This is a genomic window from Enterobacter sp. Li2LvB3, from assembly GCF_056156645.1.
The window spans coordinates 1-57088 of the sequence record NZ_JBSICG010000024.1 but is presented as its reverse complement, the minus strand read 5'-3'; the positions used below and the strand labels follow the sequence as shown (position 1 = coordinate 57088).

Genomic DNA, 57088 nt, shown 5'->3' with positions numbered 1-57088 from the left:
ATGGCGCAGGGGCGTGTGGGCTGTGTTTTTGCCACCCGAGGCGATCTCAGTTACTTTGCCCGACTGCATCCGAACGTGCGCGGGGATCTGCTCTATTTCCCGACCCGAATGGACCCGGCGCTGAACACCATGGCAAATGATGTCGCGCGGGAAGGAAAACTGACGATTCTGGTGGGTAACTCCGGCGATCGCAGTAACGAACATGTCGCGGCTCTGAAGGCGATCCATCGCCAGTTTGGCGATACGGTGAATGTCATTGTGCCGATGGGTTATCCGGCGAATAATCACGCGTATATCGACGAAGTACGTCAGCAGGGTTTGGCACTGTTTAGTGCGCAGAACGTGCAAATTCTCAGCGATAAGCTGGAATTTGATGACTACCTCGCGCTGTTGCGACGGTGCGACCTGGGGTATTTTATCTTTGCCCGCCAGCAGGGGATCGGCACGTTGTGCCTGCTTATTCAGGCTGGTATTCCGTGCGTGCTTAATCGCGAAAACCCGTTCTGGCAGGATATGGCCGCGCAGCATCTACCGGTGCTGTTTACCACAGACACACTTACCGTGGATGTGGTGCGTGAAGCGCAGCGTCAGCTGGCGCTGGTGGATAAAAATGCCATCGACTTTTTTAGCCCGAATTACCTCACGCCGTGGCATCGTGCACTGCGTATCGCTTCAGGAGACAATGCATGAGCCAGTTGCAATTTAGCGGCTTGTTGGTGATTTGGCTTCTGAGTACCTTATTTATCGCCACGCTTACCTGGTTTGAATTCCGGCGCGTGCGCTTTAACTTCAACGTCTTTTTCTCGCTGCTGTTCCTGCTGACCTTTTACTTTGGTTTCCCGCTGACCAGTATTTTGGTTTTCCGGTTTGACGTAAGTGTCGCCCCGCCGGAGATCCTGATGCAGGCATTACTGTCGGCAACCTGTTTCTACGCGGTTTACTACGTCGCTTATAAGACGCGCCTGCGTTCAGCAAAAGATACTGCACCACGCCGGGCGCTCTTTACCATGAACCGGGTCGAGACGCATCTGACATGGGTGATGCTGATGGCCATTGCGCTGGTGAGCGTGGGCATCTTCTTTATGCATAACGGTTTTCTGCTGTTTAAGTTGCAGTCCTACAGCCAGATATTTTCCGCAGAAGTTTCAGGTGTGGCACTTAAGCGCTTCTTCTACTTCTTCATCCCGGCGATGCTGGTGGTCTTTTTCCTGCGTCAGGACAGCAAAGCCTGGCTGTTTTTCCTGGTCAGTACTGTCGCGTTTGGCGTGCTGACCTACATGATTGTTGGTGGTACGCGCGCCAACATCATCATCGCGTTCGCCATCTTCCTGTTTATCGGCATCATTCGCGGTTGGATCTCGCTGTGGATGCTGGCGGCGGCAGGGGTGTTTGGTATCGTGGGGATGTTCTGGCTGGCACTCAAGCGCTACGGAATGAACGTGTCCGGTGATGAAGCGTTTTACACTTTCCTGTATCTCACGCGCGACACCTTCTCGCCGTGGGAGAACCTGGCGCTGTTGCTGCAAAACTACGACAAGATTGATTTCCAGGGGCTGGCGCCGATTGTGCGTGATTTCTACGTCTTTATTCCGACGTGGCTGTGGCCGGACCGCCCAGGTATTGTGCTGAATACGGCGAATTACTTCACCTGGGAGGTACTCAACAACCACTCCGGGCTGGCGATTTCACCCACGCTGATTGGCTCGCTGGTGGTGATGGGTGGCACATGGTTTATCCTGCCGGGCGCGGTTGTGGTCGGGTTAATCATTAAGTGGTTTGACTGGCTTTATCAGCGCGGCAATGAAGAGACGAATCGCTACAAAGCAGCGATATTGCACAGTTTCTGTTTTGGGGCCATTTTCAATATGATCGTTCTGGCGCGCGAAGGTCTGGATTCGTTCGTGTCGCGCGTGGTTTTCTTCATGGTAATTTTCGGCGTCTGCCTGCTGCTGGCAAAACTTTTGTACTGGTTGTTTGACAGCGCGGGGCTTGTGCATAAGCGCGAGCCACGCGGCAGCAGAACGCTTTCGCAAGTCTGAGTAAGGATGTTATGACTGACACGACTTCCGCGCCGCTCTACGCGCTGCGCGGCATACAGCTTATTGGCTGGCGTGATATGCAACACGCGCTGGATTATCTGTTCTCTGAAGGGCAGATGAAATCGGGCACGCTGGTGGCCATCAACGCAGAAAAGATGCTGGCGATAGAAGATAACGCTGAAGTGAAAAGCCTGATAGAAGCCGCAGAGTTTAAATACGCAGACGGTATCAGCGTGGTACGTTCTGTCCGTAAAAAATACCCGGGTGCGCAGGTCTCTCGTGTCGCGGGTGCAGACCTGTGGGAAGCACTGATGGCGCGTGCAGGGGCTGAAGGCACGCCCGTATTCCTTATCGGTGGTAAGCCAGATGTACTGGCACAGACGGAACAGAAGCTGCGTGGCCAGTGGAATGTAAATATCGTTGGCTGCCAGGATGGGTATTTCAAACCAGAAGACCGGCAGGCGCTGTTTGAACGCGTGCGCGACAGCGGCGCCAAGATAGTGACGGTGGCGATGGGGTCTCCGCGCCAGGAGATCCTGATGCGTGATTGCCGTCTTGTGTGCCCGAATGCGCTCTACATGGGGGTTGGCGGCACTTACGATGTCTTTACCGGCCATGTTAAACGTGCGCCGAAGGTGTGGCAGCGCCTGGGGCTGGAATGGCTGTATCGTCTTTTATCTCAGCCTACACGTATCAAACGGCAGATCCGTCTGCTGCGGTATCTCACCTGGCACTACACCGGAAAAATGTAATCAAAATGTAGCGCGATATGCTGTTCGCGCTGCAACTCCCCTGCAAAACTGCTGCGTATCTGTGCAATACATTCATTTTTTTAATGCATCGTTTGCCATTTGGCAGAATTTAAGAAACCATTCCCCCGCATATTTCAGTACCCCAAAAAATATAACCGGTAAAAACCGGGAAACGGCAAACACAACCGAGGATTTATGGCAGAGAAAAAACCAGAGCTTCAGCGTGGGCTGGAGGCTCGACATATTGAATTGATAGCGCTGGGCGGCACTATCGGCGTTGGCCTGTTTATGGGCTCCGCAAGTACGCTCAAGTGGGCAGGCCCGTCTGTATTACTGGCGTATATCATCGCCGGGCTGTTCGTTTTCTTCATCATGCGTTCGATGGGCGAAATGCTCTTCCTGGAGCCGGTGGCCGGTTCATTCGCCGTATACGCACACCGTTATATGAGCCCGTTCTTTGGCTATCTGACAGCCTGGTCGTACTGGTTTATGTGGATGGCCGTTGGTATCTCGGAAATCACCGCGATAGGGGTCTACGTGCAGTTCTGGTTCCCGGATATGGTGCAGTGGATACCTGCGCTTATCGCCGTGGGGCTGGTCGCACTGGCCAACCTTGCCGCCGTGCGTCTGTACGGTGAGATTGAATTCTGGTTCGCGATGATCAAAGTCACCACCATCATTGTGATGATTGTGGTCGGTCTGGGCGTTATCTTCTTCGGTATTGGCAACGGTGGACACGCCATCGGCTTTGGTAACCTGACCGAGAACGGCGGCTTCTTCGCTGGTGGCTGGAAGGGCCTCCTGACAGCGCTGTGTATCGTCGTGGCCTCTTATCAGGGTGTTGAACTGATTGGTATTACCGCCGGTGAAGCGAAAAACCCGCAGGTTACGCTGCGTAGTGCGGTAGGCAAAGTGCTGTGGCGCATCCTGATTTTCTATGTGGGCGCGATCTTCGTCATCGTGACTATCTTCCCATGGAATGAAATCGGCACGACCGGTAGCCCGTTTGTTTTAACCTTCGCGAAAATTGGTATCACCGCGGCGGCAGGGATCATCAACTTTGTGGTACTGACGGCTGCGCTGTCTGGTTGTAACAGCGGAATGTACAGCTGTGGCCGGATGCTGTATGCGCTTTCCAAAAACAACCAGTTGCCAGCGGCAATGGGGAAAGTTTCTCGTACGGGCGTTCCTGTTGCGGGCGTGGCGGTATCGATTGCAATCCTGCTGATTGGTTCATGCCTGAACTACATCATCCCGAATCCACAGCGCGTGTTTGTCTATGTGTATAGCGCCAGCGTGCTGCCAGGGATGATCCCGTGGTTTGTGATCCTGATTAGCCAGCTGCGTTTCCGTCAGGCGCACAAGAAGGCCATTGCCAGCCATCCGTTCCGCTCCATTTTGTTCCCGTGGGCGAACTATTTAACGATGGCGTTCCTGGTTTGCGTTTTAATCGGTATGTACTTTAATGACGATACTCGCATGTCGCTGTTTGTCGGGATGATCTTCCTGGCCGCCGTGACTGCAGGGTACAAGTTGTTTGGCCTTGGCCGCCGTGCCTCCACGCAGAAAGTGGAGGAATAAGCGGCAAAGTGTGCAAAGCATAACCAAACGCGCATTTTTTTAAAAAAAGCACTAGACAGCGGGGACGGAGGTACGTAATATCCAGCCCCGCAACGGCGCTAAGCGCCCGTAGCTCAGCTGGATAGAGCGCTGCCCTCCGGAGGCAGAGGTCTCAGGTTCGAATCCTGTCGGGCGCACCATTAACCCGGTGCTGGAGCTGCGGTGGTCTGAGAAGTAGTCAGTACCGCGTGAAAGTATTATCAGTGGTGGCTATAGCTCAGTTGGTAGAGCCCTGGATTGTGATTCCAGTTGTCGTGGGTTCGAATCCCATTAGCCACCCCATTATTTGAAAGAGTTGTGAATTGCGAAGGTGGCGGAATTGGTAGACGCGCTAGCTTCAGGTGTTAGTGTCCTTTGGATGTGGGGGTTCGAGTCCCCCCCCTCGCACCACGACTTTTTAAATGAATTGAACTAAAAATTCAAAAAAGCAGTACATCGGCGAGTAGCGCAGCTTGGTAGCGCAACTGGTTTGGGACCAGTGGGTCGGAGGTTCGAATCCTCTCTCGCCGACCAATTTTGAACCCCGCTTCGGCGGGGTTTTTTGTTTTCTGTCGTTCTTCACTGCTGTTGTCATTCCCCGACAACGCTCAGTATCTTTGTCGTGATTCAGCGACACCTAATCCACTGAAATATAATCATTTGTTCGTCTGGCACTTTTGCTGTCGCTTCCTGGCAACACTTTGATCGCTTTGCCTGTGCTTTCCAGGGCACAACCGTTGCCAGAATAACGAAAAAGCCTTTTATCTTAAAATGTTGCGCGGGATAACACTCTCTGGTGCAACTCTGGCATGTAACGTGCAATAATATACGTGTAGATGCTCATTCCATCTCTTATGTTCGCCTTTGTGCCTCATAAACCCCGGAATGATGCAGAGCCGTTTACGGTGCTTATCGTCCACTGACAGATGTCGCTTCGGCCTCATCAAACACCATGGACACAACGTTGAGTGAAGCACCAATATGTTGTCTTACAGACCTGTTTTAACGCCTGCTTTTTAGCAGGCGTTTTTTTATGCATTATTCCCGGAAATTCGCCATGATAAGGGCAACCAGCAACAGTGCGCTGGCAGAGACCACATACAGCGTCTGAATTGCGCCAAGCGATGTCGTTGCCAGAGCAGCAATACCGGTAAAGAGTGAGGCGCTGATCGTTTGCCATCGCCAGGCTTTACCGCTGGCCGAAGCGATCTGCATGGCATGAAAGCTACTCAGCACGCCAAACGTTCCTGCCGCAAAAACAATGTTTGATGCCAGGTGGGCGATAAAAACCATTCCCAGAGCCATCACCGCTCCCCCTGATACAAACGGTATCACGCCATATGCCAGCAGAAATACGCTCATACAGGTCAGCAGCAGGCGGTTTTTCGCCGCGTATCGCGCCAGGCTGTCTCTCTTTAGCAGCATAGGGCCACACAGCTGGCCCATGCTTCTGGCGAAGAGCAGGGGCAGGGCGAGGCTAACCGCATCCGCAGGATGGATCTGCTGCACCAGGGCCGGGAGCAGCGCCATGGCAGGCGAGCCTACAGCCGCCAGCGCGGGCAACAGCAGCAGGCTACGCTTTTGCCGTACCGTGAGATGCTGCCAGCGTAACGTAACGGGTGGCTGCTCATCTGCGGGTTTCGGTGTTGTCCGGGAGACAAAAGCCTTCCCTGCCAGAAACAGCATCATTATCGAACCCACAAAGCTCGCCGCATCTATTGCCAGTAACGGCTGAATGGGGATCCGCTGAAACAACACCACACCCAGCCCTGTGCCTAACAGCACCTGAGAGGCAAAAATCACGTTCTCAAGGCAGGTTGCCGCCGGAAGCTCATATTCCGACAGCCCACGTTTGAACAATAAGGTCAGGGCCGGCCAGCTCATTCCGCTCAGGAGTGCTTCCGCGGATTGCACGGCAAGTAATGCCGGAATGTTGTGGTAATACACGCCAAGCAAAGGGAAAAGCAGGGCGATTAACCCCAGCAGTTCCGTCAGCATCAGCAAACCCATCGGTGAAAAGCGCAGGCATAATCTTTCGCCGAAAAGGCTGCCGATAAACCCGGGTACGGTGGCAAAGAAATAGGCGAGGGTTAACAGGGCGGCGGGTGCCTGCCACTTTAGCAGCAGGCCAAACACCACAACCTGAGTTAATCCGTTGCCCAGTGAGGTAAAGATAAAGGCGCAGGCCAGTAAGCGAAGCCAGCGGTGGCTACGCAGCGCTTCAACAAGCGCATACAGAAGCGAGTTCATGAAGACATTCCTTTCAAAAACGATTTAGTCCACGCGGCAATCAGCGCGTGTATGAAAAAAGGTTAATGAAAAGATGTCGTTACATTGGCGGGTTCATTTCCGGGTGAAGTTGCATTGAATGTAGCAGGAGATGAGCGATAAAAAAAGGAGGCCAACTGGCCTCCTGTTCTGTTACTGCTGATTCGCGTTGTTTTGCAAGGTTAACAGTAGCCCGTCGCGGCGCATGGCGGCCGCCTCTTCCGGTTTGTGGAGCTTGTCCAGCGTGTCGGCAAGCCAGGCGTAGTCAAACGCGTCAGGACGTTGTTTCAGCGCAGCACGGAAGGCGAGACTCGCCTCCTGCCATTCGCCGTGCTTCATCAGCGACTGACCCAGCGTGCTCCATAACAGCGGGCGGTCACCCACGGTTTTGATTTGCTGGCGTAGCACTTTTTCCAGCTGCTCTGGGTTGTTGGTTTTCAGGCGCGGGATCACCATCACCAGACGGTCGTCATACTGGCGTTTCAGGCCGTCGAGGAGGATCTCCTGGGCGGTGTCATGATCGTCACACTCAATCAGATGTTCAGCCATCGCCACTTGCAGCGGGATCTGCTGGCGTGTTTTACGGCTCTGATTCTTCCACCAGGTTTTCAGCCCATCGCTACCCAGATCGGCGCGCGCCTGATCCATCAGCCCAATCCATGCCTGGCGCTGAAGTTCATCACGATGTTCATCATCACCCACCTCTGCTTTCGCCATCGATGGGATGATATCCAGCAGCGAGCCCCATGCACCGGTACGAATATACGCCTGCTCGGCAAGACGCAACACTTCCGGGTGACGCGGGGTGATTTCCAGCAGGCGGTCAATACCATGACGCGCTGCGTGATTTTCATTACGCGCAAGTTGCAGGCGAACGCGGGTGATCTCAACCGGGATCTGATCGTTTGAAGCCAGCTCGGAAGCACGTTCAAGATGCTGATTCGCACGGGCTTCATCACCACGTTGCTGCGCCGCTTCTGCCGCCAGCAGGTAGTTCACCACCGGCTGCTCTGCATGATCGGCATTTTTCGACATCAGCTTTTCAACCTGCTGATAGTCACCTTCGGCGAGCTTAAGCAGGGCCTGCTCAGTCTGCTTGCGGGCGCGGCGGCGTTTACGACCGACAAACCAGCCGCGGGTATGTGCGCCGGTACGGAAAATGCGGCGAAGAACCCATTCAACGGCAAACAACACAACAACCGCGAGGATCAGGATGATCGCCAGACCGGTCACGCTGGTTTCGATGTTGTAGTTATCGGTCTGGATCAGGACATAACCCTGATGACCTGCAAGCATTGGCCCCAGGACGATCCCGGCGATCAACAGTAAGAAGAGTAATAACACTTTCAACATGACTACTCTCCCTGTGGCGCGTTTTCAGGCGCTGGCGCTGGTGCTGGTGCGGAGGCAGGAGCTTCGGCGTTAGACTCTGCCGGAACGCCTGGCTGTGCCAGTAAGTTACGCACACGCGTCTGCATCAGCTTTTCCAGAATCGGCTGGCTGGCAAGCTTATCCGGAACGTTCATGGTGATGTTCTGCTGGCTCAGCTTGTCGATATCATCGAGGAAAGCGGTGGTCGTCGCGTCATCGGTGTTGTAGTACGCGCGTACCCAGGTAGAGACATTATCCAGCGCCTGTTTGTACGTCTCTTCCTGGTGGCGCGGAACCGCCTGCGCGGCAACCAGCAGGCGAGAGCGAATGTTTTCGCGCAAATAGACGTCCTGGTTCGGTGCTAACAGCGGTACGGCGGTTTCATCGCGACGGCGGATGGTAATAAAGCTGTCCATAAAGTTCTGCCAGCTTTTTTGCAGGTTCACGCGCCATTCGCCGAGCGAGCTCGAAAGCTCGGTACCGTCGGAATCCATCGGGGAGTCGTCGTCGTTGTTATCCGCCAGTTGCAGGTTATCAATCTGGTTGGAGAGCTGATTGACCTTGAGGATAATGCCGTCGTAGTCGACCTGCGAAACGGCAGACAGGCTGGCGATATCTTCGGTAATGGCACGACGTGCGGAGATAAGGCTCGGGTCGTTCATGTCGGCAAGGCTGGCATCGGCGCTTTTCAGCAGCGCGGCGGCCGTGGTGACATCCTGATCGCTCCAGAGCTTACGCCCGGCCAGTTTCACCAGGAAATCGGCCTGCGAGAGCAACCATGTTTTGGCATCAGTACCGGAAATGGTGGCGACTTTTTGCTGCACTTCACTCAGCTGTTTGGTCAGCTCTTCTTGCTTGCTGTTCGCCTCGGAAAGTGCGGTAGCCTGCTGTTTGATAAAGCTTTCCAGCTCATCTTTTTGTGTTTCCTGCGTTTTTTGCAGGGCGGTGAGCTGATTAACCAGCGCATCGCTGGTGGCCGTCTGGTTGGTGCCTTGTTGTTTCACCAGGCCATACAGGCCAACACCAGCAGCCAGAGCAATAGCGATGGCAATTGCGCTTAGCACCACGCTGGTTTTATTGCTGCCGTTTTTCTTCTCAACGGTTTTCTCAGTCGTTTCTGACTGTGATGTGGTATCCACAGTCTCCCTGGTCTCTTCAACCACGGCGGAGGATTTTTCGTGTTCCGTCATTATGGCTTCCCATTATGAGAGTTATTGTAATGCGCGCAGCAGCGCATCGTTGTCGGCGTTATCAGCGATCCGAATATCTTGCCAGCCCAGTTCCCGGGCGTGGTTCGCCAGACGCTCGCTGACGACCAGAAGCCGACAGCGGAGTAACCAGTTTTCACGATACCAAAGCGGTATCAGCGACCAGAGCTGTTGCAGCATCTCACCACTGGTGACCACCAGGGTATCGACGCCGCGCATGTGCCAGCGCATCGCTTCTTCCGCACCATCATAATTTTTTGCATTGCGCTGATAGCATTCACAGAACGTGACGTCAGCACCGCGTTCACTTAAGGTCTCGCCAAGTAATTCACGCCCGCCGTTACCGCGTAAAATGAGCGCGCGCTTTCCGGCAATAGTTTGTAATTCAGGTAATTGTAGCAAGACTTCGCTAATTTCCCGATCTAACGGATAGCGAACATCTATTCCGCTTACGGTATGCAGTGCCAGCGCGGTGGTGCGCCCAATCGCGAAATAGCGCGGTGCTGTGGGCCAGTGCGATCCGGCCTGTTGCAGCTGAGCATGGGCAAACTCCACGGCATGTTGCGACAGGGCAAAAAGCAGATCGCCTTCCTGCAAGGTATTCATCTGGTCGGCGAGCGCAGACAGCTCCCGACCGGGGGAGAATTCAATCAACGGAAAACTCCAGGCCACCTGCCCCAGTGTGCGCAGACGGCTCACTAATTGTTCTCCTGCGGGAGAAGGGCGGGTGACAAGAATACTCATGCAGGGGGTTCTCCGTTGTATACGTCAGCCAGAATTTCACGGGCGCCGTTATTGAGCAACTCTTCCGCCAGCGAAACGCCAAGCTGTTCGGCATCTTGCGGCTTGCCGCGACGTTCGCCGCGAACCATCTGTGAGCCATCCGGTGCGCCAACCAGCGCGCGCAGCCACAGCTCGCCACCGGTTAATTCAGCATAGCTGCCAATTGGCACCTGACAGCCGCCTTCAAGACGGGTGTTCATCGCGCGCTCGGCTTTGACACGAATCGCGGTGTCGTCATGATTTAGCGGCGCAAGCAGCTCGCGTGTGCGCGCATCATCCAGACGACACTCAATCCCGACGGCACCCTGGCCAACTGCCGGCAGCGACAGTTCTGGCGGCAGCGCAACGCGGACGCGTGACTCCAGACCCAGGCGTTTCAGCCCTGCCACGGCGAGGATAATCGCATCGTAATCGCCGTTATCCAGCTTACTCAGGCGGGTGCCCACGTTGCCGCGAAGCGAACGAATCACCAGATCCGGGCGGCGTTCAGCCAGCTGGCACTGGCGGCGTAAACTTGACGTGCCAACCACGCTGCCTTGTGGCAACGCCTCGAGCGAGTCGTACTGGTTTGAAACAAATGCATCGCGCGGATCTTCGCGCTCGCAGATGGTCACCAGCCCTAAACCTTCCGGGAACTCAACGGGCACATCTTTCATCGAATGTACGGCGATATCGGCGCGGTTATCAAGCAATGCCAGCTCCAGCTCTTTGACAAACAAGCCTTTTCCGCCCACTTTGGCCAGTGGCGTATCAAGAATGACGTCACCGCGCGTAACCATTGGCACCAGCTCGACGCGCAAACCAGAATGGCAGGCTTCAAGGCGCTGCTTAACATAATGTGCCTGCCAGAGCGCAAGGGGGCTTTGGCGTGTGGCAATTCTCAAAACATTGTCTAACATGCTTGTTACCGTCATTATCAACCGTTGACCATCCTAACATTGTTGTCTCTGTGATGGCAGTTTTACGGTAGATGATGCAGAGAGGGACAGGGCGGCGTTATCGTCACCCGCAGCCGTATTCAGGAATTTACACGTACAGATTGATGCTACACTTTGTATGTAGCGCAACTTTCTTTACGGTCAATCGGCAAGGTGTTAAATTGATCACGTTTTAGACCATTTTTTCGTCGCTACTACCATAAAGATAAGGGCGAAAAAGGGTAACGGTTATCTTTTTGAAATACTGCGGGCTCGCCATTGTTCGATTTATGAATGGTTTGCGACACCTGCAAACATCAGGCGATACGTCTTGTACCTCTATATTGAGACTCTGAAACAGAGACTGGATGCCATAAATCAATTGCGTGTGGATCGCGCGCTTGCTGCCATGGGACCTGCTTTCCAACAGGTTTACAGTCTGCTGCCGACATTATTGCACTATCACCATCCGCTGATGCCGGGTTACCTCGACGGTAACGTTCCCCAGGGCATTTGCCTTTTCACGCCTGATGAAACCCAACAGCACTATCTGAACGAGCTGGAACTCTATCGTGGGATGCCGCCGCAGGAATCACCGAAAGGTGAGCTGCCGATAACCGGCGTTTACTCCATGGGCAGTACCTCATCGGTAGGGCAAAGCTGTTCGTCTGACCTGGATATCTGGGTCTGTCATCAATCCTGGCTTGATAACGAAGAGCGTCAGCTGTTGCAGCGTAAATGCAGCCTGCTGGAAAGCTGGGCGGCATCGCTCGGCGTGGAAGTGAGCTTCTTCCTGATTGATGAAAACCGTTTCCGTCATAACGAAAGTGGCAGTCTGGGTGGTGAGGACTGCGGCTCGACGCAGCACATTTTGTTGCTGGATGAATTCTACCGTACTGCCGTTCGTCTGGCCGGTAAGCGTATTCTGTGGAATATGGTGCCGTGTGAAGAAGAAGAGCATTACGACGATTACGTCATGTCGCTGTATGCGCAGGGCGTACTGACGCCAAACGAATGGCTGGATCTGGGCGGGCTGAGCTCCCTGTCGGCCGAAGAGTACTTTGGCGCGAGCCTGTGGCAGCTGTATAAAAGTATCGATTCCCCGTACAAAGCGGTGCTGAAAACGCTGCTGCTTGAAGCCTATTCCTGGGAATACCCAACGCCGCGCCTGCTGGCGAAAGATATCAAACAGCGTCTGCACGATGGTGAGATTGTCTCCTTCGGGCTTGATGCCTACTGCATGATGCTGGAACGCGTCACCGAATACCTGAAAGCCATTGATGACACCACGCGTCTGGATTTGGTGCGTCGATGTTTCTATCTTAAAGTCTGTGAAAAACTTAGCCGCGAACGCGCCTGCGTTGGCTGGCGCCGTGAAGTGGTCAGTCAGTTAGTTAAAGAGTGGGGATGGGACGAAGAACGTCTGTCTATGCTCGACAACCGCGCTAACTGGAAAATCGACCAGGTGCGTGAAGCGCACAACGAACTGCTCGATGCGATGATGCAAAGCTACCGTAATCTTATCCGCTTTGCGCGCCGTAATAACCTTAGTGTATCAGCCAGCCCACAGGATATCGGTGTGTTGACCCGTAAACTGTACGCCGCGTTTGAAGCGCTGCCGGGTAAAGTCACGCTGGTTAACCCGCAGATTTCGCCTGACCTGTCTGAACCGAATCTGACCTTTATCTATGTGCCGCCGGGCCGCGCGAACCGCACCGGATGGTATCTGTACAATCGTGCGCCAAGCATGGATTCGATAATCAGCCATCAGCCGCTGGAATATAACCGCTATCTAAACAAGTTGGTGGCCTGGGCCTGGTTTAACGGCCTGCTGACCTCGCGCACCCGGTTGTTTATTAAAGGTAACGAGGTAGTCGATTTAGCAAAATTGCAGGAGATGGTCGCTGACGTTTCGCACCACTTCCCGCTGCGTCTGCCTGCGCCGACGCCGAAAGCGCTCTACAGTCCGTGTGAGATTCGCCATCTGGCGATTATCGTCAACCTGGAATACGACCCGACGGCGGCCTTCCGCAATCAGGTGGTCCATTTTGATTTCCGCAAGCTGGATGTCTTTAGTTTTGGTGAGCAGCAAAATTGCCTGGTTGGTAGCGTTGACCTGCTGTATCGCAACTCGTGGAACGAAGTGCGTACCCTGCACTTCAACGGCGAGCAGGCGATGATCGAAGCGCTGAAAACGATTCTCGGCAAGATGCACCAGGATGCCGCACCACCGGACAGCGTGGAAGTGTTCTGCTACAGCCAGCATCTTCGTGGTTTGATCCGTACCCGTGTACAGCAGCTGGTTTCTGAGTGTATTGAACTGCGTCTTTCCAGTACTCGCCAGGAAACCGGGCGCTTTAAAGCACTGCGCGTCTCCGGCCAGACCTGGGGCTTGTTCTTTGAACGCCTGAACGTGTCGGTACAGAAACTGGAAAACGCCATCGAGTTCTACGGCGCGATTTCGCACAACAAGCTGCATGGCCTGTCCGTGCAGGTCGAAACCAACCATGTCAAACTGCCGCAGGTGGTGGATGGTTTTGCCAGTGAAGGGATTATTCAGTTCTTCTTCGAAGAGTCGGGTGATGACGCCGGTTTCAACATCTACATTCTGGATGAAACCAACCGCGCTGAGGTTTATCACCACTGTGAAGGCAGCAAAGAAGAGCTGGTACGCGATGTCAGCCGCTTCTACTCGTCGTCTCACGACCGATTCACCTACGGCTCAAGCTTTATTAACTTCAACCTGCCGCAGTTCTACCAGATTGTGAATGTGGATGGCCGCACACAGGTGATCCCGTTCCGCACTCAGGCCATTGCGCCAGCAGTGCCAGCCAGCCAGGACGCAACGACACCGCTGTTGCAGCAGTATTTTTCCTGAGCCTTGTCGCCGGGTGGCGTTACGCTTACCCGGCCATAAACTACCTGAAACTGACTTCTTCACCCGCCTGTGCGGTCGCCGCCTGCTCCAGCAAATCCCAGAACGTTTCACCGCTACGGTCACAAACCCATTCGCCCTCTTTGAGATCGAAATGGTAGCCGCCCTGCTTGGCTGCCAGCCAGACCTGGTGAAGCGGCTCCTGACGGTTAATAATAATTTTACTGCCGTTTTCGAAGCTTAGGGTCAGGATACCGCCATTGATTTCACAATCGATATCGCTGTCGCCCTCCCAGTCGTCAAGACGCTCTTCGATAGTCATCCACAGGTTGTCGGCAAGGCGATGAAATTCACTGTCGTTCATGGTTTTGTTCCTGTTTTTCGTGATGCCGGCAGTATAACGCTAAATAATTCCCGTTGCAGGAAAGCGGCAAACTCTTGCTTTTGTGTCTTCTCCTGCGATGATAGAAACAGATTTGAACTTACGGGCAACTTTATAATGAAAAACGTTTTCCGAACGCTTGCCGTTCTCATCACGCTGTTTAGCCTGACCGGCTGCGGGTTGAAGGGACCACTGTACTTCCCGCCAGCGGATAAAACCGCGCCACCGCCGACGAAACCAGTACAAAGCACCATCGAGTCCTCTTCGCCGACGACTAACGATCGCGGTGATAATGGCGGCCCGACTCAGGTTAATTTCTGATAATTACGTTCTGTACCCGCGCAATGGAGCAAATGATGCAGTTCTCTAAAATGCATGGCCTTGGCAACGATTTTATGGTCGTCGACGCGGTAACGCAGAATGTCTTTTTCTCACCCGATCTGATCCGTCGTCTGGCGGACCGACATTTGGGCGTGGGGTTTGATCAACTGCTGGTGGTTGAGCCACCCTACGATCCTGACCTCGATTTTCACTACCGCATTTTTAATGCCGACGGTAGTGAAGTGTCGCAGTGTGGTAACGGCGCGCGCTGCTTTGCCCGCTTTGTTCGCCTGAAAGGGCTGACCAACAAGCGTGATATTCGTGTGAGCACGGCGAACGGACGCATGATCCTGAGCGTTACCGACGATGAGCTGGTTCGCGTGAATATGGGTGAGCCTAACTTTGAGCCATCCGCCGTGCCGTTTCGCGCTAACAAAGCGGAAAAGACCTATATTATGCGTGCGGCCGAGCAGACAGTATTGTGCGGCGTTGTCTCTCTGGGCAACCCACACTGCGTGATTCAGGTCGATAATGTTGATACCGCCGCAGTTGAAACACTTGGTCCGGTGCTGGAAAGCCACGAGCGTTTCCCTGAGCGTGCGAATATTGGCTTTATGCAGGTGGTAAAACGCGAACACATCCGTCTGCGTGTTTATGAACGCGGCGCGGGTGAAACCCAGGCCTGCGGAAGCGGTGCCTGTGCGGCTGTTGCGGTCGGTATCTCTCAGGGGTTACTGGCAGAAGAGGTTCGCGTGGAGTTACCAGGCGGTCGTCTTGATATCGCCTGGAAAGGACCGGGTCATCCACTCTATATGACTGGCCCGGCGGCACATGTCTATGACGGGTTTATCCATCTATGAAACAACCAGGGGAAGAACTTCAGGCATCAGAAACGGAACTGGACGACAGAGCTGTTATTGATTACCTGCTGCGCAATCCTGAGTTTTTTATCCGCAATGCACGCGTTGTCGAACAGATGCGCGTGCCCCATCCGGTGCGTGAATCTGTGTCGCTGGTCGAATGGCACATGGCACGCTCGCGTAACCATATCAATCAGCTCGAAGAGAACATGACGCTGCTGATGGAGCAGGCAAGTAACAACGAAAGCCTGTTCTATCGCTTGCTGCATCTGCAAGCGCGTCTGGCCTCTGCGCACAGCCTCGACGAGTTTCTCAGCCGCTTCCATCGCTGGGCGCGTGAACTGGGGCTGGCAGGCGCAACGATCCGCCTCTTCCCTGACCGCTGGCGCATCGGCGCGCCGTCCGGCTTTACCCATCTGGCGCTAAACCGTCAGGCGTTTGAACCGCTGCGCATTCAGCGTCTTGGCCACGAGAATCACTATCTTGGGCCGCTGAACGGACCTGAGCTGCTGGTGGTTTTGCCAGAGGCCAAAGCCATTGGTTCGGTGGCGATGTCGCTGATGGGGCGCGATGGCGATTTAGGCGTGATGTTGTTCACCAGCCGTGACGCGCACCATTATGAGCAAGGGCAGGGGACACACCTGTTGCAGGAGCTGGCGCTCATGTTGCCTGAGCTACTGGAGCGCTGGATTGAACGGGTATGACGGACGTATTGCTCTCGACTGACGTCACGCGCTTTCTGCGTTATCTGGGCGTTGAGCGTCAGCTAAGCCCGATTACGCTGCTCAACTATCAGCGTCAGCTTGATGCCATCATGCAGATTGCCGAAGAAATCGGCCTGAAAAGCTGGCAACAATGTGACGCTGCTACCGTGCGAGCCTTTGTGGTGCGTAGCCGCCGCAAGGGGCTAAGCCCGGCGAGCCTTGCGCTCAGACTTTCTGCGCTGCGCAGTTTCTTCGACTGGCTGGTCAGCCAGGGTGGCCTGAAAGCCAATCCGGCAAAAGGGATCGCCACGCCAAAAGCTCCTCGTCATCTGCCCAAGAATATCGATGTAGACGATGTAAACCGCCTGCTGGATATCGATCTTAACGATCCGCTGGCCGTGCGCGATCGCGCCATGCTGGAAGTGATGTACGGTGCCGGGCTGCGTCTTTCTGAGCTGGTGAACCTCGATTTAAAACATCTCGATCTTGATACCGGTGAAGTGTGGGTAATGGGTAAGGGCAGCAAAGAGCGCCGCTTACCGATTGGCCGCAATGCGGTGTCCTGGATTGAGCACTGGCTGGATCTGCGCGGTCTGTTTGGCGCAGAGGAAAACGCCCTGTTTTTGTCGAAGCTCGGCAAGCGCATTTCGGCGCGAAACGTGCAGAAACGCTTTGCGGAGTGGGGCATTAAGCAAGGGCTTAACAGCCATGTTCACCCGCACAAGCTGCGCCACTCATTTGCCACCCACATGCTTGAATCGAGCGGTGATTTACGCGGCGTGCAGGAGCTGTTAGGTCACGCCAACTTATCGACCACTCAAATCTATACCCACCTTGATTTTCAACACCTTGCCTCGGTGTACGACGCGGCGCATCCACGCGCCAAACGGGGGAAATAATGCGTTTTTACCGCCCATTAGGTCAGATTTCAGCCCTGACGTTTGATCTTGATGACACCCTTTATGACAACCACCCGGTTATCTTGCGCACTGAGCAGGAGTCGCTGGCGTTTGTGCAGAACTACCATCCTGCCCTGAAAGAGATGCAGAACAAAGACTTCCAGCGTCTGCGTCAGGCTCTTCGGGAAACCGAGCCGGATATTTATCACGATGTCACTGAGTGGCGTCGCCGTGCGGTGGAGCAGGCGATGTTAAATGTTGGCATGAGTGCGCACGATGCCGCCATTGGCGCCGAAGCGGCGATGGAAAACTTCGCGAAATGGCGTAGCCGTATCGATGTACCGCAGGAAACCCACAACACCCTGAAAGCGCTTGCTGAAAAGTGGCCGCTGGTGGCGATCACCAACGGCAATGCGCAACCTGAACTCTTTGGCCTCGGCGACTATTTTGAATTCGTGCTGCGCGCAGGCCCGCACGGACGCGCTAAGCCGTTCAACGATATGTACCACCTGGCGGCGGAAAAACTCGACCTGCCGACAGGCGAGATCCTGCACGTGGGCGATGATCTGACCACGGACGTTGCCGGGGCGATCCGCTGCGGGATGCAGGCCTGCTGGATCAAGCCAGAAAAGGCCGATCTGATGCAGACCCAGGACAGTCGGCTGTTGCCACACATAGAAATTTCACGGTTGGCATCCCTCACCACGCTGATATAATCACCAATAATATTGTATAAATTACCAGGGTTTTGGCGAATGCATGACCTTCGCCTGCCTGACATTACCTGGCGGTGCCAATGGACGTTTCCTACCTTCTCGACAGCCTTAATGACAAACAGCGTGACGCGGTTGCCGCATCGCGTACTAACCTGCTGGTTCTGGCTGGGGCGGGCAGTGGTAAGACGCGCGTTCTGGTGCACCGTATCGCGTGGCTGCAAAGCGTTGAAAACTGCTCACCGTATTCCATTATGGCGGTGACGTTCACCAACAAAGCAGCGGCAGAGATGCGTCACCGTATTGCGCAGCTGATGGGCACCAGCCAGGGCGGTATGTGGGTGGGCACCTTCCACGGTCTGGCACACCGTTTGCTGCGCGCGCATCATATGGACGCCAACCTGCCGCAGGACTTCCAGATCCTCGACAGCGAAGACCAGCTGCGTTTACTGAAACGCCTGATCAAGGCGATGAACCTCGATGAGAAACAGTGGCCGCCGCGTCAGGCCATGTGGTACATCAACGGTCAAAAAGACGAAGGGCTGCGCCCGCACCATATTCAGAGCTTTGGCAACCCGGTCGAGCAGACCTGGCAGAACGTGTATAAGGCCTACCAGGAAGCCTGCGATCGCGCCGGTCTGGTGGACTTTGCCGAACTGCTTCTGCGAGCACATGAGCTGTGGCTGAATAAGCCGCATATTCTCCAGCATTACCGCGAACGATTTACCAATATCCTGGTGGACGAATTCCAGGATACCAACAACATTCAATATGCCTGGATCCGGATGCTGGCTGGCGATACCGGCAAGGTGATGATCGTCGGCGATGATGACCAGTCTATCTACGGCTGGCGTGGCGCGCAGGTGGAAAACATCCAGCGCTTCCTCAATGACTTCCCTGGCGCAGAAACCATTCGTCTGGAGCAGAACTACCGTTCGACCAGCAACATTCTGAGCGCGGCGAACGCCCTGATTGAGAACAACAACGGGCGCCTGGGCAAAAAGCTGTGGACCGAGGGCGTCGATGGCGAGCCAATCTCCCTCTACTGCGCCTTTAACGAACTCGATGAAGCGCGCTTTGTGGTTAACCGCATCAAAACCTGGCAGGACAACGGCGGTGCGCTGGAGCAGTGTGCCATTCTCTACCGCAGCAACGCCCAGTCGCGTGTGCTGGAAGAGGCGTTGTTGCAGGTGAGTATGCCGTACCGGATTTATGGCGGGATGCGCTTCTTTGAACGCCAGGAAATTAAAGATGCGCTCTCGTATCTGCGTCTTATGGCCAACCGTAACGACGATGCGGCCTTCGAGCGTGTGGTGAATACTCCAACGCGCGGCATTGGTGACAGAACGCTGGACGTAGTGCGTCAGGCATCCCGCGATCGCCAGCTCACGCTTTGGCAGGCTTGTCGTGAGCTGTTGCAGGAAAAAGCCCTCGCCGGACGTGCCGCCAGCGCGTTGCAGCGCTTCCTTGAACTGATTGACGCTCTCGCGCAGGAAACAGCGGACATGCCGCTGCATGTTCAGACTGACCGGGTTATCAAAGATTCCGGCCTGTGGATGATGTACGAGCAGGAAAAAGGCGAGAAGGGCCAGACCCGTATTGAGAACTTAGAGGAACTGGTCACGGCAACGCGCCAGTTCAGCTACAACGAAGAAGACGAAGACCTGATGCCGCTCCAGGCATTCCTTTCCCACGCCGCGCTGGAAGCCGGTGAAGGGCAGGCGGATACCTGGCAGGATGCGGTGCAGCTGATGACTCTGCACTCCGCCAAAGGGCTGGAGTTCCCGCAGGTGTTTATCGTCGGGATGGAAGAAGGGATGTTCCCGAGCCAGATGTCGCTGGATGAAGGTGGACGTCTGGAAGAGGAACGCCGTCTGGCATACGTGGGAGTCACCCGCGCCATGCAAAAACTGACGTTAACCTACGCCGAAACCCGCCGTCTGTATGGCAAAGAGGTCTATCACCGTCCATCACGCTTTATCGGTGAACTGCCGGAAGAGTGTGTGGAAGAGGTACGCCTGCGCGCCAGTGTCAGCCGTCCTGTCAGCCATCAGCGCCTGGGTACGCCGATGTCGGAAAATGACACCGGTTACAAGCTCGGCCAGCGCGTGCGTCATGCAAAATTTGGTGAAGGTACCATTGTGAACCTTGAAGGCAGCGGCGAGCATAGCCGGTTGCAGGTGGCATTCCAGGGGCAGGGGATCAAATGGCTGGTGGCCGCCTATGCCCGACTGGAAACTGTGTAACTTTCAGAAAAATATCATTATTTTGTAATAATCTGCTAGTCTTATACGTTGAAGGTCAATTAATGCCCTTCAGCGTTTCGTTGCGTGTTGACGCCACTGTTACTGCTGGCGTAACATGCGCGCACGATTACGCTAAGAGGACATTCGCCTTGGACACACCCAGTAGATACTGGCTCAATTCCCTGTCAACCAGGAACAACTCCTAAGGCTATCTCCTCTTGCTGATGGCCTTAGTGGTTGTCAGCGACCTGTATTATTTCCCGTCGCACTGAGTCAGGCTGTTTAATGGTCTGAAACCCAATTTGTTTCTGTGTGCCCACCGAACTGTCCGATATTTTTTGCATTGGGAGTCCCGGTCATGTTGAGCGCATTTCAACTCGAAAATAACCGACTGATTCGGCTTGAAGCCGAAGAGTCGCAGCCCCTCATTGATGCTGTATGGGTGGATCTGGTCGAGCCGGACGACGATGAGCGCCTTCGCGTACAATCCGAGCTGGGGCAAAGCCTGGCAACCCGTCCAGAACTGGAAGACATCGAAGCATCGGCCCGTTTTTTTGAAGACGAAGACGGCCTGCACATTCACTCCTTTTTCTTCTTTGAAGATGCCGAAGATCACGCCGGTAACTCAACCGTGGCATTCACCATCCGCGACGGTCGCCTGTTTACCCTGCGTGAGCGCGAGTTACCTGCGTTTCGTCTCTACCGAATGCGCGCCCGTAGCCAGGCAATGGTTGACGGAAACGCCTACGAGCTGCTTCTCGATTTGTTTGAAACCAAAATCGAACAGCTGGCGGATGAGATCGAAAACATCTACAGCGATCTGGAAAAGCTGAGTCGCGTGATCATGGAAGGCCATCAGGGTGATGAGTATGACGAAGCCCTTTCCACGCTGGCGGAGCTGGAAGATATCGGCTGGAAGGTGCGTTTGTGTCTGATGGATACCCAGCGCGCGCTGAACTTCCTGGTGCGTAAAGCGCGTCTGCCGGGCGGGCAGCTGGAGCAGGCGCGTGAGATCCTGCGCGATATCGAATCCCTGCTGCCGCACAACGAATCCCTGTTCCAGAAGGTCAACTTCCTGATGCAGGCGGCAATGGGCTTTATCAATATCGAGCAGAACCGCATCATCAAGATCTTCTCGGTGGTATCTGTGGTGTTCCTGCCACCTACGCTTGTGGCATCAAGCTACGGGATGAACTTTGAGTTTATGCCGGAGCTGAGATGGAGCTTTGGTTATCCTGGGGCGATTATCTTTATGATCCTCGCCGGGCTTGCGCCGTATCTGTACTTTAAGCGTCGCAACTGGCTGTAAAAATCAGGCGGGTGGCGCTGCGCTTACCCGCCCTACAAAACACCTACATCCCTCTGCGGGTCCTGCGCTGGGTATAAATCGCATCTGCGACGAATACCGCCAGTGCGACCCAGATAAACGCGAAGGTTACCATCTTGTCCGCGCCTGGCACTTCGCCGTAAAACACCACTGCCAGCACGAACATCAGCGTTGGGCCAATATACTGGAAGAAGCCCAGCGTAGAGAGACGCAGGCGCGTTGCCGCCCCGGTGAAGCACAGCAGTGGAATGGTTGTCACCACACCGGCGGCCATCAGCATCAGATTCAGCGACCACGGGTTGTTGCCCATATGGCTGGTCGCGCTGTCGGCAATGCCAAACAGATAAATTGCGGCCACTGGCAGAAGCCACAGGGTTTCGAACAACATGCCTGTTTGCGCTTCAACGGCGATTTTCTTACGCACCAGCCCGTAGAACGCAAAGCTGAATGCCAGCCCCAGGGCGATAATCGGCAGTGACCCAAAGGTCCACAGTTGCACCAGCACGCCGCAGAACGCCAGAATCACCGCCAGCCACTGCATACGGCGGAAGCGTTCGCCGAGGAAAATCATCCCCAGTACAATGTTCACCAGCGGGTTAATAAAATACCCAAGGCTTGCTTCGAGCATATGATGGTTATTCACCGCCCAGATAAACAGCAGCCAGTTGCCACCAATCAGCACCGCAGAGAGCGCCAGCAGGAAGACCTTCTTCGGGGTTTTGAGCAGCGTTTTGACGCCTGACCACTGACGGCTGATGCTCATCAGGGCAATCATAAAGAAGAAGGACCAGATTACGCGGTGAGTGAGGATCTCATCAGCCGGTACATAAGCGATAAGCTTGAAATACGCCGGAGCGACACCCCAAATAAAATAAGCGGCCAGAGCGAGTAACACGCCCTGCCGCGTCTGTTTAGCATCCATCGGGAAAATCCGTTACAAAAAAGTGAACTAACTTTACCCGATTTTGCTGCATCAACCCACCATATAAGTGGCGGTTGCGCTGGCGATATAGACCTGTTCTTCGTTATGCAGTTCGACACGGGCGACGGCGACTTTGTTGCCTGCGCGCAACAGGCTGCTGGTGCAGGTAAAGCGATTTCCCCGGCCAGGGCGCAGATAGTCGACACGTAAGTCGATGGTACCCATGCGTGATAAACGCTGGCGTAATTCGTCTTCGTTGATGGTGTCATGACGCGTCAGCGTGCTGCCGACACAGACCAGCCCCGCTGCTACGTCCAGTGCAGAAGCAATCACACCGCCATGCAAAATGCTTTGCGCCCAGTTACCCACCATCATCGGCTGATTATTGAAGCTGAGCTGGGCAAAGTCTTTCTCGTAGCGTTCCAGTTCCAGCCCCAGCGCGCGGTTAAACGGCATGTGGTAAACAAAGATTTCGCCCACGAGTTTTAAAGCATCTTCGGCGGTTAGCGTGGCTGACATGAGAAATGACGTCCTTATTGTTAATAAAATGTTGATTTTATGCCTCAACAATAAGGAATTCCACTTTCAGAAACGAGGAGGCGGAAGTTAGTGCGGAAGTCTGTAGAATGTCCGCCACATAACTATTCATGAAATCTCAATATTTGCAGGAGAACACCACCGATGCGGACGTATCTGGGTTGGTTACTGGCGGCGGTTTCGCTGCCCCTCACAGCATATGCGCAGGAAGCGACTGTTAATGAAGTACACGATACGCCAGCCGTTCGCGGCAGCATTATCGCTAACTTACTTCAGGAGCATGACAATCCGTTCACGCTCTACCCGTATGACACCAACTATTTGCTCTACACCTGGACCAGCGATATCAACAAAGAGGCGATTAAGTCTTACAACTGGTCTGATAATGCGCGCAAAGATGAGGTGAAGTACCAGCTCAGCCTGGCATTCCCGTTCTGGCGCGGTATTTTGGGGCCAAACTCGGTGCTGGGTGCGTCCTATACGCAAAAATCCTGGTGGCAGCTTTCAAACAGCGGCGAGTCCTCACCGTTTCGTGAAACCAACTATGAACCGCAGCTGTTCCTCGGTTTCGCGACGGATTACGAATTTGCAGGCTGGACGCTACGCGACGTGGAGATGGGCTTTAACCACGACTCCAACGGCCGCGCCGACCCCACTTCACGCAGCTGGAACCGCCTTTATACCCGCCTGATGGCGCAAAACGGTAACTGGATGGTGGAAGTTAAGCCGTGGTACGTGGTGGGCGCTACGGACGACAACCCGGATATCACCAAATACATGGGTTACTACCAGCTCAAAATTGGTTACCAGTTAGGCGATGCGGTGCTGAGCGCGAAGGGACAGTACAACTGGAATACCGGCTACGGCGGCGCGGAAGTAGGCCTGAGCTATCCGGTGAGCAAGCATGTGCGTCTTTACACGCAGGTATACAGTGGTTACGGCGAGTCGCTTATCGATTACAACTTCAATCAAACCCGCGTCGGTGTGGGCGTAATGCTGAATGATATTTTCTAGGCTGCTCGAATGTTTTTGCGTTAAACGTTGAAGTTTCTCTCTCAGGCGCTGAAAATAGCGCCTGTTTTATTTCTGGCAAATGGGGTTAACGTGGCGCAGGCGGAAGTATTGAATCAGGAATCGCTGGCTAAACAGGTTCTGCACGAAACCTTTGGCTACCAGCAGTTCCGCCCTGGCCAGGAAACCATCATTGAAACCGTGCTGGAAGGTCGCGATTGCCTGGTGGTGATGCCGACCGGCGGCGGGAAATCGCTCTGTTATCAGGTGCCCGCTCTGGTGCTTGATGGCCTCACGGTCGTGGTCTCTCCCCTTATTTCGTTGATGAAAGATCAGGTAGATCAACTGCTTGCCAACGGCGTAGCAGCGGCCTGTATCAACTCTACGCAGACCCGCGAGCAGCAGCAGGAAGTGATGGCTGGTTGCCGTACCGGGCAGATTCGGTTGCTGTATATCGCACCCGAGCGTCTGATGCTGGATAACTTCCTCGATCACCTTGCGCACTGGAACCCGGTGTTGCTGGCGGTAGACGAAGCGCACTGTATCTCGCAGTGGGGGCACGATTTCCGCCCGGAATATGCCGCGCTCGGTCAGCTGCGTCAGCGCTTCCCTGAGCTGCCGTTTATGGCGCTCACCGCCACGGCGGATGATACAACGCGTCTTGATATCGTTCGTCTGCTGGGGCTAAACGATCCGTTTATCCAGGTCAGCAGCTTCGACCGCCCCAACATCCGCTACATGCTGATGGAAAAGTTCAAGCCGCTGGATCAGCTCTTGCGTTACGTGCAGGAGCAGCGCGGTAAGTCCGGCATTATTTACTGCAACAGCCGCGCAAAAGTGGAAGATACCGCCGCGCGTCTGCAAAACCGTGGCTTTAGCGCTGCGGCCTATCATGCCGGGTTAGAAAACCACATCCGCGCCGACGTGCAGGAGAAATTCCAGCGCGATGACCTGCAAATCGTGGTCGCCACGGTAGCATTCGGGATGGGGATTAATAAACCCAACGTGCGCTTTGTGGTGCACTTCGACATCCCGCGTAATATCGAATCCTACTACCAGGAAACTGGCCGTGCCGGGCGTGATGGCCTGCCAGCAGAAGCCATGCTGTTCTACGATCCGGCGGATATGGCCTGGCTGCGCCGCTGCCTGGAAGAGAAACCGCAGGGTCAGTTGCAGGATATCGAGCGCCACAAGCTCAACGCGATGGGGGCCTTTGCTGAAGCGCAAACCTGTCGTCGTCTGGTGCTGCTCAACTATTTTGGTGAAGGCCGTCAGGAGTCCTGCGGTAACTGCGATATCTGCCTTGATCCGCCAAAGCAGTACGATGGCCTGATGGATGCGCGTAAGGCGCTCTCGACTATCTATCGCGTTAATCAGCGCTTCGGGATGGGCTACGTGGTGGAAGTGCTGCGTGGCGCGAACAACCAGCGCATTCGCGATATGGGCCATGACAAGCTGCCCGTTTACGGTATCGGCAAAGAGCAGAGCCACGAGCACTGGGTCAGTATTATCCGCCAGCTTATTCATCTGGGGTTTGCCACCCAGAATATTGCCCAGCACTCTGCGCTTCAGCTTACCGAAGCGGCGCGTCCGGTGCTGCGCGGTGATATCGAACTGAAGCTCGCCGTTCCGCGCGTTATCGCGCTCAAGCCGCGGGTGATGCAGAAATCCTACGGCGGCAACTATGACCGCAAGCTGTTTGCCAAACTGCGCAAGCTGCGTAAAGCCATCGCGGATGAAGAGAATATCCCACCGTACGTGGTCTTCAACGACGCGACGTTGATTGAGATGGCCGAACAAATGCCGCTGAGCGCCAGCGAGATGCTCAGCGTCAACGGCGTTGGCACACGTAAGCTCGAGCGCTTTGGTAAGGAGTTTATGGCGCTTATCCGCTCTCACGCCGACGGTGATGATGAGGAGTAGTCAGCCGGGCTAAAAAGTGCCAGGATGGTGACACACTGAATTATTTCCCCGCGAGTTAATTATGTTAATGCTATTTCTCACCGTGGCGTTAGTGCACATCGTTGCGCTGATGAGCCCGGGCCCTGACTTTTTCTTCGTGTCACAAACAGCCGTCAGCCGCTCCCGCAAAGAGGCGATGATGGGTGTGCTCGGTATTACCATGGGCGTTATGATCTGGGCGGCGGTGGCGCTGCTGGGCCTGAACTTGATCCTCGCGAAAATGGCCTGGCTGCATAACATCATTATGGTCGGTGGTGGCCTGTATCTGTGCTGGATGGGTTATCAGATGCTGCGCGGGGCGCTGAAGAAAGAAGAGAAAAAACCGGAAGAGCCAAAAGTCGAGCTGGCAACCGGTGGCCGCAGCTTTGTGAAAGGGCTGCTGACGAATCTGGCAAACCCGAAAGCAATTATCTATTTCGGCTCCGTGTTCTCCCTGTTTGTGGGAGATAGCGTGGGCGCAGGTGCACGTTGGGGTATCTTCCTGCTGATCGTCGTTGAGACGTTCGCCTGGTTTACTATCGTTGCGAGCCTGTTCGCCTTACCGGCGATGCGCCGTGGGTATCAGCGCGTTGCGAAGTGGATAGACGGATTTGCCGGTGCGTTGTTCACCGGCTTCGGCATTCATCTCATCATTTCTCGCTAAGCATGACGCGCTGACGCAAGCAGCGCGCCAACCAGCATAAACAGCGAACCAAACACTTTATTCAGGGCCTTCATTTGCTTAGGCCCTTTAATCCACGCCGCAATCCGCTGCGCCAGCGTCGCGTAACCAATCATCACAATGATATCGACAATGATGGTGGTCGCTCCGAGCACCACGTACTGCATCACCTGCGGCTGGTGCGGCACGATAAACTGCGGGAACAGGGCTGCAAGGAAGACGATACTTTTCGGGTTCGTCAGGTTCACAAACACTGCGCGCTTAAACAGACGTCCACGCGTTTGCGCTTGCGCAAGGGTGTTCAGGTTGATGGAGCCTGCCGCGCGCCACTGCTGAATACCGAGCCAAATCAGGTACGCCGCACCGGCCCATTTCAGCACTTCGAACGCCAGCACCGAGCGGGAAAACAGTGTCCCCAGGCCGATACCGACCAGCACGATGTGAATGCCCAGCCCGGTCTGCAAACCGGCAATGGATGCCGCCGCACCACGATAGCCGTGGTTGATCGAAGTGGTCATGGTGTTAATCGCGCCAGAGCCTGGTGAAAGGCTGAGGATGATGGATGTCAGCAGGTAAGCGAACCACCACTCGAAGGTCATTTGAAACTCCCGAATCGTCTGTTTTTATGCCACAATACGCTATTGTTGAGTCATTTTGTGACCTGTCACGAAAAAACGATATTCCTTGGCTTACAGGGGTGGAAACCCGATGTTTCAGCAGAAAAAGGATTGGGAAACTCGAGAAAACGCATTTGCTGCTTTCTCTATGGGCCCACTTACCAACTTCTGGCGTCAGCGTGAAGAGGCCGGATTTACCGGAGTGGGCAATGTTCCTGTACGCTTTGTTCGTTTTCGGGCTGAAAAAAACGATCGTGTCATTGTGGTTTGCCCTGGTCGCATAGAGAGTTACGTCAAATATGCCGAACTGGCGTATGACCTGTTCCACAGTGGTTTTGACGTGCTGATTATTGACCATCGCGGGCAGGGGCTTTCCGGGCGAATGCTGTCGGACACCCACCGTGGTCACGTAGATAATTTCAGTGATTATGTCGACGACCTTGCGGCATTCTGGCAGCAGGAAGTGCAGCCCGGCCCCTGGCGGAAACGCTATATTCTCGCGCATTCAATGGGTGGTGCCATTGCCACGCTGTTCTTGCAGCGCCATTCGCATCAATGTGATGCCATTGCGCTCAGCGCGCCCATGTTTGGCATCGTGATGCGTTTTCCTGACTGGATGGTACGACATATTCTCGACTGGGCTGAGGGCCATCAGCGTATTCGGGAAGGTTATGCTATCGGAACAGGACGCTGGCGCGCGCTGCCGTATGCCATGAACGTGCTGACCCACAGTCGACAGCGATACCGTCGTAACCTGCGTTTTTATGCCGATGAACCGCGTTTACGCGTTGGCGGCCCCACCTATCACTGGGTGCGGGAAGGCATTCTTGCCGGTGAGCAGGCGCTGGCGGGTGCTGGTGATGACAGCACGCCGACATTACTGCTTCAGGCGGAAGAAGAGCGTGTGGTTGATAACCGTATGCATGACCGCTTTTGTGAACTGCGTGCCGCCGCTGGTCACCCTTGTGAAGGGGGTAAACCGTGGGTCATAAACGGTGCGTACCATGAGATCCTTTTCGAAAAGGACACCATGCGCTCAGTCGCGCTCAACGCCATTGTCGAATTTTTCGACAGGCATAACTGATTTTCTATTGAGGTTAAATTTCCCTATGTACCAGGTTGTTGCATCTGACTTAGATGGCACGCTGCTTTCCCCCGATCACACCTTATCGCCTTTTGCGAAAGAAACCCTGAAGCTCCTGACTGCCCGTGGCGTGAACTTCGTGTTTGCCACCGGTCGCCACCACGTGGACGTGGGGCAGATCCGCGATAACCTGGGCATCAAAGCCTACATGATCACCTCCAACGGTGCGCGCGTACACGACACCGATGGCAACCTGATTTTCACGCATAACCTTGACCGGGATATCGCCACCGATCTGTTCGGCGTGGAGCACAACAACCCGGACATCGTGACCAACGTGTATCGCGATGATGAGTGGTTTATGAACCGCCATCGCCCGGACGAAATGCGTTTCTTCAAAGAGGCCGTGTTCAACTACACCCTGTATGAGCCAGGCCTGCTGGAGCCGGAAGGGATCAGCAAGGTGTTCTTCACCTGTGAAAGCCACGAAGAGCTGCTCCCGCTGGAGCAGGCGATCAACGCCCGCTGGGGTGACCGTGTTAACGTCAGCTTCTCTACGCTGACCTGCCTGGAAGTGATGGCCGGTGGCGTCTCGAAAGGTCACGCGCTGGAAGCGGTGGCACAACGTATGGGCTTTGAACTGAAAGACTGCATCGCCTTCGGCGACGGCATGAACGATGCGGAAATGCTCTCGATGGCGGGTAAAGGCTGCATCATGGAGAACGCGCACCAGCGTCTGAAGGATCTGCACCCGGAACTGGAAGTGATCGGTTCTAATGCCGACAACGCCGTGCCGAATTATCTGCGCAAGCTGTTCCTTGAATAATCTTCATTTGGTTGTTTATTGCTCAGTTGTCAACTAAAGAGTTCGCTACAATGCCTGTCCTTCTTTCAGAGAGACAAGCATTGTGGCGCTACTCATTATCACCACTATTCTGTGGGCCTTCTCCTTTAGCCTGATTGGCGAATACCTTGCGGGTTCGGTGGACAGTTACTTCTCAGTGCTGATGCGCGTGGGGCTGGCGGCGCTGGTATTCCTGCCGTTTCTGCGTACGCGTGGCCAATCGCTGAAAACCATTCTGCTGTACATGCTGGTGGGGGCAATGCAGCTCGGTATCATGTATCTGTTCAGCTTCCGCGCTTACGTTTACCTGTCGGTATCCGAATTCCTGCTGTTTACCGTGTTCACACCGCTCTATATCACGCTGATTTACGATCTGCTGAGTAAGCGTCGCCTGCGTTGGGGCTATGCGCTGAGCGCGCTGCTGGCGGTTGTCGGTGCGGCGATCATTCGCTACGACAAAGTGAGCGACCACTTCTGGACCGGTCTGATGTTTGTGCAGCTGGCCAACATCAGTTTCGCCATTGGCATGGTGGGTTACAAACGCCTGATGGAAACCCGTCCGATGCCGCAGCATAACGCCTTTGCCTGGTTTTATATGGGGGCGGCTATTGTTGCCGTGGCGGCGTGGTTTATGCTCGGCAACCCGCAAAAGCTACCGACCACTTCCGTGCAGTGGGGCGTTCTGGTCTGGCTGGGCGTGGTGGCCTCAGGGCTGGGATACTTCATGTGGAATTACGGCGCTACGCAGGTAGACGCCGGTACGCTGGGGATCATGAACAACGTGCATGTGCCTGCGGGTTTGCTGGTCAACCTGGCTATCTGGCAGGAGCAACCGCACTGGCCGAGCTTTATTATTGGGGGAACGGTGATCCTGGCTTCGCTGTGGGTACATCGCCGTTGGGTCGCTCCGCGCTCCGCACAAACGGAAGATGGTCGCACGCGTGGTTCCGCGCTGAACGAATAAACGCTTCTGTAATCGGTTGACGTTGCTCGCCATCGCGCACGGCAGCGTACAGCCGGCTCCACAGTCCTTCACCCAGGGTTTTGGTCACCACCAGGCCCTGGCGTTCAAAACTCTCCACTACCCAGTGCGGCAGTGCCGCAAGACCCATTCTGGCGGCAACCATCTGAATTAACAGCAAGGTGTTATCCACGCTTTTCAGCTGCGGGTTAATGCCTGCAGGTTGCAGGAAGTGACGCCAGATATCCAGGCGACTGCGTTGTACCGGGTAAATCAGCAGCGTTTCCGTGGCCAGATCTTCCGGCGTGATGCGTGTTTTAGCGGCCAGCGGATGATCCGGTGCCAGCACCAGGCGCACTTCATAATCAAACATTGGCGAGTAGTGCAGGCCGCTGCGCGGAAGGATGTCTGAGGTCATGACCAGATCCAGCTCGCCCTGCTGGAGCGAGGGCTGTGGGTCAAATGTCACGCCGGATTTAAAGTCCATCTCCACCTGCGGCCACTTCTGGCGGAAGTTCTCAAGCGCGGGGGTCAGCCACTGTATACAGCTATGACACTCAATGGCGATGCGCAATTTTGTCTGCTGCGGTTCGTTGCAGGACTGCAACGCGCTGGCAATTTGCGGCAGCACCTGATTTGCCAGTTGCAGCAAAATCTCACCCTGCGGGGTAAAGCGCAGCGGCTGACTCTTACGCACAAAAAGACGGAAACCGAGGCGTTGTTCCAGATCGCTGAACTGGTGTGAAAGGGCAGACTGGGTCTGGTGCAGCGTGGCCGCAGCCGCTGCGAGAGAACCGCAGTTCCGCAACGCTTGTAGCGTTTTCAGGTGTTTTATCTCGATCATGAAAGTCCTTCACTTCGGCATGAACATTTTGCGCTTGAGGAATATACAGTACCTGCCAATTATAGAAGTGTAAACATCTGGACGTCTAAATAACGAATTTCATAAGGGGTACACCATGACAATCCGCAATCACACACTCGGTTTCCCTCGCGTTGGTCTGCGTCGCGAACTGAAAAAAGCGCAAGAAAGCTACTGGGCAGGAAACTCCACCCGTGAAGAGCTGCTGGCCGTGGGCCGCGAGCTGCGCGCCCGTCACTGGGATCAGCAAAAACAGGCGGGCATTGACCTGCTGCCGGTGGGCGATTTCGCCTGGTACGACCATGTTCTGACTACCAGCCTGCTGCTTGGCAACGTGCCGGCTCGTCATCAGAACAACGATGGATCGGTCGATCTCGACACCCTGTTCCGTATCGGCCGTGGCCGTGCGCCGAGCGGTGAGCCCGCTGCAGCAGCAGAAATGACCAAGTGGTTCAACACGAACTACCACTACATGGTGCCGGAATTTGTCAAAGGCCAGCAGTTCAAACTGACCTGGACGCAGCTGCTGGATGAAGTGGACGAAGCGCTGGCGCTGGGCCACAAGGTGAAGCCTGTGCTGCTTGGCCCGGTCACCTACCTGTGGTTGGGTAAAGTGAAGGGCGAGCAGTTTGACCGCCTGAGCCTGCTGAACGATATCCTGCCGGTATACCAGCAGGTGCTGGCGGAGCTGGCAAAACGCGGTATCGAGTGGGTGCAAATCGACGAACCTGCGCTGGTACTGGAGCTGCCGCCGGAGTGGCTGAACGCCTTTAAACCCGCGTATGACGCGCTCACAGGCCAGGTGAAGCTGCTGCTGACCACCTATTTTGAAGGGGTCACCCCGAATCTCGATACCATTACCGCGCTGCCGGTACAGGGCCTGCACGTTGACCTGGTCCACGGTAAAGATGATGTGGCGGAGCTGCACAAACGTCTGCCTGCTGACTGGCTGCTTTCTGCTGGTCTGGTGAATGGCCGTAACGTCTGGCGTGCTGATTTGACAGAAAAGTATGCCCAGATTAGTGCGATTGTCGGTAAACGTGATCTGTGGGTGGCCTCTTCCTGTTCGCTGCTGCACAGCCCAATTGACCTGAGTGTTGAAACGCGTCTGGATGCCGAAGTGAAGAGCTGGTTTGCGTTCGCCCTGCAAAAATGTGAAGAGCTGGCGCTGCTGCGTGATGCGCTGAACAGCGGTGACACGGCCGCCATTACCGAATGGAGTGCTCCAATTCAGGCGCGTCGCCACTCGACTCGCGTACATAACGCGGCTGTGGAAAAACGTCTGGCCGCCATCACCGCCCAGGACAGCCAGCGCCAGAGCGCTTATGAAGTGCGTGCCGAAGCCCAGCGCGCCCGTTTTAACCTGCCAGCCTGGCCGACAACCACCATCGGTTCATTCCCGCAGACCACTGAAATTCGCGGCCTGCGTCTGGACTTCAAAAAGGGCAACCTGGATGCGAACAACTACCGCACCGGCATTGCCGAACACATCAAACAGGCGATTGTGGAGCAAGAGCGTTTAGGACTGGACGTGCTGGTCCACGGTGAAGCCGAGCGCAACGACATGGTGGAATATTTTGGTGAACACCTGGACGGTTTCGTCTTTACCCAGAACGGCTGGGTGCAGAGCTACGGCTCCCGCTGCGTGAAGCCGCCGGTGGTGATCGGCGATGTCAGCCGCCCGGAAGCAATCACCGTTGAGTGGGCGAAGTACGCCCAGTCCCTGACCGACAAACCTGTCAAAGGTATGTTGACCGGCCCGGTGACGATTCTCTGCTGGTCTTTCCCGCGTGAAGACGTGACACGCGAAACTATCGCCAGGCAGATTGCGCTGGCGCTGCGTGATGAAGTGGCGGACCTGGAAGCGGCGGGGATTGGTATTATCCAGATTGACGAACCGGCTCTGCGTGAAGGTTTACCGCTACGTCGCAGCGACTGGGATGCTTATCTGGCGTGGGGCGTTGAGGCGTTTCGCATTAACGCTGCCGTCGCAAAGGACGACACCCAGATCCACACACATATGTGTTACTGCGAATTTAACGACATCATGGATTCCATCGCTGCGCTGGACGCCGATGTGATCACCATTGAGACGTCACGTTCAGACATGGAGCTGCTGGAGTCCTTCGAAGAGTTCGAATACCCGAACGAAATCGGACCGGGCGTTTACGATATTCACTCCCCTAACGTACCGAGCGTGGAATGGATTGAGGCGCTGTTGCAGAAAGCGGCACAGCGTATTCCGGCAGAGCGTCTGTGGGTAAATCCGGACTGCGGCCTCAAAACCCGCGGCTGGCCAGAAACCCGCGCCGCGCTGGCGAATATGGTGAAGGCTGCGCAGAATCTGCGTCAGGGTTAACCCCGGCGCTCGTTTTACGCCTGCCCATCCATCAGGCGGCTAATATGAATGCTTAACCATGTCAGCTCATCTTTCGGTAAGGTGAGCTGATATTTATCCTGCACATAGTCGCGGATCACCCACGCTACGGTCATCGCATCCGGGCGATGGCGCATCAGTTCCTGATAAAAATCCTCGGTTTCACTCAACGCAATCTTCCCCGCCAGAACCCGCTCGGCAAAGTAACGCAGATGAGTAATAAAGCGCATATAGTTCACCGATTGCGTATCAATCGCCTGACCGAGTTTATAGCGCACGATTTCGGCGATACGGTTCACCAGCTCAACCTGCTGGTGGGCGCTGCTGTCGTCATCCTGACCGCTGGCGTTGATCAGATGAAAAGCGATATTGACTGCTTCGTCTTCCGGTAACTCAACGTCAAACTTATCGTTCACCTGCGCACGTGCCAGCAACCCTACGCCATACTCCTGCGGGTAGTAGCGCTTCACTTCCCAGCTGAGCTTATTGTGGATGAGGTGCCCGCTGCGGCAGCGTTCCACAGCAAAGTGCAGATGTTCTGCGAGTGTGAAGAGCAGCACCGAATTGAGCCTGTCCCCGCACTGACTGCGTGCAAGGGTAAGAATGTCGTGACTGATATCGAAGAATGCCGCAGGAATGGTGTCCGTCAACGATAAAAAATGGCGGGATTTGAGGTCGCTCAGCGGCAGGAAAACTTTCTCTACCTGCGCGAGATCGATGCTGGTGCCGGGTTTTGCGCCAAAGCCGATCCCCTTGCCGAACAGGATCATCTCCCGCTGGTCGTTGTCGACCAGCAGCATACTGTTATTAAGCGATTTTTTTATCGTTATCACGGTTATTCCTGCGGCCGGGCCGGTTAGCTCATGTCAGCGCCATTGCTGGCAATCACTTTTTTGTACCACCAGAAAGAGTCTTTCTTCAGGCGTTTTAACGTGCCGTTGCCTTCATCGTCCTGGTCGACATAGATAAATCCATAGCGCTTGGACATCTGCGACGTGCCCGCGCTGATAATGTCGATACATCCCCAGGTGGTGAATCCCATCACATCCACCCCTTCATTAATAGCGGCCAAAGTTTGCTCGAAGTGGGCGCGGAAATAGTCGATGCGATAGCTGTCGTGGATCTCGCCGTTTTCGACCACATCTTTCGCCCCGAGGCCGTTCTCAACGATAAATAGCGGCTTCTGGTAGCGGTCGTACAGTTCAAGCAGGGAGATCTTTAGCCCGACCGGGTCAATCTGCCAGCCCCATTCAGAGGCAGGCAGGTACGGGTTTTTCACCCCAAGAACCGTGTTACCGGGGATACGCTCGATGTCCGGCTGTGTCGATTCGGTCATCGACATGTAGTAGCTAAAAGAGACGAAATCGACGGTATTTTCTTTCAAAATACGCTGATCGTCGGCCTGCATCTCAATTTGAATGTCCCGACGCGCCAGATCGCGCAGGATCAGCGGCGGATATTCACCAAACACCTGTACATCCGCGTAGAAGTAGTTCTCGAGATTTTTCTTCAGCGTCGCTTCCACATCTTCCGGGCGGCAGCTGTGCGGGTAGGTGGTGAGTTTGGTGAGCATACACCCGACCTGGCTGCCCGGAATTTTAGCGTGGCAGTCGCGCGTGACCAGCGCAGAGGCAACAAACTGGTGATGCAGCCCCTGGTAGATATCCTGTTTCGCTTTGCCCGGCAGACTTTTCTCTTCGCGGATACCTGCCGTGGTAAACGGGTGGCGATGGATACTGTCTATCTCATTAAACGTCAGCCAGTAGCGCACCAGATCTTTGTAGCGGTCGAAACAGACATTACTGAAACGCACGAAGGCATCCACCACATTGCGGTGTACCCAGCCGTTGTATTTTTCGCTCAGCGCCAGCGGCATTTCGTAGTGAGAAAGCGTGACCAGCGGCTCAATGTTATGGCGGCGAAGCTCGCGGAACATCTCCTCGTAAAATTTCAGGCCTGCCTCGTTTGGTGCAGCATCTTCGCCGGTCGGGAAAATACGCGACCAGGCAATCGACACGCGCAACACGGTGTAGCCCATCCCGGCAAACAGTGCGATGTCATCTTTATAGTGATGATAAAAATCAATGCCGCGGCGTTTCGGGTACAGCGCGTCATTTTTACCTTCAAACGCGTCGCGGATGTTTTCGTCGGTCAGCGCCATATGGCCACTGTAATCCTTCACGGACAGGTTAGGCTTCCAGGTTATGGCATCAGCCACGGACGGCCCTTTACCGTCCACATTCCATGCCCCTTCGGCCTGATTTGCGGCAATCGCGCCGCCCCATAAAAAACCTTGCGGAAACGGGAGGGATTTCTCCATTACACGGACTCCTTAAGCGTCATGATGATATGAGGATTTGGATTCTTATCGTCGGTATTACCTGATGTCAGCGAAAAGCGTTCGCCGTTAGTGACCACCATCATGACCACCGGATCGAGCCCGGCGGCGGTAATGGTGTCCAGTGAGAATTCAATCAGCGTGTCGCCGCACTTAACGTGCTGACCTTCGGCCACTTTTGCCGAGAAGCCCTCGCCTTGCAGCCTGATGGTGTCGATCCCGATATGGAATATCAGCTCGACACCGGCATCGGTGAGCAGACTTAGGGCATGACCACTTTCAAATACATTCGCAACAGTACCGTCTGCCGGGGCGCGCAACACGCCCTGAGAAGGCACAATCGCTATCCCGTCACCCATAATTTTGCGCGAGAAAACATCGTCATTCACGTTTTCCAGCGGGATGATTTGCCCTTCTACCGGGCGGGTGAACGTCAGGGTATCGGTTTTTTCCGGCACCTTGTCGCGCCAGAGCACTAATGCACTGATAAATGCCACGGCAAATGACAACCCTGCGCCGGCAAAGGCCCAGACGATGTTCATCGTGTTATCTGGCGAGACAAACATCGAGATGCTGGCAAGGCCGGGGCCCACAAGCGCAAAAGCCTGAATGCCCATCCAGCCGATAAACGCACCGCCCACCACGCCACCGAGGATCACGCTGTAGAGCGCTTTTTTATTCAGCAGCGTCACGCCATACAGCGCCGGTTCGGTAATGCCGAACAGCGCGGAGATCCCGGCTGAGAACGCGGTGGATTTCAGCACCTTATCTTTGCTTTTGAGCGCAATCGCCAGGCACGCGCCGGACTCGGCAATGTTGTGCGCCAGTGACGCAGGCAGGTAGAGCATCTCACGCCCGAACTGGCTCATGGAGGCAACCGTGTACGGCAGCATCGGCTTGTGCATCCCGGCAGCGACCATAAAGGGCAGGACGGCAGCAAGCAGCCCGGTTGCCACAAAGCCCAGTTTTCCGTACAGCCACAAAATGACCGTTGCCAGCCCGGCCCCCAGTTCATAGCCAAGTGGCCCCAGGATCAGCAGGGTGACGGGAACGGTGACCAGCAGAGAAAGCATCGGCGAGAGGAAAATGCGCAGCGCGCCGGGTGAGTAGCGGTTAAACAGCTTTTCGGTCTGGGCGTAAAAAAGCACGCACAGGATCGCCGGAAACACCTGTGAGGCATACGCCACGTTGCGCAGGTCGAACGACATAAATGCCGTTCCCTCGGCAAGCTGTTTGGTCATGGCAGGCAACACCATGACCGACACGGCAGACACCGCAACCAGCACGTTCACTTTGAGCTTCATGGCGGTGGTGATCGCCACGAGGATCGGCAGGAAATAGAGCGGTGCAGAGCCGATGTTATCCAGAACCTTGTAGGTTGAACTGTTGCGGCTCAGCCAGCCCATCACATCCAGCAACAGCAGCAGGGATTTCAGCACCCCGCCGCCAGCAATCGCCGGCACCAGCGGCTGAAAAACGCTAATGACAAAATCGACAATCTGCGCCCCGCGGCTGACTCTGGCAGGTGTGTGCTGCCCACCGGCCTGCGGCGAGCCCACCAGAGAACGCACCGCATCAAACACCTGTACCACTTCGTGACCGATGATCACCTGGCACTGCACGTTGACGCGAACGCCCAACACGCCGTCGATGTTTGTCAGCGCCGTTTCGTTGACCTTGCTGTTGTCATACAGGCTCAACCGCAAGCGGGTGGAGCAATGTTCGATATGTTCGATATTCTCAGCACCGCCAACCAGGGCGATGATGTCCAGCGCAGTTTGCAAGTGGTTCATGTTCTGGCCCCTGTCTCCAGAGCAAAAAAAAGACCTGAAGCCCCTCTCCACTCGAAAGAGGAGAGGGGCTTCAGGTCTTGCCTACGGCTCGTAGTTACACGCCTGTGCTTTGTATATCGGCCAGATTGTGCTTAAAAGTCAAACAACACAGGTGCTTCATGCATCAATTTGTGAGCCGCTTAACCCTTTTTAGCACCATATTGCCGGAACCAGGCCAGCATTCGTTGCCAGCCATCTTTGGCGGATTCTTCGTGATAGCTCGGCCGATAATCCGCGTTAAAAGCATGTCCTGCATCGGGATAAACCACGATATCTGCCTTCGCATTTGCCGCCCGCAGCGCGTGACGCATGGTTTCCACAGTATCGAGTGGAATGCCGGTATCCTGGCCGCCGTACAAACCCAGCACCGGGGCGTTAAGATCCACGGCGATATCCAGCGGTTGCTTAGGTGAATTCAGCGTTTTTTCGCCGACCAGCTTGCCGTACCACGCCACGGCAGCCTTGAGCTGCGGATTATGCGCGGCGTACAGCCAGCTGATGCGACCGCCCCAGCAGAAACCGGTCACCATCAACCGATGTGGGTCGCCGCCGTTACGCGCCGCCCAACTGGCGACATGGTCCAGGTCCGCCAGCACTTGCGCGTCCGGGACTTTGCTGACCAGATTAGTGAATAGCGTCGGGATATCGCTGTAGTCATTTGGATCGCCCTGGCGGAAATAGAGCTCTGGTGCGATGGCCAGATAACCTTCCAGCGCCAGTCGACGGCAAACATCGCGAATATGCTCATGTACGCCGAAAATTTCTTGTATCACAATCACGACCGGCAGAGCGCCATCGGCCGATTTCGGGCGCGCATGGTAAGCCGGCATGTTATCCCCCTGTGAGGGAATGGATGTCTCTCCTGCACTAATGGCTTCTTCGGGAGTAGTGACAATGGTTGAAGCATGAGGGGCAGCAGCAGGTGCAAAACCGGTTTTTTCAGTCATGGCATTCTCCGTACCAATGTTGAGTTAGCGCAAAGGTAAATATAGTCACAAGGTTAACAACCCACAGTGCCTTAAACGGTCTATCTTTTGTGCAACACACCACGGTATAACATTGTTAATGTGATGTTGATCACTTATTTATGGAAATTAAATGCAATCATTTTCATTCATGGTGAGGTTCGTCACGAAATTACGCACACTGCTTCTGTAAAGTACCGTTTTACTTCTTCTGACAAACCGACCCACAGAGGAGTCACCTATGTCTAAGTCTGATGTTTTTCATCTCGGCCTCACTAAAAACGATTTACAAGGGGCTACGCTCGCTATCGTCCCTGGCGATCCAGAGCGTGTGGAAAAGATCGCCGCGCTGATGGATAAGCCGGTTAAGCTGGCATCCCATCGTGAATTCACCACCTGGCGCGCGGAGCTGGATGGTAAAGCGGTGATCGTGTGTTCTACCGGTATCGGCGGCCCGTCTACTTCTATTGCTGTTGAAGAGCTGGCGCAGCTGGGTATCCGTACTTTCCTGCGTATCGGCACCACCGGCGCTATCCAGCCGCATATCAATGTGGGTGACGTGCTGGTCACGACCGCGTCTGTACGTCTGGACGGTGCAAGTCTGCACTTTGCGCCAATGGAATTCCCGGCAGTGGCGGATTTTGAATGTACCACCGCACTGGTTGAAGCCGCGAAATCTGTGGGCGCAACAACGCACATCGGCGTTACCGCCTCTTCCGATACCTTCTACCCGGGCCAGGAGCGTTACGACACCTTCTCTGGCCGCGTAGTGAGCCGTTTTAAAGGCTCAATGGAAGAGTGGCAGTCTATGGGCGTGATGAACTACGAAATGGAATCTGCAACGCTGCTGACCATGTGCGCAAGCCAGGGTCTGCGTGCCGGTATGGTGGCGGGTGTTATCGTTAACCGTACTCAGCAGGAGATCCCGAACGCCGAAACCATGAAGCAGACCGAAAGCCATGCGGTGAAAATTGTGGTTGAAGCGGCTCGCCGCTTGATCTAGTCCTCTCTTCTTCGATAAAAGGCCGACTTGTTCGGCCTTTTCTTTTTGCGTAGCGCCTCGCAGGAAAACCCTTTCAAACTGGACGTTCATACAGCACAATTCTATTTTATGCGGGTAAAACGTTGATGCAGGGGGCATTGTGGATATCTCAATCCTGATTTATGCGGTGATTGCGCTGGTGGGCGTGGGAATAGGCTGGCTCATATCCAGCTATCAGCACGCGCAGCATAAAGCCGATCAACTGGCAGAACGCGAAGAGATGGTCGCCGAGCTCAGTGCCGCGAAACAACAGCTTACCCAGAGCGGGCACTGGCGCGACGAGTGCGAGCTGCTCAATAACGAACTGCGCAATCTGCGTGATATCAACACCTCGCTGGAAGCCGATCTCCGCGAAGTCACCACCCGTCTTGAATCGACCCAGCTCCATGCGGAAGACAAAATCCGCCAGATGATCAACAGCGAGCAGCGCCTTAGCGAACAGTTCGAAAACCTGGCGAACCGCATTTTTGAGCACAGTAACCGCCGTGTTGACGAACAAAACCGCCAGAGCCTGAACAACCTGCTCACGCCGCTGCGTGAGCAGCTGGACGGTTTTCGCCGCCAGGTGCAGGACAGCTTTGGCCAGGAGGCGCGCGAACGCCACACTTTGGCGCATGAAATTCGTAATCTCCAGCAGTTGAACGCGCAGATGACGCAAGAGGCGGTTAACCTGACGCGTGCGCTTAAAGGCGACAACAAAGCACAGGGCAACTGGGGTGAAGTAGTACTGACCCGCGTGCTGGAGGCTTCTGGCCTGCGTGAAGGGTACGAGTATGAAACGCAGGTCAGCATCGAAAACGATGCCCGCTCGCGGATGCAGCCTGATGTCATTGTGCGCCTGCCGCAGGGCAAAGATGTCGTTATCGACGCCAAAATGACGCTGGTGGCGTACGAACGCTACTTCAATGCCGAGGACGATTACATTCGCGAGTCTGCGTTACAGGAGCATATCGCGTCTGTCCGTAACCACATCCGTCTGCTGGGCCGTAAGGACTATCAGCAGCTACCGGGGTTACGCTCACTGGATTACGTGTTGATGTTCATTCCGGTTGAGCCCGCATTCCTGCTGGCGCTCGACAGACAGCCCGAACTGATAACCGAAGCATTGAAAAATAACATTATGCTGGTAAGTCCCACGACACTTCTGGTGGCGCTGCGGACGATTGCAAATCTCTGGCGCTACGAGCACCAAAGCCGTAACGCACAGCAAATTGCCGATCGCGCCAGCAAGCTGTACGACAAAATGCGCCTGTTTGTGGACGATATGTCCTCTGTTGGGCAGAGCCTCGATCGCGCGCAGGATAACTACCGCCAGGCGATGAAAAAGCTCTCTTCCGGGCGCGGCAACTTGCTGGCGCAAGCAGAGGCATTCCGTAGCCTGGGGGTGGAGGTTAAGCGCGAGATTAATCCTGAAATGGTTGAACAGGCTACCGCTCAGGACGATGAATATCGCCTACGGGAAGGGGCAGGTGTGCAAAATACAGACAGCGAAGACAACGATTTAGCCGCGGATTTGTCACCTTCTGAACCGCCGAATCGTTTCTTTCACGGTGGTTGAACCATAGGGCAAACGCGCCCAATCTGTTACACTTCACGGACATTTGACTGATAAGCAGGCTCTGAGATGGTTGACGATTCACAAGACACGACGCACTTTGGCTTTCAGACTGTTGCTAAAGCGCAGAAGGCTGACATGGTGGCCCACGTATTTCATTCCGTGGCGGCGAAGTACGATGTGATGAATGACTTGATGTCATTCGGCATTCATCGCTTGTGGAAACGCTTCACCATCGACTGTAGCGGTGTGCGTCGTGGGCAAACGGTGCTCGATTTAGCGGGCGGTACAGGCGACTTGACGGCGAAGTTTTCACGTCTGGTTGGCGAAACCGGTCGCGTGGTGCTGGCAGATATTAACGACTCCATGCTGAAAATGGGACGTGAGAAGCTGCGTAACATCGGTGTTGTGGGTAATGTTGAATATGTACAGGCGAACGCTGAAGCGCTGCCGTTCCCGGACAACACTTTTGACTGCATCACCATCTCGTTTGGCCTGCGTAACGTCACCGAGAAAGACAAGGCGCTGCGTTCCATGTACCGCGTGCTGAAGCCGGGTGGACGCCTGCTGGTGCTCGAATTCTCCAAACCGATTATCGAGCCGCTGAGTAAAGCCTACGATGCCTATTCGTTCCACGTGCTGCCGCGTATTGGTGAGTTGGTGGCGAACGATGCCGAAAGCTATCGCTATCTGGCTGAATCTATCCGAATGCACCCGGATCAGGACACCTTAAAAGCAATGATGCAGGATGCCGCTTTTGAAAACGTTGAATACTTCAACATGACGGCGGGTGTCGTCGCGCTGCATCGCGGTTACAAGTTCTGAGTGGAGGTATCCCGTGCCATTTAAACCCTTAGTCACCGCAGGCATCGAGAATGCTCTGAATGCCTTTCTGTACCGTGATTCGGCGCTAAAAACTGCGCGTCAGCGGCTCAACGGAAAGGTGTTACGTATTGTTTTAAAAGAGTTCTCTACGCCGCTGGTGCTGGTGTTCAGTGAGCGCCAGCTTGATGTTTTGGGTGAGTGGGAAGGTGAGGCCGACTGCTCGGTCATCACGCATATGAGCGTGGTGCCCAAACTGCGCGACCGCCAGCAGCTGACTGCGCTTATCCGTAGCGGCGAGCTGGAAGTCGAAGGTGACATTCAGGTCGTGCAGAACTTCGTTGCGTTAAGCGATCTTGCCGAGTTCGACCCGGCAGAGTTGCTTGCACCTTATATTGGCGACATCGCCGCCGAAGGGATCAGCAAAGTCATTCATGGTGGTTCGGCATTTCTGCGCAAAACTGTTCAGCGCCAACAGCGCTACGCGGCAGAAGTGTTGACCGAAGAGTGGCGCATGGCTCCGGGGCCGCTTGAAGTGGCATGGTTTGCGGAAGAAACTGCTGCTGTCGAACGTGCGGTTGACGCGCTAACCAAACGGCTGGAAAAACTGGAGGGCAAATGACGCCTGGTGAAATTCGGCGCCTCTATTTTATCGTCCACACCTTTTTGAGTTACGGGCTCGACGAGCTTATCCCCAAAATGCGTATCACTCTGCCGCTTCGAATCTGGCGACGGATGTTGTTCTGGATGCCAAATCGCCACAAGGATCAGCCGCTGGGTGAACGCCTGCGTCTGGCGTTGCAGGAGCTTGGCCCGGTATGGATCAAGTTTGGGCAGATGCTCTCCACCCGTCGGGATCTCTTCCCGCCTACAATCGCCGATCAGTTGGCGTTATTGCAGGATCGCGTAGCGCCTTTTGACGGTGCGCGAGCAAAGCAGCAAATCGAAGAAGCAATGGGGAATATCCCCGTTGAAACCTGGTTTGACGATTTTGAAATTCAGCCGCTGGCATCGGCCTCGATTGCTCAGGTGCATACTGCACGCCTGAAAGAAAATGGCAAAGAGATCGTTATTAAAGTGATCCGCCCGGACATCTTGCCGGTTATCAAGGCGGACATGAAGCTTATCTACCGCCTTGCGCGCTGGGTTCCACGTCTGCTGCCGGATGGTCGACGCCTGCGTCCAATGGAAGTTGTGCGCGAGTATGAAAAAACGCTGATTGATGAGCTCAACCTGCTACGTGAAGCGGCAAACGCCATCCAGTTGCGCCGTAACTTTGAAGACAGCCCGATGCTGTATGTTCCTGAGATCTACTCTGACTACTGTAGCCAGAATATGCTGGTAATGGAGCGTATCTACGGCATTCCGGTATCTGACGTTGTGGCTCTCGAAAACCAGGGAACCAACATGAAGCTGCTGGCCGAGCGCGGAGTGCAAGTGTTCTTCACCCAGGTGTTCCGAGACAGCTTCTTCCATGCGGATATGCACCCGGGCAATATTTTCGTCAGCTATGACCACCCGGAAAATCCGAAATACATTGGTATTGACTGCGGTATCGTGGGCTCTCTGAACAAAGAAGATAAGCGCTATCTCGCAGAAAACTTTATCGCATTCTTCAATCGCGACTATCGTAAGGTTGCTGAGCTGCACGTGGATTCTGGCTGGGTTCCGCCAGATACTAACGTTGAAGAGTTCGAGTTCGCTATCCGTACCGTGTGTGAGCCGATTTTCGAAAAACCGCTGGCGGAAATCTCATTCGGCCATGTTTTGCTGAACCTGTTTAACACCGCGCGCCGCTTTAATATGGAAGTTCAGCCGCAGTTAGTTTTACTCCAGAAAACATTACTTTACGTTGAGGGCGTAGGCCGTCAGCTCTATCCTCAGTTAGACTTGTGGAAGACCGCGAAACCTTTCCTCGAATCCTGGATTAAGGATCAGGTCGGCATTCCGGCACTGGTGCGCTCTCTCAAAGAGAAAGCCCCGTTCTGGATTGAAAAAATGCCGGAGATACCTGAACTGGTTTACGACAGTTTGCGTCAGAGCAAGAACCTTCAGCACAGCATGGATAAAATCGCCCGCGAGCTTCAGTCCAATCGCGTTCGTCAGGGACAGTCCCGTTATCTCTTTGGGATTGGTGCGACACTGTTGCTGAGCGGTACGCTGCTGCTGATCAATCGCCCGGACTGGCAGATGATGCCTGCCTGGCTGATGGCTGGCGGTGTGGTTGTCTGGTTTGCGGGCTGGAGAAAAACGCGCTGAAATTGCGTCGCTATCGCCGGGTTGCATACGTATAATGCGACCTGATTAATTAATCATCTATCACTGAGGAACATGTATGGGTGGTATCAGTATCTGGCAATTGGTGATCATTGCCGTCATCGTCGTGCTGCTGTTTGGCACCAAAAAGCTCGGTTCCATCGGTTCCGACCTCGGCGCGTCCATCAAAGGCTTCAAGAAAGCGATGAGTGATGATGAAGATAAGCAGAAAAAATCCAGCCAGGATGCTGACTTTACTGCGAAATCCATTACCGACAAGCAAGATGAAGCCAAAAAGGAAGACGCTAAACGCCACGATAATGAGCAGGTGTAATTCGTGTTCGACATTGGTTTTGGTGAACTGCTGCTGGTCTTGGTGATTGGCCTGATTGTGCTGGGCCCGCAGCGTTTACCCGTTGCGGTAAAAACGGTTGCGGGTTGGGTGCGTGCGCTTCGATCGCTTGCCACCACGGTACAAAACGAGCTGGCACAGGAGCTTAAGCTTCAGGAGTTTCAGGACAGCCTGAAAAAGGTTGAGAAGGCGAGCATGGATAACCTGACGCCAGAGCTCAAAGCCTCGATGGATGAACTGCGTGAAGCCGCGGAATCCATGAAACGCTCTTACAGCGTTAACGATCCTGAAAAAGCGAGCGATGAAGCGAATACCATCCATAACCCGGTGGTAAAAGAGAGCGAGGCGCAGCGAGAGGGGGTGACCCCTGCCAGCGCAGAGCATCAGGCCGCAGCACCTGAACAGACGCCGCAGGAACCTGAAGTGAAAAAACAGGTGCAGCCGGAAGAGCCCGTTGTTAACACTTCGGCGACTGAAGCTAAAGCTGCTGCGTCTGTTTCCGAATCATCCCCCTCGTCGAGTGATAAAGCGTAAACATGGCAGTAGATGATACTCAACCGCTTATTGCGCACCTTATTGAACTGCGCAAGCGCCTGCTGAACTGCATTATTGCGGTTTGCATCATTTTCTTAGGGTTGGTCTATTTCGCCAACGATATCTACCAGGTGGTTTCTGCGCCGCTGATTAAGCAAATGCCGCTGGGTGCAACGATGATCGCAACGGACGTTGCTTCGCCGTTCTTTACCCCCATTAAGCTGACCTTCTGGGTATCGCTGATTGCGGCTGCACCAGTTATTTTGTACCAGGTCTGGGCGTTTGTGGCTCCGGCGTTGTACAAACATGAACGCAAGCTGGTGATCCCGCTGCTGGTGTCCAGTTCGCTGCTGTTCTATATCGGTATGGCGTTTGCTTATTTCGTTGTCTTCCCTCTGGCCTTTGGCTTCCTGACGCATACTGCGCCGGAAGGAGTGCAGGTATCGACGGATATCGCCAGCTACCTCAGCTTTGTCATGGCGCTGTTTATGGCGTTTGGCGTGGCGTTTGAAGTCCCGGTGGCGATTGTGCTGCTGTGCTGGGTCGGCGTGACCACGCCGGAAGACCTGCGTAAGAAACGCCCGTATATTCTGGTCGGGGCATTCGTGGTCGGCATGCTGCTGACGCCGCCGGATGTGTTCTCGCAAACGCTTCTGGCCATACCGATGTACTGTCTGTTTGAGGTCGGTGTGTTCTTCTCGCGGTTCTATGTCGGCAAACGACGCCCACAGGAAGGCGAAGAAGACGACGAGTCAGACAAGACCACTGAAGAGTAAAACCAGCCGCCCGTCAGGGCGGTTTTTACATGGGAAACCACATGTTTGATATCGGCCTTAATCTCACCAGCTCTCAGTTTGCCAAAGATCGCGATGACGTTGTCGCTCGCGCCTTCTCCGCGGGGGTGAAAGGCATGCTGCTGACGGGAACCAGCCTGCGTGAAAGCGAACAGGCGCAGCTGCTTGCCCGGCATTATCCACACTGCTGGTCAACTGCGGGTGTGCATCCACATGACAGCAGTACCTGGAATGCAGAGAGCGCCGAAACCCTTCATACACTGGCAAACACGCCGGAAGTGGTGGCGATTGGCGAATGCGGGCTGGATTTCAATCGCAACTTTTCCACCCCCGCTGAACAAGAACACGCCTTTACCGCTCAGCTTGCGCTGGCAGCCGAACTGGGGATGCCGGTGTTTATGCACTGCCGTGATGCCCATGAACGTTTTCTGGCGCTGCTTGAACCCTGGCTGGATAAGCTGCCTGGTGCGGTACTGCACTGCTTTACCGGCTCCCGACAGGAAGCCCTGGATTGCCTGAACCGGGGGCTATATCTGGGGGTAACGGGTTGGGTTTGTGATGAACGACGTGGGCTGGAGCTGCGTGAGTTGCTGCCTGTTATTCCTGCCGAACGGCTGTTGGTTGAAACGGACGCGCCTTATCTTTTGCCCCGTGACCTCTCGCCAAAACCGTCTTCACGACGTAACGAACCGGCATTCCTGGGGCATATTGTTGAAAGCGTGGCGCGCTGGCGTAGAGAAGAACCACAGTGGCTGGCGGAACAAACGGATGACAACGTGCGCCGCCTGTTCGGCGTGCAGTTTTAAATTTTGCGAAAATCGGTGTTTTTGACGCTCTGAAGTACCTGCTTGTTCAACAAATTGAGCAACAGCATGGAGCGTGCTTCGCCGTCCGGCTCAGAGAAAATGGCCTGTAACCCTTCGAATGCGCCTTCGGTGATCACCACGTCATCACCGGTGTAAGGCGTTTCTGGATCGGTGATATCTTCAGGTTGCTGGTAGACCGAAAGCTGGTGAATGACCGTTGACGGAACTCTTGCCGGGTGCGCGCCAAAACGCACAAAGTGGCTGACGCCGCGCGTGGCGCTGATGGTGGTGGTGTGGATCACTTCCGGGTCGAACTCGACGAACAGATAGTTCGGGAAAAGAGGTTCGCTGACCATCGCACGTTTCCCACGCTGCATTTTTTCAAGCGTGATCACCGGCGTCAGGCAATGCACTGACTGACGTTCAAGATGTTCTTGTGCGCGCTGAAGCTGCCCGCGTTTGCAATACAGTAAATACCAGGCCTGCATAATCACTCTTTCCCTTAGTTCGGGGCGCAAGCATATCAAAACCCTGGCGCGATCGCTAAGTTGATTATAATGGCCGAAAGTGGAGTAAGACGCGGAACTTCACGCTAATTTAACAAAATTACAGCATCACGCAGTCTTACGCCGTATAATGAAGCGCTTACAGAGAGGCCATGACTAACTGCATGAAATACCACGATCTACGCGACTTCCTGGCGCTGCTGGAAAAGCAGGGCGAACTCAAACGCATTACACTTCCTGTTGATCCTTATCTGGAAATGACAGAAATTGCTGACCGCACCCTGCGTGCCGGTGGCCCTGCGCTGTTATTTGAAAACCCAAAAGGCTACTCCATGCCGGTGCTGTGCAATCTGTTTGGCACACCACGTCGTGTGGCGTTGGGCATGGGGCAAGAGGATGTGGCTGCGTTACGTGAAGTGGGCAAACTGCTGGCCTTTCTGAAAGAGCCGGAGCCACCAAAAGGCTTCCGCGACCTGTTCGACAAACTGCCGCAATTTAAGCAGGTGTTGAATATGCCAACCAAACGTCTGCGCGGTGCGCCGTGCCAGCAAAAAGTGCTGGAAGGTGAGGCGGTTGATCTGACTAAAATTCCTATTATGCAGTGCTGGCCCGAAGATGCTGCGCCGCTTATTACCTGGGGACTGACCGTTACGCGTGGCCCGTACAAAGAGCGGCAAAACCTCGGCATTTATCGCCAGCAGCTGATTGGTAAAAACAAGCTGATTATGCGCTGGCTGTCGCATCGCGGCGGCGCGCTGGATTTCCAGGAGTGGTGTGCTGAACACCCAGGCGAGCGTTTCCCGGTGTCTGTTGCCCTGGGCGCCGATCCGGCGACCATCCTGGGTGCGGTTACGCCTGTTCCTGATACGCTTTCCGAGTACGCGTTCGCAGGTTTGCTGCGCGGTACCAAAACCGAAGTGGTGAAGTGCATTTCCAATGTCCTGGAAGTACCGGCCAGTGCGGAAATTGTGCTGGAAGGCTACATTGAGCAGGGTGAAATGGCACCGGAAGGGCCATATGGCGATCACACGGGTTATTACAATGAAGTCGATAACTTCCCGGTGTTTACCGTTACCCACATCACCCAGCGTGAAGATGCTATTTATCACTCGACGTATACCGGCCGTCCACCGGATGAACCGGCCGTTCTGGGCGTAGCGCTGAACGAAGTGTTCGTGCCTATTTTGCAAAAGCAGTTCCCGGAAATTGTTGATTTCTATCTGCCGCCGGAAGGGTGTTCTTATCGCCTGGCTGTGGTCACAATGAAGAAGCAATATGCGGGTCACGCTAAACGCGTGATGATGGGCGTATGGTCTTTCCTGCGCCAGTTTATGTATACCAAGTTTGTTATTGTCTGTGATGATGACGTCAATGCCCGCGACTGGAATGACGTTATCTGGGCCATCACCACGCGTATGGATCCGGCACGTGACACGGTGTTAGTGGAAAACACCCCGATTGATTATCTGGATTTTGCCTCGCCGGTTTCCGGTCTTGGCTCAAAAATGGGACTGGATGCCACAAACAAATGGCCTGGCGAAACCGACCGTGAATGGGGTCGCCCGATCAAAAAAGATCCTGCCGTGACCGCGCGAATTGACGCGATCTGGGACGAACTGGCCATAATGAATAACGGTAAAACCGAATCTGACCGTTAAGCCCTATAGACTTCCCGACAGAGAGAGCGAATGACAACCTTAAGCTGTAAAGTGACCTCGGTAGATGCTATCACCGACACCGTATATCGCGTCCGTTTAGTGCCAGAAGCGGCATTCTCTTTCCGCGCTGGTCAGTACTTAATGGTCGTGATGGATGAACGAGATAAGCGTCCTTTCTCTATGGCCTCTACGCCAGCAGAGCAGGAATTCATCGAGCTTCATATCGGTGCGTCAGAGCTTAACCTGTATGCGATGGCCGTGATGGATCGCATTCTGAAAGAGCGCGAAATCCTGGTGGATATTCCTCACGGTGACGCCTGGCTGCGTGAAGACGAAGACCGTCCGCTGATCCTGATTGCGGGCGGCACCGGTTTCTCTTACGCCCGCTCTATTCTGTTGACCGCACTCGCGCGCAATCCAGACCGTGATATCACCATCTACTGGGGTGGTCGCGAAGAGAAACATCTCTACGATCTGTCCGAGCTGGAAGCGCTGAGCATTAACCACCCGAACCTGCGTATTGAGCCGGTTGTCGAGCAGCCTGAAGAGGGCTGGCGTGGGCGCAGCGGTACGGTGCTGACGGCAGTATTGCAGGATTACGGCACGCTGGCGGAGCACGATATCTATATCGCGGGTCGTTTTGAGATGGCGAAAATTGCCCGTGACCTGTTCTGTAACGAACGTGGTGCGCGTGAAGACCGCCTGTTCGGCGATGCATTTGCGTTTATCTAAGTAAACGAAATAAAAAACCCGCCCCTGACAGGCGGGAAGAACGGCAACTAAACCTTCTCTCTTCGCCAATGACGCCATAACTGCGTTGGCTGCGCTCGCTCACCCGAATCACTTACTCTTGTAAGCTCATCGGGATTCGCTCGTTTGCCGCCTTGTTCTGACGTCATTGGCTTTGAGATAATTTCCTGGATTTAAACCCTCTCAAACACCGTTGCGATCCCCTGACCCAAGCCGATACACATGGTTGCCAGACCAAACTGGGCATCCTGGCGTTCCATCAGGTTAATCAGGGTAGTGCTGATACGTGCACCGGAACAACCCAGCGGGTGACCGAGTGCGATCGCGCCGCCGTTGAGGTTAATCTTCTCATCGATCTTGTCCATCAGCCCCAGATCTTTAATGCACGGCAAGATCTGTGCGGCAAAGGCTTCGTTCATCTCGAACAGGTCGATATCGCTGGCGGTTAATCCCGCTTTTTTCAGCGCCAGTTTCGAGGCCGGAACCGGGCCATAACCCATAATCGACGGATCACAGCCGACCACTGCCATTGAACGAATACGCGCACGTGGCGTCAGGCCTAATTCGCGGGCGCGGCTTTCGCTCATCACCAGCATCGCGGCGGCACCGTCGGAAAGGGCAGATGATGTGCCGGCGGTTACCGTGCCTGTGACCGGATCAAATGCCGGGCGCAGTGTGGAAAGTGCCTCGACTGTGGTTTCCGGGCGGATCACTTCGTCGTAGCTGAACTGCTTCAGTACGCCGTCAGCGTCATGCCCACCGGTTGGGATAATCTCGTTTTTAAATGCGCCAGACTGCGTGGCGGCCCAGGCGCGGGCGTGGGAGCGCGCAGCGAAGGCGTCCTGCATTTCACGGCTAATGCCGTGCATTCGCGAGAGCATCTCAGCAGTCAGCCCCATCATGCCCGCTGCTTTCGCCACGTTACGGCTCATACCCGGGTGGAAATCGACACCATGGCTCATCGGCACATGACCCATATGTTCCACGCCACCAATCATGCAAGCCTGCGCATCGCCGGTCATGATCATACGGGCAGCATCGTGCAGCGCCTGCATTGACGAGCCACACAGGCGGTTAACGGTTACCGCCGGTACCGAATGCGGGATTTCAGCCAGCAATGCTGCGTTACGGGCGATGTTAAAACCTTGCTCCAGGGTTTGCTGCACGCAGCCCCAGTAGATATCGTCCAGCGCGGTGGGATCCAGCGCCGGATTACGCGCCAGCAGGCTACGCATCAGGTGCGCGGAGAGATCTTCCGCGCGAACGTTACGGAATGCGCCGCCTTTTGAACGGCCCATCGGGGTGCGAATTGCATCGACAATGACAACCTTTTCCATTGTGACTCCTTAAGCCGTTTTCAGCTCGCCAACCGGACGGGCAGGCTCAACTGCTGGATAGTAGGGTTCGTTATGGCGCGCTTTATTGCGCAGACCTTCCGGCACGGCATAGAGCGGGCCGAGGTGCTGATACTGCTGGGCCATATCGAGGTACTTCGCGCTGCCAAGCGTATCCAGCCAGCGGAACGCACCGCCGTGGAACGGAGGGAAACCGAGGCCATAGACCAGCGCCATATCCGCTTCTGCCGGGCTTGCGATGATGCCTTCTTCCAGACAACGCACCACTTCGTTCACCATTGGGATCATCATGCGAGCGATAATCTCGTCGTCAGTGAAGTCGCGGTTTGGCGCACTGACGTCCGCCAGCAGGCTATCCACCGCCGCATCTTCTTCTTTCTTCGGCTTACCTTTGCTGTCTTCTTTATAACGCCAGAAGCCCAGACCGTTTTTCTGGCCAAAACGGTTGGCATCGAACATGGCGTCGATGGCATCGCGATAATCTTTGCTCATGCGCTGCGGGAAGCCCGCGGCCATGACGGCCTGCGCGTGATGCGCCGTGTCGATACCGACTACATCCAGCAGATACGCCGGGCCCATCGGCCAGCCGAACTGTTTTTCCATCACTTTGTCGACTTTGCGGAAATCCGCACCGTCGCGCAGCAGCTGGCTAAAACCGGCAAAGTAAGGGAACAGCACGCGGTTCACAAAGAAACCAGGGCAGTCGTTCACCACGATCGGCGTTTTACCCATTTTGCTGGCCCATGCCACCACTTTAGCAAGGGTGTCATCAGACGTTTTTTCCCCGCGAATGACTTCAACCAGCGGCATCCGGTGAACTGGGTTAAAGAAGTGCATACCACAGAAGTTTTCCGGGCGCTTCAGTACGCTTGCCAGTTCGCTAATCGGGATGGTAGAGGTGTTCGACGCCAGAACTGTATCCGGGCGAACCTTATCTTCCGTTTCTGCCAGGACCGCTTTTTTAACTTTTGGGTTCTCAACAACGGCTTCGACAACCACGTCAACGCGATCGAAACCGCTGTATTCCAGGGTTGGCTGGATAGTGGAGATCACACCCGCCAGTTTCAGACCATCAATCTTGCCGCGCTCAAGCTGCTTGTTGAGCAATTTGGCCGCTTCGGTCATGCCCAGCGTCAGGGATTTTTCGCTGATGTCTTTCATCACTACCGGCACGCCTTTCCAGGCCGACTGCCAGGCGATACCGCCACCCATAATGCCTGCGCCCAGTACCGCCGCGTGTTTCGGGGTTTCGACGTTTTTGGTCAGCTGTTTGGCTTTTCCTTTAACGAACTGGTCGTTCAGGAAGATGCCCACCAGAGCGCGCGCTTCGTTGGTATGCGCCAGCGGAACGAAGCTCTGGTTTTCTAATTTAAGTGCTTCTTCCCGGCCAAAGCGGGCAGCGGCTTCAATGGTTTTTACCGCCGTGATAGGTGCCGGGTAGTGTTTACCTGCGGTCTGCATCACCATGCCTTTGGCAATGGTGAAACTCATGGCCGCTTCAATTTTGCTGAGCTTTAAGGGTTCAAGCTTCGGCTGGCGTTTCGCTTTCCAGTCGAGATCGCCATTAATAGCCTGACGCAGAATGGCGATAGCACCTTCAACCAGTTTTTCTGGCTTAACGACGCCATCTACCAGGCCAATTTTCTGTGCTTGTTCCGCGCCGACATCTTTGCCCGCAGCAATAATTTCCAGGGCGCTATCGGCACCCAGCATGCGTGGCATACGTACAGAGCCGCCAAAGCCCGGCATGATGCCCAGCTTAGTTTCAGGCAGGCCGATACGCAGGTCAGGTGTCGCCAGACGATAATCGGTGGCCAGCACACATTCGCAGCCACCGCCCAACGCGTAGCCGTTAACGGCGGAGATCGTCGGAACAGGTAAATCTTCCAGGCGGTTAAACACGCTGTTGGCAAAATGCAGCCACTGGCTCAGCTGTTCTTCTGGCACCAGGAACAGAGACAAGAATTCGGTAATATCGGCACCGACAATAAAGGCCGCTTTGTTAGAGCGCAGCAGCAGCCCTTTTAAATCAGATTGCTTTTCAAGTACATCCAGCGCCTGGCCAAGACTGGCCACCGTCGCGGTATCGAGCTTGTTCACTGAGCCGGGGGCATCGAACACCAGTTCGGCAATGCCATCTTCCAGCCAGTTGAGGTACAGGGTGTCGCCTTTGTAGAGCATGTCAGTCTCCTGAATCCAGCAATTGGATCTGGTCATACCAGATGAGACGGAGTGTGGAATTTATGTTAATAAAATGCAAATCACTCATTAAAAAATTGCTGCATTGATCACGCTCGGTGGAAATCACGCAGGTGAGGGCAGGTGTGCTAAGATGCGAAGACTTGAGGTCGAAAAAACGAAAGGAAAAATGATGGACTCACTGGCTGTGCTCTATAAAAATCATATCGTTACCTTACAGGAACGTACCCGCGATGTACTGGCTCGTTTTAAGCTGGATGCCCTGCTGATCCACTCCGGCGAACTGATGAATACCTTCCTTGATGACCATGCTTATCCGTTTAAGGTCAACCCGCAGTTTAAAGCCTGGGTGCCGGTGACACAGGTTCCAAATTGCTGGTTGCTGGTTGATGGCGTGAACAAGCCGAAGCTGTGGTTCTATCTGCCGGTGGATTACTGGCACAACGTTGAGCCGCTGCCAACGACCTTCTGGACCGAAGAAGTGGACGTTATCGCGCTGCCGAAAGCCGACGGGATTGGCAGCCAGTTGCCCGCTGCGCGTGGCAATATTGCCTATATTGGACCTGTGCCAGAGCGTGCGCTGGGCCTGGATATTCCGGCTGACAAACTGAATCCGAAAGGGGTTCTGGATTATCTGCACTATTACCGCGCTTATAAAACTGATTACGAACTCTTCTGTATGCGTGAAGCGCAAAAAACAGCGGTGACGGGCCACCGTGCTGCGCATGAAGCGTTCCTGTCTGACATGAGCGAGTTCGATATTAACCAGGCATACCTGACGGCAACCGGTCATCGTGATACCGATGTGCCGTACAGCAACATCGTGGCGCTGAATGAGCACGCGTCCGTTCTGCACTACACCAAACTGGATCATCATGTTCCGTCTGAGATGCGCAGCTTCCTGCTGGATGCGGGCGCTGAGTACAACGGCTATGCCGCTGACCTGACCCGTACCTGGGCCGCCAACGGTGATACCGATTTTGCACATCTGATCAAAGACGTAAATGACGAGCAACTGGCGCTTATCAGCACCATGAAAGCGGGAACCAGCTATGTGGATTACCACATCCAGTTCCATCAGCGCATCGCAAAACTGCTGCGTAAGCACCAGATTGTGAAGGATATGAGCGAAGAAGCGATGGTGGAAAACAACCTGACCGGGCCATTCATGCCGCACGGTATTGGTCACCCGCTGGGTCTTCAGGTTCATGATGTCGCAGGCTTCATGCAGGATGACACGGGCACACATCTGGCGGCACCGTCTAGATATCCTTATCTGCGCTGCACGCGTATTATCGAGCCGCGTATGGTGTTGACCATTGAACCGGGTATCTACTTTATCGAATCCCTGTTGGCGCCGTGGCGTGAAGGCCAGTTCAGCAAGCACTTCAACTGGGAAAAAATTGAAGCGCTGAAACCGTTTGGCGGTATTCGTATCGAAGATAACGTGGTTATCCACGAAAACGGTGTCGAGAACATGACGCGAGATCTGAAACTGGCCTGATGGAAAGCTGGCTGATACCGGCGGAACCGGTCACCTTTGTTGAGGAAATCAAGAAAAGCCGTTTTATTACGCTGTTGGCACACACCGACGGCGTAGAGGCGGCAAAGGCGTTTGTGGAGTCCGTTCGCGCACAACACCCTGATGCGCGTCACCACTGTGTCGCGTGGGTGGCCGGGCCACCGGATGACTCGCAGCAACTGGGATTTTCTGATGATGGTGAACCGGCAGGCACTGCCGGTAAGCCCATGCTTTCTCAGTTAATGGGAAGTGGTGTGGGAGAGATAACCGCTGTAGTGGTTCGCTACTATGGCGGCATTTTGCTCGGAACGGGTGGGCTGGTTAAAGCCTACGGTGGCGGCGTTCAACAGGCACTTCATCTGCTGATAACAACCCGCAAAACGCCACTCACCGAATATACTTTGCTGTGCGATTACGCTCAGTTATCGGGTATCGAAACCCTGCTAAAGCAATTTAATGGCGTGATTACGCACAGTGATTACCAGGCGACAGTACAGTTGCGTGTGGCGCTTCCTCAGGCAGAACTGGATGCTTTTTCAGCAAAGCTGGCTGATTTTAGTCGTGGTTCGTTGCAATTGCTGCCGATTGAAGAATAATCCCCACCTTACTTTTTGAATTCCTAAGGAAGCGGCAGAGATGCATTTTCGTGCCATTACCCGAATCGTTGGACTGCTGGTCATACTCTTTTCCGGGACGATGATTCTCCCTGGACTGGTGGCACTTATCTACCGGGACGGTGCGGGGCGTGCGTTTACCCAGACGTTCTTTGTCGCATTGATGATCGGTTCGATGCTCTGGTGGCCTAACCGTCGTGAGAAAGGTGAACTGAAATCCCGCGAAGGGTTTTTGATTGTCGTCTTGTTCTGGACGGTGCTGGGGAGCGTGGGTGCGCTACCTTTCATCTTTGCTGAGCAACCGAATCTGACCATCACGGACGCTTTCTTTGAATCGTTCTCAGGCTTAACCACCACCGGGGCAACCACGCTGGTGGGGCTGGATTCATTACCTCACGCTATTCTCTTCTACCGGCAAATGCTGCAATGGTTCGGCGGCATGGGGATCATTGTCCTGGCCGTGGCCATTCTGCCGATTCTGGGTGTCGGTGGGATGCAGTTGTATCGCGCCGAAATGCCTGGTCCGCTGAAAGATAATAAGATGCGCCCACGTATTGCCGAAACGGCGAAAACGCTGTGGCTTATCTACGTCTTACTGACGATTGCCTGCGCACTGGCGCTGTGGTTTGCCGGGATGCCTGCCTTTGATGCCATTGGCCATAGCTTTGCCACAATCGCCATTGGCGGTTTCTCTACGCATGACGCCAGTGTGGGCTACTTCGACAGCCCGACAATCAACACCATTATTGCCATCTTCCTGCTGATCTCCGGTTGTAACTATGGTTTGCACTTCTCTTTACTGAGCGGGCGTAGCCTGAAGGTCTACTGGCGCGACCCGGAATTCCGCATGTTTATTGGCGTCCAGCTTACCCTGGTCGTCATCTGCACCCTGGTGCTGTGGCTTCATGATGTCTATAACTCGGCAATCACCACGCTCAATCAGGCCTTCTTCCAGGTTGTATCGATGGCGACAACGGCGGGCTTCACAACCGACAGCATTGCGCGCTGGCCGTTGTTCCTGCCTGTGCTGTTGCTCTGTTCTGCATTTATTGGTGGTTGTGCCGGGTCTACGGGCGGTGGTCTGAAGGTCATTCGTATCCTGCTGCTGTTTAAGCAGGGGAACCGTGAGCTGAAACGCCTGGTGCACCCGAACGCGGTTTACAGCATCAAACTGGGGAACCGCGCGCTACCGGAACGTATCCTCGAAGCGGTGTGGGGGTTCTTCTCTGCCTATGCGCTGGTCTTTATCGTCAGTATGCTCGCCATTATTGCAACCGGTGTGGATGATTTCTCTGCATTCGCGTCCGTGGTGGCAACGCTTAATAACCTGGGGCCAGGGCTGGGCGTAGTGGCGGATAACTTTGCCAGTATGAACCCGGTGGCAAAATGGATCTTAATTGCCAACATGTTGTTCGGGCGTCTTGAGGTCTTTACGCTGCTGGTGCTGTTTACCCCAACATTCTGGCGCGAGTAAGGGAGTCATTGTTGAAAACACTTATTCTATTCTCCACACGTGACGGGCAAACGCGTGAGATTGCCTCTTATCTGGCTTCTGAATTAAAAGAGCTGGGGGTTTACGCAGATGTCGTGAACCTGAACCGTACAGAAGAGATTAGCTGGCAAGACTACGATCGCGTGGTCATTGGAGCGTCTATTCGTTACGGGCATTTCCATCCTGCGTTGGATAGCTTTGTGAAAAAGCATACGGCGGTGCTGAATGCATTGCCGGGCGCTTTCTATTCCGTAAACCTGGTTGCGCGTAAAGCTGAGAAACGCACACCACAGACGAACAGCTACACGCGTAAGTTTTTGCTGGGCTCTCCGTGGCAGCCAGATCTGTGTGCCGTATTCGCCGGTGCGCTGCGTTACCCACGTTATCGCTGGTATGACCGCTTTATGATCCGTCTAATTATGAAGATGACTGGCGGTGAAACGGATACCCGTAAAGAAGTGGTCTATACCGACTGGGCGCAGGTTGCCAGTTTTGCGCGTGAAATCGCACAATTAACGGTCAATTCGAAGGTAAAATAAGCGCAAAGTTTGAAAAGTGAGCGAACGAAAAGTTTTTTGAATTTTATGCTTGTCA

The 57088-nt window shown here is 54.7% G+C and carries 52 protein-coding genes and 4 tRNA genes (1 of these 56 cut by a window edge); 39 read left to right on the top strand and 17 right to left on the bottom strand.

Features of this window, described 5'->3' with window-relative positions:
• The 8 genes from ACS603_RS18485 to ACS603_RS18450 form a co-directional block, all read left to right on the top strand.
• Window positions 1-690, top strand: partial view of a TDP-N-acetylfucosamine:lipid II N-acetylfucosaminyltransferase gene (locus tag ACS603_RS18485; RefSeq protein WP_474944694.1) — the 3' portion only. It extends 390 nt beyond the left edge of the window; 690 of the gene's 1080 nt are visible here — the last part of the coding sequence; its start codon lies off the left edge, out of view; its stop codon occupies window positions 688-690.
• Window positions 687-2039: an ECA oligosaccharide polymerase gene (gene wzyE, locus ACS603_RS18480; protein ID WP_182062950.1), complete on the top strand. Its 1353-nt coding sequence runs from the start codon at window positions 687-689 to the stop codon at window positions 2037-2039. The genes ACS603_RS18485 and wzyE overlap by 4 nt, the downstream gene beginning before the upstream one ends.
• Window positions 2040-2050: 11 nt before the next feature.
• The gene (gene wecG / locus ACS603_RS18475; protein ID WP_182062949.1) at window positions 2051-2791 is read left to right on the top strand and encodes a lipopolysaccharide N-acetylmannosaminouronosyltransferase; all 741 of its coding nucleotides are present in this window, start codon (window positions 2051-2053) and stop codon (window positions 2789-2791) included.
• A gap of 195 nt (window positions 2792-2986) precedes the next feature.
• Window positions 2987-4372: a bifunctional threonine/serine APC transporter ThrP gene (gene thrP / locus ACS603_RS18470; protein WP_315687284.1), complete on the top strand. Its 1386-nt coding sequence runs from the start codon at window positions 2987-2989 to the stop codon at window positions 4370-4372.
• Window positions 4373-4474: 102 nt separating this feature from the next.
• Window positions 4475-4551, top strand: a tRNA-Arg gene (locus ACS603_RS18465).
• Window positions 4552-4617: 66 nt separating this feature from the next.
• A tRNA-His gene (locus ACS603_RS18460) sits at window positions 4618-4693 on the top strand.
• Between the two features lie 22 nt (window positions 4694-4715).
• Window positions 4716-4801, top strand: a tRNA-Leu gene (locus ACS603_RS18455).
• 46 nt (window positions 4802-4847) lie between these two features.
• Window positions 4848-4924 (top strand) — tRNA-Pro (locus ACS603_RS18450).
• 504 nt (window positions 4925-5428) lie between these two features.
• Here ACS603_RS18450 and ACS603_RS18445 read toward each other — a convergent pair.
• The 5 genes from ACS603_RS18445 to hemC all read right to left on the bottom strand — a co-directional run bounded on the left by ACS603_RS18445 (window position 5429) and on the right by hemC (window position 10919).
• Window positions 5429-6640 carry an MFS transporter gene (locus ACS603_RS18445; RefSeq protein WP_474944693.1) on the bottom strand — a complete coding sequence of 404 codons (1212 nt, stop codon included), beginning with the start codon at window positions 6638-6640 and terminating at the stop codon, window positions 5429-5431.
• Between the two features lie 171 nt (window positions 6641-6811).
• Window positions 6812-8011 (bottom strand): protoheme IX biogenesis protein HemY, encoded by a 1200-nt coding sequence (gene hemY, locus ACS603_RS18440; protein ID WP_182062946.1) that lies wholly within the window; start codon window positions 8009-8011, stop codon window positions 6812-6814.
• A 2-nt stretch (window positions 8012-8013) separates the two neighbouring features.
• Complete coding sequence (hemX, locus tag ACS603_RS18435; RefSeq protein WP_474944692.1) at window positions 8014-9219, bottom strand: uroporphyrinogen-III C-methyltransferase; 1206 nt, start codon at window positions 9217-9219, stop codon at window positions 8014-8016.
• Between the two features lie 21 nt (window positions 9220-9240).
• The gene (hemD, locus tag ACS603_RS18430; RefSeq protein ID WP_182062944.1) at window positions 9241-9981 is read right to left on the bottom strand and encodes a uroporphyrinogen-III synthase; all 741 of its coding nucleotides are present in this window, start codon (window positions 9979-9981) and stop codon (window positions 9241-9243) included.
• Window positions 9978-10919, bottom strand: a complete 942-nt coding sequence (gene hemC / locus ACS603_RS18425) for a hydroxymethylbilane synthase (RefSeq protein WP_182062943.1) — start codon at window positions 10917-10919, stop codon at window positions 9978-9980. Before hemC ends, hemD begins: the two co-directional genes overlap by 4 nt.
• A 349-nt stretch (window positions 10920-11268) precedes the next feature.
• Between hemC and cyaA the strand changes: the two genes are divergently transcribed.
• On the top strand, window positions 11269-13815 hold the full coding sequence (cyaA, locus tag ACS603_RS18420) for a class I adenylate cyclase (protein WP_182062942.1): 2547 nt from the start codon (window positions 11269-11271) through the stop codon (window positions 13813-13815).
• A gap of 40 nt (window positions 13816-13855) precedes the next feature.
• Here the strand turns inward: cyaA and cyaY are convergent, their stop codons facing one another.
• Window positions 13856-14176 carry an iron donor protein CyaY gene (gene cyaY / locus ACS603_RS18415; protein ID WP_166718561.1) on the bottom strand — a complete coding sequence of 107 codons (321 nt, stop codon included), beginning with the start codon at window positions 14174-14176 and terminating at the stop codon, window positions 13856-13858.
• Between the two features lie 135 nt (window positions 14177-14311).
• Between cyaY and lptM the strand changes: the two genes are divergently transcribed.
• The 8 genes from lptM to corA all read left to right on the top strand — a co-directional run bounded on the left by lptM (window position 14312) and on the right by corA (window position 21246).
• Window positions 14312-14515 (top strand): LPS translocon maturation chaperone LptM, encoded by a 204-nt coding sequence (gene lptM / locus ACS603_RS18410; RefSeq protein WP_182062941.1) that lies wholly within the window; start codon window positions 14312-14314, stop codon window positions 14513-14515.
• Between the two features lie 35 nt (window positions 14516-14550).
• On the top strand, window positions 14551-15375 hold the full coding sequence (gene dapF, locus ACS603_RS18405; protein ID WP_182063492.1) for a diaminopimelate epimerase: 825 nt from the start codon (window positions 14551-14553) through the stop codon (window positions 15373-15375).
• Window positions 15372-16079 carry a DUF484 domain-containing protein gene (locus tag ACS603_RS18400; RefSeq protein ID WP_182062940.1) on the top strand — a complete coding sequence of 236 codons (708 nt, stop codon included), beginning with the start codon at window positions 15372-15374 and terminating at the stop codon, window positions 16077-16079. Before dapF ends, ACS603_RS18400 begins: the two co-directional genes overlap by 4 nt.
• Window positions 16076-16978, top strand: coding sequence for a tyrosine recombinase XerC (gene xerC, locus ACS603_RS18395; protein WP_014072274.1), 903 nt, complete (start codon window positions 16076-16078; stop codon window positions 16976-16978). Before ACS603_RS18400 ends, xerC begins: the two co-directional genes overlap by 4 nt.
• On the top strand, window positions 16978-17694 hold the full coding sequence (gene yigB / locus ACS603_RS18390) for a 5-amino-6-(5-phospho-D-ribitylamino)uracil phosphatase YigB (protein ID WP_395676530.1): 717 nt from the start codon (window positions 16978-16980) through the stop codon (window positions 17692-17694). Before xerC ends, yigB begins: the two co-directional genes overlap by 1 nt.
• A gap of 80 nt (window positions 17695-17774) precedes the next feature.
• Window positions 17775-19937, top strand: coding sequence for a DNA helicase II (uvrD, locus tag ACS603_RS18385; RefSeq protein ID WP_474944691.1), 2163 nt, complete (start codon window positions 17775-17777; stop codon window positions 19935-19937).
• On the top strand, window positions 19898-20143 hold the full coding sequence (gene ysgD / locus ACS603_RS18380) for a YsgD/CorL family protein (protein WP_409978112.1): 246 nt from the start codon (window positions 19898-19900) through the stop codon (window positions 20141-20143). The genes uvrD and ysgD overlap by 40 nt, the downstream gene beginning before the upstream one ends.
• Window positions 20144-20295: 152 nt before the next feature.
• The gene (gene corA / locus ACS603_RS18375; RefSeq protein WP_315687263.1) at window positions 20296-21246 is read left to right on the top strand and encodes a magnesium/cobalt transporter CorA; all 951 of its coding nucleotides are present in this window, start codon (window positions 20296-20298) and stop codon (window positions 21244-21246) included.
• 43 nt (window positions 21247-21289) lie between these two features.
• On the opposite strand, the gene rarD is transcribed toward corA, so the two are convergent.
• Window positions 21290-22186, bottom strand: coding sequence for an EamA family transporter RarD (rarD, locus tag ACS603_RS18370; protein ID WP_182062936.1), 897 nt, complete (start codon window positions 22184-22186; stop codon window positions 21290-21292).
• A 51-nt stretch (window positions 22187-22237) separates the two neighbouring features.
• Window positions 22238-22705, bottom strand: a complete 468-nt coding sequence (gene yigI / locus ACS603_RS18365; RefSeq protein WP_182062935.1) for an acyl-CoA thioesterase YigI — start codon at window positions 22703-22705, stop codon at window positions 22238-22240.
• 162 nt (window positions 22706-22867) lie between these two features.
• Between yigI and pldA the strand changes: the two genes are divergently transcribed.
• The 3 genes from pldA to rhtC all read left to right on the top strand — a co-directional run bounded on the left by pldA (window position 22868) and on the right by rhtC (window position 26339).
• On the top strand, window positions 22868-23737 hold the full coding sequence (gene pldA, locus ACS603_RS18360; RefSeq protein WP_182062934.1) for a phospholipase A: 870 nt from the start codon (window positions 22868-22870) through the stop codon (window positions 23735-23737).
• Between the two features lie 90 nt (window positions 23738-23827).
• Window positions 23828-25657, top strand: a complete 1830-nt coding sequence (recQ, locus tag ACS603_RS18355) for an ATP-dependent DNA helicase RecQ (protein ID WP_182063491.1) — start codon at window positions 23828-23830, stop codon at window positions 25655-25657.
• A gap of 61 nt (window positions 25658-25718) precedes the next feature.
• On the top strand, window positions 25719-26339 hold the full coding sequence (gene rhtC / locus ACS603_RS18350) for a threonine export protein RhtC (RefSeq protein ID WP_474944690.1): 621 nt from the start codon (window positions 25719-25721) through the stop codon (window positions 26337-26339).
• On the opposite strand, the gene rhtB is transcribed toward rhtC, so the two are convergent.
• Window positions 26336-26956, bottom strand: coding sequence for a homoserine/homoserine lactone efflux protein (rhtB, locus tag ACS603_RS18345; protein WP_166718565.1), 621 nt, complete (start codon window positions 26954-26956; stop codon window positions 26336-26338). The two genes, rhtC and rhtB, sit on opposite strands and share 4 nt — an antisense overlap.
• 109 nt (window positions 26957-27065) lie before the next feature.
• Here rhtB and pldB point away from each other — a divergent pair, with 109 nt between their 5' ends.
• The 3 genes from pldB to ACS603_RS18330 all read left to right on the top strand — a co-directional run bounded on the left by pldB (window position 27066) and on the right by ACS603_RS18330 (window position 29866).
• Window positions 27066-28058, top strand: coding sequence for a lysophospholipase L2 (gene pldB, locus ACS603_RS18340; protein ID WP_182062933.1), 993 nt, complete (start codon window positions 27066-27068; stop codon window positions 28056-28058).
• A 25-nt stretch (window positions 28059-28083) separates the two neighbouring features.
• A complete protein-coding gene (gene yigL, locus ACS603_RS18335) occupies window positions 28084-28884 on the top strand; it encodes a sugar/pyridoxal phosphate phosphatase YigL (RefSeq protein ID WP_182062932.1) in 801 nt (266 codons plus the stop codon).
• An 82-nt stretch (window positions 28885-28966) separates the two neighbouring features.
• Window positions 28967-29866: a carboxylate/amino acid/amine transporter gene (locus tag ACS603_RS18330; RefSeq protein ID WP_182062931.1), complete on the top strand. Its 900-nt coding sequence runs from the start codon at window positions 28967-28969 to the stop codon at window positions 29864-29866.
• Here ACS603_RS18330 and metR read toward each other — a convergent pair.
• A complete protein-coding gene (metR, locus tag ACS603_RS18325) occupies window positions 29754-30707 on the bottom strand; it encodes an HTH-type transcriptional regulator MetR (RefSeq protein ID WP_182062930.1) in 954 nt (317 codons plus the stop codon). The genes ACS603_RS18330 and metR overlap by 113 nt on opposite strands.
• Before the next feature lie 115 nt (window positions 30708-30822).
• Between metR and metE the strand changes: the two genes are divergently transcribed.
• Window positions 30823-33084 carry a 5-methyltetrahydropteroyltriglutamate--homocysteine S-methyltransferase gene (metE, locus tag ACS603_RS18320; RefSeq protein WP_474944689.1) on the top strand — a complete coding sequence of 754 codons (2262 nt, stop codon included), beginning with the start codon at window positions 30823-30825 and terminating at the stop codon, window positions 33082-33084.
• A gap of 14 nt (window positions 33085-33098) precedes the next feature.
• On the opposite strand, the gene ACS603_RS18315 is transcribed toward metE, so the two are convergent.
• The 4 genes from ACS603_RS18315 to ACS603_RS18300 form a co-directional block, all read right to left on the bottom strand.
• The gene (locus ACS603_RS18315) at window positions 33099-33935 is read right to left on the bottom strand and encodes a PRD domain-containing protein (RefSeq protein ID WP_182062928.1); all 837 of its coding nucleotides are present in this window, start codon (window positions 33933-33935) and stop codon (window positions 33099-33101) included.
• Window positions 33936-33958: 23 nt separating this feature from the next.
• Window positions 33959-35422, bottom strand: a complete 1464-nt coding sequence (locus ACS603_RS18310; RefSeq protein WP_182062927.1) for a glycoside hydrolase family 1 protein — start codon at window positions 35420-35422, stop codon at window positions 33959-33961.
• Window positions 35422-37233, bottom strand: coding sequence for a beta-glucoside-specific PTS transporter subunit IIABC (locus tag ACS603_RS18305; RefSeq protein ID WP_474944688.1), 1812 nt, complete (start codon window positions 37231-37233; stop codon window positions 35422-35424). The genes ACS603_RS18310 and ACS603_RS18305 overlap by 1 nt, the downstream gene beginning before the upstream one ends.
• 179 nt (window positions 37234-37412) lie before the next feature.
• Entirely contained in the window at window positions 37413-38219 is an 807-nt protein-coding gene (locus ACS603_RS18300) for a dienelactone hydrolase family protein (RefSeq protein ID WP_182062925.1), read from the bottom strand.
• Between the two features lie 259 nt (window positions 38220-38478).
• Between ACS603_RS18300 and udp the strand changes: the two genes are divergently transcribed.
• From udp to tatD, 9 genes are all read left to right on the top strand, one after another.
• Window positions 38479-39240 carry a uridine phosphorylase gene (gene udp / locus ACS603_RS18295; protein WP_014072255.1) on the top strand — a complete coding sequence of 254 codons (762 nt, stop codon included), beginning with the start codon at window positions 38479-38481 and terminating at the stop codon, window positions 39238-39240.
• Between the two features lie 139 nt (window positions 39241-39379).
• On the top strand, window positions 39380-40837 hold the full coding sequence (rmuC, locus tag ACS603_RS18290) for a DNA recombination protein RmuC (protein ID WP_182062923.1): 1458 nt from the start codon (window positions 39380-39382) through the stop codon (window positions 40835-40837).
• Window positions 40838-40903: 66 nt separating this feature from the next.
• Window positions 40904-41659 carry a bifunctional demethylmenaquinone methyltransferase/2-methoxy-6-polyprenyl-1,4-benzoquinol methylase UbiE gene (gene ubiE, locus ACS603_RS18285; RefSeq protein ID WP_182062922.1) on the top strand — a complete coding sequence of 252 codons (756 nt, stop codon included), beginning with the start codon at window positions 40904-40906 and terminating at the stop codon, window positions 41657-41659.
• A gap of 13 nt (window positions 41660-41672) precedes the next feature.
• Entirely contained in the window at window positions 41673-42278 is a 606-nt protein-coding gene (ubiJ, locus tag ACS603_RS18280; protein WP_182062921.1) for a ubiquinone biosynthesis protein UbiJ, read from the top strand.
• Window positions 42275-43915 carry a ubiquinone biosynthesis regulatory protein kinase UbiB gene (gene ubiB / locus ACS603_RS18275; protein ID WP_182062920.1) on the top strand — a complete coding sequence of 547 codons (1641 nt, stop codon included), beginning with the start codon at window positions 42275-42277 and terminating at the stop codon, window positions 43913-43915. The genes ubiJ and ubiB overlap by 4 nt, the downstream gene beginning before the upstream one ends.
• Before the next feature lie 76 nt (window positions 43916-43991).
• Entirely contained in the window at window positions 43992-44246 is a 255-nt protein-coding gene (gene tatA, locus ACS603_RS18270) for a Sec-independent protein translocase subunit TatA (protein ID WP_182062919.1), read from the top strand.
• 3 nt (window positions 44247-44249) lie between these two features.
• Window positions 44250-44798, top strand: a complete 549-nt coding sequence (gene tatB, locus ACS603_RS18265; protein ID WP_182062918.1) for a Sec-independent protein translocase protein TatB — start codon at window positions 44250-44252, stop codon at window positions 44796-44798.
• Window positions 44799-44800: 2 nt separating this feature from the next.
• Entirely contained in the window at window positions 44801-45574 is a 774-nt protein-coding gene (gene tatC / locus ACS603_RS18260) for a Sec-independent protein translocase subunit TatC (RefSeq protein WP_182062917.1), read from the top strand.
• A 41-nt stretch (window positions 45575-45615) separates the two neighbouring features.
• Window positions 45616-46398, top strand: a complete 783-nt coding sequence (gene tatD / locus ACS603_RS18255; protein ID WP_474944687.1) for a 3'-5' ssDNA/RNA exonuclease TatD — start codon at window positions 45616-45618, stop codon at window positions 46396-46398.
• Here tatD and rfaH read toward each other — a convergent pair.
• Complete coding sequence (gene rfaH / locus ACS603_RS18250; RefSeq protein ID WP_182062915.1) at window positions 46395-46886, bottom strand: transcription/translation regulatory transformer protein RfaH; 492 nt, start codon at window positions 46884-46886, stop codon at window positions 46395-46397. The two genes, tatD and rfaH, sit on opposite strands and share 4 nt — an antisense overlap.
• A gap of 170 nt (window positions 46887-47056) precedes the next feature.
• Between rfaH and ubiD the strand changes: the two genes are divergently transcribed.
• Both ubiD and fre read left to right on the top strand, forming a co-directional pair.
• Window positions 47057-48562, top strand: coding sequence for a 4-hydroxy-3-polyprenylbenzoate decarboxylase (gene ubiD, locus ACS603_RS18245; protein ID WP_474944686.1), 1506 nt, complete (start codon window positions 47057-47059; stop codon window positions 48560-48562).
• Between the two features lie 30 nt (window positions 48563-48592).
• A complete protein-coding gene (gene fre / locus ACS603_RS18240; protein ID WP_014072244.1) occupies window positions 48593-49294 on the top strand; it encodes an NAD(P)H-flavin reductase in 702 nt (233 codons plus the stop codon).
• Window positions 49295-49485: 191 nt separating this feature from the next.
• On the opposite strand, the gene fadA is transcribed toward fre, so the two are convergent.
• Window positions 49486-50649: an acetyl-CoA C-acyltransferase FadA gene (gene fadA / locus ACS603_RS18235; protein ID WP_182062913.1), complete on the bottom strand. Its 1164-nt coding sequence runs from the start codon at window positions 50647-50649 to the stop codon at window positions 49486-49488.
• 9 nt (window positions 50650-50658) lie between these two features.
• Window positions 50659-52848: a fatty acid oxidation complex subunit alpha FadB gene (gene fadB / locus ACS603_RS18230; RefSeq protein ID WP_474944685.1), complete on the bottom strand. Its 2190-nt coding sequence runs from the start codon at window positions 52846-52848 to the stop codon at window positions 50659-50661.
• Between the two features lie 190 nt (window positions 52849-53038).
• Between fadB and pepQ the strand changes: the two genes are divergently transcribed.
• From pepQ to hemG, 4 genes are read left to right on the top strand one after another with little or no spacing between them, the layout of a single operon-like run.
• The gene (pepQ, locus tag ACS603_RS18225; RefSeq protein WP_474944697.1) at window positions 53039-54370 is read left to right on the top strand and encodes a Xaa-Pro dipeptidase; all 1332 of its coding nucleotides are present in this window, start codon (window positions 53039-53041) and stop codon (window positions 54368-54370) included.
• Complete coding sequence (locus ACS603_RS18220; RefSeq protein WP_474944684.1) at window positions 54370-54984, top strand: IMPACT family protein; 615 nt, start codon at window positions 54370-54372, stop codon at window positions 54982-54984. The genes pepQ and ACS603_RS18220 overlap by 1 nt, the downstream gene beginning before the upstream one ends.
• 40 nt (window positions 54985-55024) lie before the next feature.
• Window positions 55025-56476: a Trk system potassium transporter TrkH gene (gene trkH / locus ACS603_RS18215; protein WP_182062910.1), complete on the top strand. Its 1452-nt coding sequence runs from the start codon at window positions 55025-55027 to the stop codon at window positions 56474-56476.
• Between the two features lie 11 nt (window positions 56477-56487).
• Window positions 56488-57033: a menaquinone-dependent protoporphyrinogen IX dehydrogenase gene (gene hemG / locus ACS603_RS18210; RefSeq protein WP_182062909.1), complete on the top strand. Its 546-nt coding sequence runs from the start codon at window positions 56488-56490 to the stop codon at window positions 57031-57033.
• Window positions 57034-57088 lie beyond the last annotated feature (55 nt).

What these genes read in the sequence shown, in the direction of transcription:
- wzyE (WP_182062950.1), top strand. Translation starts at nt 687, where the DNA reads ATGAGCCAGTTGCAATTTAGCGGCTTGTTGGTGATTTGGCTTCTGAGT.
- wecG (WP_182062949.1), top strand. Translation starts at nt 2,051, where the DNA reads ATGACTGACACGACTTCCGCGCCGCTCTACGCGCTGCGCGGCATACAG.
- thrP (WP_315687284.1), top strand. Translation starts at nt 2,987, where the DNA reads ATGGCAGAGAAAAAACCAGAGCTTCAGCGTGGGCTGGAGGCTCGACAT.
- ACS603_RS18445 (WP_474944693.1), bottom strand. Translation starts at nt 6,640, where the DNA reads ATGAACTCGCTTCTGTATGCGCTTGTTGAAGCGCTGCGTAGCCACCGC.
- hemY (WP_182062946.1), bottom strand. Translation starts at nt 8,011, where the DNA reads ATGTTGAAAGTGTTATTACTCTTCTTACTGTTGATCGCCGGGATCGTC.
- hemX (WP_474944692.1), bottom strand. Translation starts at nt 9,219, where the DNA reads ATGACGGAACACGAAAAATCCTCCGCCGTGGTTGAAGAGACCAGGGAG.
- hemD (WP_182062944.1), bottom strand. Translation starts at nt 9,981, where the DNA reads ATGAGTATTCTTGTCACCCGCCCTTCTCCCGCAGGAGAACAATTAGTG.
- hemC (WP_182062943.1), bottom strand. Translation starts at nt 10,919, where the DNA reads ATGTTAGACAATGTTTTGAGAATTGCCACACGCCAAAGCCCCCTTGCG.
- cyaY (WP_166718561.1), bottom strand. Translation starts at nt 14,176, where the DNA reads ATGAACGACAGTGAATTTCATCGCCTTGCCGACAACCTGTGGATGACT.
- lptM (WP_182062941.1), top strand. Translation starts at nt 14,312, where the DNA reads ATGAAAAACGTTTTCCGAACGCTTGCCGTTCTCATCACGCTGTTTAGC.
- dapF (WP_182063492.1), top strand. Translation starts at nt 14,551, where the DNA reads ATGCAGTTCTCTAAAATGCATGGCCTTGGCAACGATTTTATGGTCGTC.
- ACS603_RS18400 (WP_182062940.1), top strand. Translation starts at nt 15,372, where the DNA reads ATGAAACAACCAGGGGAAGAACTTCAGGCATCAGAAACGGAACTGGAC.
- xerC (WP_014072274.1), top strand. Translation starts at nt 16,076, where the DNA reads ATGACGGACGTATTGCTCTCGACTGACGTCACGCGCTTTCTGCGTTAT.
- yigB (WP_395676530.1), top strand. Translation starts at nt 16,978, where the DNA reads ATGCGTTTTTACCGCCCATTAGGTCAGATTTCAGCCCTGACGTTTGAT.
- uvrD (WP_474944691.1), top strand. Translation starts at nt 17,775, where the DNA reads ATGGACGTTTCCTACCTTCTCGACAGCCTTAATGACAAACAGCGTGAC.
- ysgD (WP_409978112.1), top strand. Translation starts at nt 19,898, where the DNA reads ATGGCTGGTGGCCGCCTATGCCCGACTGGAAACTGTGTAACTTTCAGA.
- corA (WP_315687263.1), top strand. Translation starts at nt 20,296, where the DNA reads ATGTTGAGCGCATTTCAACTCGAAAATAACCGACTGATTCGGCTTGAA.
- rarD (WP_182062936.1), bottom strand. Translation starts at nt 22,186, where the DNA reads ATGGATGCTAAACAGACGCGGCAGGGCGTGTTACTCGCTCTGGCCGCT.
- yigI (WP_182062935.1), bottom strand. Translation starts at nt 22,705, where the DNA reads ATGTCAGCCACGCTAACCGCCGAAGATGCTTTAAAACTCGTGGGCGAA.
- pldA (WP_182062934.1), top strand. Translation starts at nt 22,868, where the DNA reads ATGCGGACGTATCTGGGTTGGTTACTGGCGGCGGTTTCGCTGCCCCTC.
- rhtC (WP_474944690.1), top strand. Translation starts at nt 25,719, where the DNA reads ATGTTAATGCTATTTCTCACCGTGGCGTTAGTGCACATCGTTGCGCTG.
- rhtB (WP_166718565.1), bottom strand. Translation starts at nt 26,956, where the DNA reads ATGACCTTCGAGTGGTGGTTCGCTTACCTGCTGACATCCATCATCCTC.
- pldB (WP_182062933.1), top strand. Translation starts at nt 27,066, where the DNA reads ATGTTTCAGCAGAAAAAGGATTGGGAAACTCGAGAAAACGCATTTGCT.
- yigL (WP_182062932.1), top strand. Translation starts at nt 28,084, where the DNA reads ATGTACCAGGTTGTTGCATCTGACTTAGATGGCACGCTGCTTTCCCCC.
- metR (WP_182062930.1), bottom strand. Translation starts at nt 30,707, where the DNA reads ATGATCGAGATAAAACACCTGAAAACGCTACAAGCGTTGCGGAACTGC.
- metE (WP_474944689.1), top strand. Translation starts at nt 30,823, where the DNA reads ATGACAATCCGCAATCACACACTCGGTTTCCCTCGCGTTGGTCTGCGT.
- ACS603_RS18310 (WP_182062927.1), bottom strand. Translation starts at nt 35,422, where the DNA reads ATGGAGAAATCCCTCCCGTTTCCGCAAGGTTTTTTATGGGGCGGCGCG.
- ACS603_RS18305 (WP_474944688.1), bottom strand. Translation starts at nt 37,233, where the DNA reads ATGAACCACTTGCAAACTGCGCTGGACATCATCGCCCTGGTTGGCGGT.
- ACS603_RS18300 (WP_182062925.1), bottom strand. Translation starts at nt 38,219, where the DNA reads ATGACTGAAAAAACCGGTTTTGCACCTGCTGCTGCCCCTCATGCTTCA.
- udp (WP_014072255.1), top strand. Translation starts at nt 38,479, where the DNA reads ATGTCTAAGTCTGATGTTTTTCATCTCGGCCTCACTAAAAACGATTTA.
- ubiE (WP_182062922.1), top strand. Translation starts at nt 40,904, where the DNA reads ATGGTTGACGATTCACAAGACACGACGCACTTTGGCTTTCAGACTGTT.
- ubiB (WP_182062920.1), top strand. Translation starts at nt 42,275, where the DNA reads ATGACGCCTGGTGAAATTCGGCGCCTCTATTTTATCGTCCACACCTTT.
- tatA (WP_182062919.1), top strand. Translation starts at nt 43,992, where the DNA reads ATGGGTGGTATCAGTATCTGGCAATTGGTGATCATTGCCGTCATCGTC.
- tatC (WP_182062917.1), top strand. Translation starts at nt 44,801, where the DNA reads ATGGCAGTAGATGATACTCAACCGCTTATTGCGCACCTTATTGAACTG.
- tatD (WP_474944687.1), top strand. Translation starts at nt 45,616, where the DNA reads ATGTTTGATATCGGCCTTAATCTCACCAGCTCTCAGTTTGCCAAAGAT.
- rfaH (WP_182062915.1), bottom strand. Translation starts at nt 46,886, where the DNA reads ATGCAGGCCTGGTATTTACTGTATTGCAAACGCGGGCAGCTTCAGCGC.
- ubiD (WP_474944686.1), top strand. Translation starts at nt 47,057, where the DNA reads ATGACTAACTGCATGAAATACCACGATCTACGCGACTTCCTGGCGCTG.
- fre (WP_014072244.1), top strand. Translation starts at nt 48,593, where the DNA reads ATGACAACCTTAAGCTGTAAAGTGACCTCGGTAGATGCTATCACCGAC.
- fadA (WP_182062913.1), bottom strand. Translation starts at nt 50,649, where the DNA reads ATGGAAAAGGTTGTCATTGTCGATGCAATTCGCACCCCGATGGGCCGT.
- fadB (WP_474944685.1), bottom strand. Translation starts at nt 52,848, where the DNA reads ATGCTCTACAAAGGCGACACCCTGTACCTCAACTGGCTGGAAGATGGC.
- pepQ (WP_474944697.1), top strand. Translation starts at nt 53,039, where the DNA reads ATGGACTCACTGGCTGTGCTCTATAAAAATCATATCGTTACCTTACAG.
- ACS603_RS18220 (WP_474944684.1), top strand. Translation starts at nt 54,370, where the DNA reads ATGGAAAGCTGGCTGATACCGGCGGAACCGGTCACCTTTGTTGAGGAA.
- trkH (WP_182062910.1), top strand. Translation starts at nt 55,025, where the DNA reads ATGCATTTTCGTGCCATTACCCGAATCGTTGGACTGCTGGTCATACTC.